The organism is Leifsonia lichenia (assembly GCF_054780215.1).
Window position 1 is genome coordinate 57,514 of sequence record NZ_BAAGWT010000004.1, and the last position, 56,757, is coordinate 114,270.

Annotated in this window: 51 protein-coding genes (2 of these 51 cut by a window edge); 23 read left to right on the forward strand and 28 right to left on the reverse strand. The window is 69.7% G+C overall.

Annotated elements, in window-relative coordinates; genetic code table 11:
- Positions 1-551 carry the 5' portion of a YflT domain-containing protein gene (locus ACYVGI_RS10780; protein WP_460632622.1) on the reverse strand. Its footprint begins 61 nt before the window's first position, so 551 of the gene's 612 nt are visible here — the first part of the coding sequence; the start codon lies at positions 549-551; its stop codon lies off the left edge, out of view.
- Between the two features lie 56 nt (positions 552-607).
- Between ACYVGI_RS10780 and ACYVGI_RS10785 the strand changes: the two genes are divergently transcribed.
- From ACYVGI_RS10785 to ACYVGI_RS10795, 3 genes are read left to right on the forward strand one after another with little or no spacing between them, the layout of a single operon-like run.
- Positions 608-1,933 carry a magnesium transporter MgtE N-terminal domain-containing protein gene (locus ACYVGI_RS10785; RefSeq protein ID WP_460632623.1) on the forward strand — a complete coding sequence of 442 codons (1,326 nt, stop codon included), beginning with the start codon at positions 608-610 and terminating at the stop codon, positions 1,931-1,933.
- Complete coding sequence (locus ACYVGI_RS10790) at positions 1,920-2,441, forward strand: DUF1003 domain-containing protein (RefSeq protein WP_460632624.1); 522 nt, start codon at positions 1,920-1,922, stop codon at positions 2,439-2,441. The genes ACYVGI_RS10785 and ACYVGI_RS10790 overlap by 14 nt, the downstream gene beginning before the upstream one ends.
- Positions 2,434-3,576: an Mrp/NBP35 family ATP-binding protein gene (locus ACYVGI_RS10795; RefSeq protein WP_460632625.1), complete on the forward strand. Its 1,143-nt coding sequence runs from the start codon at positions 2,434-2,436 to the stop codon at positions 3,574-3,576. The genes ACYVGI_RS10790 and ACYVGI_RS10795 overlap by 8 nt, the downstream gene beginning before the upstream one ends.
- An 81-nt stretch (positions 3,577-3,657) precedes the next feature.
- Here ACYVGI_RS10795 and ACYVGI_RS10800 read toward each other — a convergent pair whose 3' ends face one another.
- From ACYVGI_RS10800 to ACYVGI_RS10810, 3 genes are all read right to left on the reverse strand, one after another.
- Positions 3,658-5,175: a pyridoxal phosphate-dependent decarboxylase family protein gene (locus ACYVGI_RS10800; RefSeq protein WP_460632626.1), complete on the reverse strand. Its 1,518-nt coding sequence runs from the start codon at positions 5,173-5,175 to the stop codon at positions 3,658-3,660.
- Positions 5,162-6,538 (reverse strand): MFS transporter, encoded by a 1,377-nt coding sequence (locus tag ACYVGI_RS10805; RefSeq protein WP_460632627.1) that lies wholly within the window; start codon positions 6,536-6,538, stop codon positions 5,162-5,164. The genes ACYVGI_RS10800 and ACYVGI_RS10805 overlap by 14 nt, the downstream gene beginning before the upstream one ends.
- An 82-nt stretch (positions 6,539-6,620) precedes the next feature.
- Positions 6,621-6,995 carry a Sec-independent protein translocase family protein gene (locus ACYVGI_RS10810; RefSeq protein ID WP_460632628.1) on the reverse strand — a complete coding sequence of 125 codons (375 nt, stop codon included), beginning with the start codon at positions 6,993-6,995 and terminating at the stop codon, positions 6,621-6,623.
- Positions 6,996-7,078: 83 nt separating this feature from the next.
- Here ACYVGI_RS10810 and ACYVGI_RS10815 point away from each other — a divergent pair, with 83 nt between their 5' ends.
- On the forward strand, positions 7,079-7,711 hold the full coding sequence (locus ACYVGI_RS10815; protein WP_460632629.1) for an O-methyltransferase: 633 nt from the start codon (positions 7,079-7,081) through the stop codon (positions 7,709-7,711).
- A gap of 159 nt (positions 7,712-7,870) precedes the next feature.
- Here ACYVGI_RS10815 and ACYVGI_RS10820 read toward each other — a convergent pair whose 3' ends face one another.
- The 3 genes from ACYVGI_RS10820 to dapE form a co-directional block, all read right to left on the reverse strand.
- Positions 7,871-8,044 carry a DUF3117 domain-containing protein gene (locus ACYVGI_RS10820; RefSeq protein WP_082581279.1) on the reverse strand — a complete coding sequence of 58 codons (174 nt, stop codon included), beginning with the start codon at positions 8,042-8,044 and terminating at the stop codon, positions 7,871-7,873.
- 92 nt (positions 8,045-8,136) lie between these two features.
- Positions 8,137-9,372: a hypothetical protein gene (locus ACYVGI_RS10825; RefSeq protein ID WP_460632630.1), complete on the reverse strand. Its 1,236-nt coding sequence runs from the start codon at positions 9,370-9,372 to the stop codon at positions 8,137-8,139.
- Positions 9,356-10,438, reverse strand: coding sequence for a succinyl-diaminopimelate desuccinylase (dapE, locus tag ACYVGI_RS10830; RefSeq protein ID WP_460632631.1), 1,083 nt, complete (start codon positions 10,436-10,438; stop codon positions 9,356-9,358). Before dapE ends, ACYVGI_RS10825 begins: the two co-directional genes overlap by 17 nt.
- Positions 10,439-10,455: 17 nt before the next feature.
- Between dapE and dapD the strand changes: the two genes are divergently transcribed.
- Positions 10,456-11,445: a 2,3,4,5-tetrahydropyridine-2,6-dicarboxylate N-succinyltransferase gene (dapD, locus tag ACYVGI_RS10835; RefSeq protein ID WP_460632632.1), complete on the forward strand. Its 990-nt coding sequence runs from the start codon at positions 10,456-10,458 to the stop codon at positions 11,443-11,445.
- A gap of 264 nt (positions 11,446-11,709) precedes the next feature.
- Here dapD and ACYVGI_RS10840 read toward each other — a convergent pair whose 3' ends face one another.
- The 3 genes from ACYVGI_RS10840 to pdhA are packed head-to-tail and all read right to left on the reverse strand — an operon-like array spanning position 11,710 to position 15,220.
- Positions 11,710-13,098, reverse strand: coding sequence for a dihydrolipoamide acetyltransferase family protein (locus ACYVGI_RS10840; RefSeq protein WP_460632633.1), 1,389 nt, complete (start codon positions 13,096-13,098; stop codon positions 11,710-11,712).
- Positions 13,095-14,108: an alpha-ketoacid dehydrogenase subunit beta gene (locus ACYVGI_RS10845; protein WP_460632634.1), complete on the reverse strand. Its 1,014-nt coding sequence runs from the start codon at positions 14,106-14,108 to the stop codon at positions 13,095-13,097. Before ACYVGI_RS10845 ends, ACYVGI_RS10840 begins: the two co-directional genes overlap by 4 nt.
- The gene (gene pdhA / locus ACYVGI_RS10850) at positions 14,105-15,220 is read right to left on the reverse strand and encodes a pyruvate dehydrogenase (acetyl-transferring) E1 component subunit alpha (protein ID WP_460632890.1); all 1,116 of its coding nucleotides are present in this window, start codon (positions 15,218-15,220) and stop codon (positions 14,105-14,107) included. The genes ACYVGI_RS10845 and pdhA overlap by 4 nt, the downstream gene beginning before the upstream one ends.
- 234 nt (positions 15,221-15,454) lie before the next feature.
- On the opposite strand from pdhA, the gene ACYVGI_RS10855 reads away from it, so the two are divergent.
- Positions 15,455-15,925, forward strand: a complete 471-nt coding sequence (locus ACYVGI_RS10855) for an Lrp/AsnC family transcriptional regulator (protein WP_460632635.1) — start codon at positions 15,455-15,457, stop codon at positions 15,923-15,925.
- A 145-nt stretch (positions 15,926-16,070) separates the two neighbouring features.
- On the opposite strand, the gene ACYVGI_RS10860 is transcribed toward ACYVGI_RS10855, so the two are convergent.
- The 5 genes from ACYVGI_RS10860 to ACYVGI_RS10880 form a co-directional block, all read right to left on the reverse strand.
- Positions 16,071-18,371: a polyribonucleotide nucleotidyltransferase gene (locus ACYVGI_RS10860; RefSeq protein ID WP_460632636.1), complete on the reverse strand. Its 2,301-nt coding sequence runs from the start codon at positions 18,369-18,371 to the stop codon at positions 16,071-16,073.
- A gap of 316 nt (positions 18,372-18,687) precedes the next feature.
- Positions 18,688-19,479: a fructosamine kinase family protein gene (locus tag ACYVGI_RS10865; protein ID WP_460632637.1), complete on the reverse strand. Its 792-nt coding sequence runs from the start codon at positions 19,477-19,479 to the stop codon at positions 18,688-18,690.
- Positions 19,480-19,492: 13 nt separating this feature from the next.
- A complete protein-coding gene (locus ACYVGI_RS10870; RefSeq protein WP_460632638.1) occupies positions 19,493-20,122 on the reverse strand; it encodes an FMN reductase in 630 nt (209 codons plus the stop codon).
- Positions 20,122-21,264, reverse strand: a complete 1,143-nt coding sequence (locus tag ACYVGI_RS10875) for an LLM class flavin-dependent oxidoreductase (protein ID WP_460632639.1) — start codon at positions 21,262-21,264, stop codon at positions 20,122-20,124. The genes ACYVGI_RS10870 and ACYVGI_RS10875 overlap by 1 nt, the downstream gene beginning before the upstream one ends.
- A gap of 11 nt (positions 21,265-21,275) precedes the next feature.
- Positions 21,276-21,746 (reverse strand): VanZ family protein, encoded by a 471-nt coding sequence (locus ACYVGI_RS10880; protein ID WP_460632640.1) that lies wholly within the window; start codon positions 21,744-21,746, stop codon positions 21,276-21,278.
- A 65-nt stretch (positions 21,747-21,811) separates the two neighbouring features.
- Here ACYVGI_RS10880 and ACYVGI_RS10885 point away from each other — a divergent pair, with 65 nt between their 5' ends.
- Positions 21,812-22,993: a low temperature requirement protein A gene (locus tag ACYVGI_RS10885; protein WP_460632641.1), complete on the forward strand. Its 1,182-nt coding sequence runs from the start codon at positions 21,812-21,814 to the stop codon at positions 22,991-22,993.
- Between the two features lie 76 nt (positions 22,994-23,069).
- On the opposite strand, the gene ACYVGI_RS10890 is transcribed toward ACYVGI_RS10885, so the two are convergent.
- Both ACYVGI_RS10890 and rpsO read right to left on the reverse strand, forming a co-directional pair.
- Positions 23,070-23,744, reverse strand: a complete 675-nt coding sequence (locus ACYVGI_RS10890; protein WP_460632642.1) for a lysoplasmalogenase — start codon at positions 23,742-23,744, stop codon at positions 23,070-23,072.
- Between the two features lie 209 nt (positions 23,745-23,953).
- Entirely contained in the window at positions 23,954-24,223 is a 270-nt protein-coding gene (gene rpsO, locus ACYVGI_RS10895; protein ID WP_055892416.1) for a 30S ribosomal protein S15, read from the reverse strand.
- A 179-nt stretch (positions 24,224-24,402) separates the two neighbouring features.
- Here rpsO and ACYVGI_RS10900 point away from each other — a divergent pair, with 179 nt between their 5' ends.
- On the forward strand, positions 24,403-25,443 hold the full coding sequence (locus tag ACYVGI_RS10900) for an NAD(P)-dependent alcohol dehydrogenase (RefSeq protein ID WP_460632643.1): 1,041 nt from the start codon (positions 24,403-24,405) through the stop codon (positions 25,441-25,443).
- A 46-nt stretch (positions 25,444-25,489) separates the two neighbouring features.
- Here the strand turns inward: ACYVGI_RS10900 and ACYVGI_RS10905 are convergent, their stop codons facing one another.
- On the reverse strand, positions 25,490-26,095 hold the full coding sequence (locus tag ACYVGI_RS10905) for a TetR family transcriptional regulator (RefSeq protein ID WP_460632644.1): 606 nt from the start codon (positions 26,093-26,095) through the stop codon (positions 25,490-25,492).
- Positions 26,096-26,173: 78 nt separating this feature from the next.
- On the opposite strand from ACYVGI_RS10905, the gene ACYVGI_RS10910 reads away from it, so the two are divergent.
- On the forward strand, positions 26,174-26,932 hold the full coding sequence (locus ACYVGI_RS10910; protein WP_460632645.1) for an SDR family NAD(P)-dependent oxidoreductase: 759 nt from the start codon (positions 26,174-26,176) through the stop codon (positions 26,930-26,932).
- A gap of 152 nt (positions 26,933-27,084) precedes the next feature.
- Here the strand turns inward: ACYVGI_RS10910 and pdxR are convergent, their stop codons facing one another.
- The gene (gene pdxR / locus ACYVGI_RS10915; protein WP_460632646.1) at positions 27,085-28,527 is read right to left on the reverse strand and encodes a MocR-like pyridoxine biosynthesis transcription factor PdxR; all 1,443 of its coding nucleotides are present in this window, start codon (positions 28,525-28,527) and stop codon (positions 27,085-27,087) included.
- An 81-nt stretch (positions 28,528-28,608) separates the two neighbouring features.
- Here pdxR and ACYVGI_RS10920 point away from each other — a divergent pair, with 81 nt between their 5' ends.
- The gene (locus ACYVGI_RS10920) at positions 28,609-29,046 is read left to right on the forward strand and encodes a carboxymuconolactone decarboxylase family protein (RefSeq protein WP_460632647.1); all 438 of its coding nucleotides are present in this window, start codon (positions 28,609-28,611) and stop codon (positions 29,044-29,046) included.
- 90 nt (positions 29,047-29,136) lie between these two features.
- Here the strand turns inward: ACYVGI_RS10920 and ACYVGI_RS10925 are convergent, their stop codons facing one another.
- Positions 29,137-29,511, reverse strand: a complete 375-nt coding sequence (locus tag ACYVGI_RS10925) for an FKBP-type peptidyl-prolyl cis-trans isomerase (RefSeq protein ID WP_055892399.1) — start codon at positions 29,509-29,511, stop codon at positions 29,137-29,139.
- Between the two features lie 208 nt (positions 29,512-29,719).
- Between ACYVGI_RS10925 and ACYVGI_RS10930 the strand changes: the two genes are divergently transcribed.
- The 3 genes from ACYVGI_RS10930 to ACYVGI_RS10940 all read left to right on the forward strand — a co-directional run bounded on the left by ACYVGI_RS10930 (position 29,720) and on the right by ACYVGI_RS10940 (position 34,003).
- A complete protein-coding gene (locus ACYVGI_RS10930) occupies positions 29,720-30,919 on the forward strand; it encodes an ROK family protein (RefSeq protein ID WP_460632648.1) in 1,200 nt (399 codons plus the stop codon).
- A gap of 175 nt (positions 30,920-31,094) precedes the next feature.
- Positions 31,095-32,483 (forward strand): MFS transporter, encoded by a 1,389-nt coding sequence (locus tag ACYVGI_RS10935; RefSeq protein WP_460632649.1) that lies wholly within the window; start codon positions 31,095-31,097, stop codon positions 32,481-32,483.
- Positions 32,484-32,500: 17 nt separating this feature from the next.
- Positions 32,501-34,003 (forward strand): carboxylesterase/lipase family protein, encoded by a 1,503-nt coding sequence (locus ACYVGI_RS10940; protein ID WP_460632650.1) that lies wholly within the window; start codon positions 32,501-32,503, stop codon positions 34,001-34,003.
- 33 nt (positions 34,004-34,036) lie between these two features.
- Here the strand turns inward: ACYVGI_RS10940 and ACYVGI_RS10945 are convergent, their stop codons facing one another.
- Positions 34,037-35,428 (reverse strand): FAD-binding oxidoreductase, encoded by a 1,392-nt coding sequence (locus tag ACYVGI_RS10945; RefSeq protein WP_460632651.1) that lies wholly within the window; start codon positions 35,426-35,428, stop codon positions 34,037-34,039.
- A gap of 76 nt (positions 35,429-35,504) precedes the next feature.
- Between ACYVGI_RS10945 and ACYVGI_RS10950 the strand changes: the two genes are divergently transcribed.
- Together ACYVGI_RS10950 and ACYVGI_RS10955 are read left to right on the forward strand one after the other, a co-directional pair.
- The gene (locus ACYVGI_RS10950; RefSeq protein WP_460632652.1) at positions 35,505-37,067 is read left to right on the forward strand and encodes an AlkA N-terminal domain-containing protein; all 1,563 of its coding nucleotides are present in this window, start codon (positions 35,505-35,507) and stop codon (positions 37,065-37,067) included.
- A gap of 17 nt (positions 37,068-37,084) precedes the next feature.
- A complete protein-coding gene (locus ACYVGI_RS10955; RefSeq protein ID WP_460632653.1) occupies positions 37,085-37,879 on the forward strand; it encodes a glycosyltransferase family 2 protein in 795 nt (264 codons plus the stop codon).
- On the opposite strand, the gene ACYVGI_RS10960 is transcribed toward ACYVGI_RS10955, so the two are convergent.
- Complete coding sequence (locus ACYVGI_RS10960; protein ID WP_460632654.1) at positions 37,880-38,755, reverse strand: fumarylacetoacetate hydrolase family protein; 876 nt, start codon at positions 38,753-38,755, stop codon at positions 37,880-37,882. It abuts the gene before it with no gap.
- 84 nt (positions 38,756-38,839) lie between these two features.
- Between ACYVGI_RS10960 and ACYVGI_RS10965 the strand changes: the two genes are divergently transcribed.
- Positions 38,840-39,766: an alpha/beta fold hydrolase gene (locus ACYVGI_RS10965; protein WP_460632655.1), complete on the forward strand. Its 927-nt coding sequence runs from the start codon at positions 38,840-38,842 to the stop codon at positions 39,764-39,766.
- A 113-nt stretch (positions 39,767-39,879) separates the two neighbouring features.
- Here ACYVGI_RS10965 and ACYVGI_RS10970 read toward each other — a convergent pair whose 3' ends face one another.
- The 5 genes from ACYVGI_RS10970 to ACYVGI_RS10990 form a co-directional block, all read right to left on the reverse strand.
- Complete coding sequence (locus tag ACYVGI_RS10970) at positions 39,880-41,394, reverse strand: aspartate ammonia-lyase (RefSeq protein WP_460632891.1); 1,515 nt, start codon at positions 41,392-41,394, stop codon at positions 39,880-39,882.
- A gap of 134 nt (positions 41,395-41,528) precedes the next feature.
- Positions 41,529-42,911, reverse strand: coding sequence for an aldehyde dehydrogenase family protein (locus ACYVGI_RS10975; RefSeq protein WP_460632656.1), 1,383 nt, complete (start codon positions 42,909-42,911; stop codon positions 41,529-41,531).
- Between the two features lie 9 nt (positions 42,912-42,920).
- Positions 42,921-43,613: a tRNA (guanosine(46)-N7)-methyltransferase TrmB gene (gene trmB, locus ACYVGI_RS10980; protein WP_460632657.1), complete on the reverse strand. Its 693-nt coding sequence runs from the start codon at positions 43,611-43,613 to the stop codon at positions 42,921-42,923.
- Between the two features lie 92 nt (positions 43,614-43,705).
- On the reverse strand, positions 43,706-43,987 hold the full coding sequence (locus tag ACYVGI_RS10985; RefSeq protein ID WP_460632658.1) for a hypothetical protein: 282 nt from the start codon (positions 43,985-43,987) through the stop codon (positions 43,706-43,708).
- Positions 43,988-44,101: 114 nt separating this feature from the next.
- The gene (locus ACYVGI_RS10990) at positions 44,102-45,553 is read right to left on the reverse strand and encodes an NCS2 family permease (protein WP_460632659.1); all 1,452 of its coding nucleotides are present in this window, start codon (positions 45,551-45,553) and stop codon (positions 44,102-44,104) included.
- A gap of 98 nt (positions 45,554-45,651) precedes the next feature.
- Here ACYVGI_RS10990 and ACYVGI_RS10995 point away from each other — a divergent pair, with 98 nt between their 5' ends.
- The 7 genes from ACYVGI_RS10995 (at position 45,652) to ACYVGI_RS11025 (ending at position 54,000) form a co-directional block, all read left to right on the forward strand.
- Positions 45,652-46,929, forward strand: a complete 1,278-nt coding sequence (locus tag ACYVGI_RS10995) for a uracil-xanthine permease family protein (protein ID WP_460632660.1) — start codon at positions 45,652-45,654, stop codon at positions 46,927-46,929.
- Positions 46,930-47,051: 122 nt separating this feature from the next.
- On the forward strand, positions 47,052-48,482 hold the full coding sequence (locus ACYVGI_RS11000) for a mannitol dehydrogenase family protein (RefSeq protein WP_460632661.1): 1,431 nt from the start codon (positions 47,052-47,054) through the stop codon (positions 48,480-48,482).
- 137 nt (positions 48,483-48,619) lie between these two features.
- Complete coding sequence (locus ACYVGI_RS11005) at positions 48,620-49,714, forward strand: zinc-binding dehydrogenase (RefSeq protein ID WP_460632662.1); 1,095 nt, start codon at positions 48,620-48,622, stop codon at positions 49,712-49,714.
- 47 nt (positions 49,715-49,761) lie between these two features.
- Complete coding sequence (locus ACYVGI_RS11010; protein ID WP_460632663.1) at positions 49,762-51,069, forward strand: MFS transporter; 1,308 nt, start codon at positions 49,762-49,764, stop codon at positions 51,067-51,069.
- The gene (locus tag ACYVGI_RS11015; protein ID WP_460632664.1) at positions 51,066-52,802 is read left to right on the forward strand and encodes a dihydroxyacetone kinase family protein; all 1,737 of its coding nucleotides are present in this window, start codon (positions 51,066-51,068) and stop codon (positions 52,800-52,802) included. Before ACYVGI_RS11010 ends, ACYVGI_RS11015 begins: the two co-directional genes overlap by 4 nt.
- On the forward strand, positions 52,799-53,257 hold the full coding sequence (locus tag ACYVGI_RS11020) for a ribose-5-phosphate isomerase (RefSeq protein WP_460632665.1): 459 nt from the start codon (positions 52,799-52,801) through the stop codon (positions 53,255-53,257). Before ACYVGI_RS11015 ends, ACYVGI_RS11020 begins: the two co-directional genes overlap by 4 nt.
- Positions 53,254-54,000 (forward strand): GolD/DthD family dehydrogenase, encoded by a 747-nt coding sequence (locus ACYVGI_RS11025; protein WP_460632666.1) that lies wholly within the window; start codon positions 53,254-53,256, stop codon positions 53,998-54,000. The genes ACYVGI_RS11020 and ACYVGI_RS11025 overlap by 4 nt, the downstream gene beginning before the upstream one ends.
- A 1,772-nt stretch (positions 54,001-55,772) precedes the next feature.
- Here the strand turns inward: ACYVGI_RS11025 and ACYVGI_RS11030 are convergent.
- On the reverse strand, positions 55,773-56,757 hold the 3' portion of the coding sequence (locus tag ACYVGI_RS11030) for a helix-turn-helix domain-containing protein (protein WP_460632667.1). The gene runs 50 nt beyond the window's last position; 985 of the gene's 1,035 nt are visible here — the last part of the coding sequence; its start codon lies beyond the right edge, outside the window — the gene reads right to left on this strand; its stop codon occupies positions 55,773-55,775.

Below are 56,757 nucleotides of genomic sequence, written 5' to 3' on the forward strand. Positions count from 1 at the left end.
TCGCTCGGGTGCGGAGCTGGCGGCGGGTCGGCGGGATGCGCGACGGGCGCCTCCCGTCCGCCGTCCGTTCCGCCCTGCATCAGGTTGCGGGCGCGGTTGACGAGCTCCGAGTCCACGAGCACCGAGTAGCTGGTCGCGATCACCTGCATCACCGAGGTGTAGTCGCGGCGGCGACGGTTGATCGCGTACGACACGATGCCGAACAGCATCCCGAATCCGGCGCCGATCAGTACGGCGGCGATCACGAACGCGAAACTGACCTGCGGCGAGAAGATCACCAGCAGCAGTCCGAAGAAGATGCCGAGCCAGGCGCCGGATGCCGCACCGGCCACGGCGACGCGCCCCCAGGTCAGCTTCCCTGTGACCCGCTCGACGCTCTTCAGGTCGCTTCCGACGATCGAGACCTTGTCCACGGGGAAGTCGGCGCGGGCCAGAACATCCACCGCCTGCTGCGCCTCCGGGTACGTTTCGTACGTCGCGACGACCTCTCCGCGCGGCAGCGTGGGGAACAGGGCACGGGTGCGTCCGCCTAGCGGGCTCTGACTGCTCATCGCTCCATTCTTCCATCCGCAGGCGGCTCACGTCTGGAGGGCTTAAGTTATTACATGTGAGTGCCACCAGAGTGTTCGTCGCCCGTTTGGCCGGGTGCACCGTTTTCGACCCGGCAGGCGACCGGGTCGGCAAAGTGCGCGACGTCTTGGTGGTCTATCGAAAAAGCGATCCGCCGCGCGTCGTCGGCCTGATCGTCGAGATCCCGGGCAAGCGCCGCGTGTTCGTGTCGATCGGCCGCGTGACCAGCATCGGCAGCGGTCAGATCATTACGACCGGTCTCATCAACGTGCGGCGGTTCGAGCAGCGCGGCGGCGAGGTGCGCGTGATCGCCGAGATGCTCGGCCGCAAGGTGCTGTTCGCGGACGGCAGCGGCGAGGCGACCATCGAGGACGTCGCGATCGAGGAGTCGTCGACGGGCGAGTGGGCGATCAGCCAGTTGTTCGTGCGCCGCCCGAAGACCGGCTCGTCACCGTTCGGCAAGGGCCCGACCACGTTCGCCGCCTGGAACGACGTGCGCGAGAAGCAGGCGCGCGGCGAGGCGCAGTCCGCCGAGCAGCTCATCGCGACATACTCCGAGCTGAAACCGGCCGACCTCGCCAACACCCTCCTCGACCTGCCCCAGCAGCGGATGCTCGAAGTCGCGGAGGAACTGCCGGACAACCGGCTCGCCGACGTGCTCGAAGAGATGCCGGAGAGCGAGCAGGTGCAGATCCTCGCCCAGTTGGACGACGACCGTGCGGCCGACGTGCTCGACCAGATGGAGCCGGACGACGCCGCCGACCTCATCGCTCAGCTCTCCGACGAGCGCGGGGAGCACCTGCTGGAGCTGATGCAGCCGGAGGAGGCGGAGGACGTGCGGATGCTCCTGAGCTACGCGCCGGACACCGCGGGCGGCCTGATGACCACAGAGCCGATCATCGTCTCCGCCGACGCCACCGTCGCAGAGGGACTCGCCCTCATCCGCAGGCACGAACTCGCCCCGGCGCTCGGAGCCGCGGTCTGCGTGACCCTGCCGCCGTACGAGGCCCCCACCGGGCGGTTCCTCGGCGTCGTGCACTTCCAGCGGATGCTCCGCTACCCGCCGCACGTCCGTCTCGGCACCCTGCTCGACCCGAGCCTGGAGCCGGTGACCGCCAACACGTCCGCTGCCGAGGTGTCGCGCATCCTGGCGAGCTACAACCTGGTCTCCGTCCCCGTCGTGGACGACAACCACCGACTGGTCGGGGTGGTGACCATTGACGACATCCTCGACTACCTGCTGCCAGACGACTGGCGAAGTCGCGACGACGAAGACGAGCTCGTGAAACGCGCGCCCGTCTCCGATCAGACCGGCAGTATCCGCATTGTGAACGGAAGGAGGGGCGGCAATGGCACGAGGTAAGCAGGACACCAGACTGGATGCGCCAAAAGGCCTCCGCACGACCGTCATCCCCCGCCGCGGCACGGTCGACAACAACGACCGCTTCGGCCGGTTCACCGAGTGGATCGCCCGCGCGATGGGAACCCCGTGGTTCATCCTCGGGCTCACCGTGTTCGTCATCTTCTGGATGGGCTGGAACACGCTCGCGCCGCTCGCCTGGCGCTTCGACTCCATCTCGCTCGGCTTCATCGCCCTGACGCTGGTGCTGTCGCTGCAGGCGTCGTACGCCGCTCCCCTCATCCTGCTCGCCCAGAACAGGCAGGACGACCGCGACCGGGTGCAGATCGAGCAGGACAGGCAGCGCGCCGAGCGCAACCTGGCCGACACCGAGTATCTGGCACGCGAGGTCGTGGCGCTGCGGCTCGCGATCAAGGACATGGCGACCAAGGACTTCATCCGCGCCGAACTGCGCGCCCTCCTCGACGACCTGGACAGGCGCGAGGACGACAGCGAGCAGGCGCGTGTCTGACCTGCCGGAGACGGTCAGGCGCGCCCTCGGCGGCGTGCTCGACCCCGAGATCCGCAAGCCGATCACCGAGCTCGACATGGTCGGCGAAGTCACCGTCGACCCGTCCGGCCACGCGACCGTCTGCGTCAAGCTGACCATCGTCGGCTGCCCGGCCGCCGACACGATCGAACGGGATGTGCGCACCGCCACCGCGAGCGTGCCGGGCGTCACCGGCGTGACGGTCGACGTGACCGTGATGTCGAAGGAGGAGCGCAGGGCGCTCACCGAGAAGCTTCGGGGCGGGCGCGCATCCCGGGCTCAGCAGTTCGGGCCGGACTCGCTCACCAGGGTGTACGCCGTGACCAGCGGCAAGGGCGGCGTCGGCAAGTCGACCGTCACGGCCAATCTCGCCGTCGCGCTCGCGGAGCGTGGCCTGCGGGTGGGGATCGTGGACGCCGACGTGCACGGCTTCTCCATCCCCGGCATCCTCGGCCTCACCGACGCCGACGGCGTGGCCCACCGCCCGACCCGCGTGGACGACATGATCCTGCCCCCTGTCGCATACGGCGTGAAGGTGGTGTCGATCGGGATGTTCGTGGACTCCCCGTCTGCGGCGGTCGCCTGGCGCGGGCCGATGCTGCACCGCACCATCCAGCAGTTCCTCGGCGACGTGTTCTTCGGCGACCTCGACGTGCTCCTGCTCGACCTTCCTCCCGGCACCGGAGACGTGGCGATCTCGGTCGGCCAGCTCCTGCCGAACGCCGAGGTGATCGTGGTGACCACCCCGCAGCCGGCCGCTGCCGACGTCGCGGAGCGCAGCGGGGTGCTCGCCAGGCAGACCGGTCAGCGGGTCATCGGCGTCATCGAGAACATGGCGGGGCTCCCCCAGCCGGACGGCACGGTGCTCGACCTGTTCGGCAGCGGAGGCGGCGCGGAGGTCGCGCGCAGGCTTTCCGCCGGGCAGAACGAGCAGGTGCCGCTGCTCGCCTCCGTGCCGCTGAGCATCCCGTTGCGAGCGGGAGGCGACACCGGAGCGCCCATCGTTGTCACCGACCCCGCGGATGCGGCAGCAGAGGCGATCCGCTCGGTGGCCGACCGCCTCGCCACCAGGGCGCGCGGGCTGTCCGGGCGCAAGCTCGGGATCTCGGTGGTCTGACCCGGCAACGAGTGGTCCCGAATTGCCGTTGCGACACACGTGCGCGCGGCAATTCGGGACCACTCGATGGGATGCGCGGCGTCAGCTCTCGGTCGGCTCCACGATCCGGGCGAGGAGCTCGATCAGGAGACGCTCGGTGAGCGGTCGCGGCAGCGCCTCGATCAGCGCCAGGAACGGCGCCAGGTCGTCCGGCAGACGCGCGCCGGAGGCGTCGTCGCTCGCGCCGGCCAGCCCGATCGACTGGAGGACGCCCCAGGCGGTCTCGGCGTCCAGCGGCCCGTCCGACGGCCCGTCTGCCGGCCCGTCCGCCAGCCCGGGCGGAAGCGCCCCGAGGATCGCGGCGGGGTCGACGCGCGGCACCCCGCGCACCTCGTCCGCGGATGCGCGCAGAGCCGCCTCCAGCTCGTCCACGCGCTCTTCGGTCACCGGGGTGATCGTGAGGTGCGTGGTGTGGGCCAGGCGCGTGCCGTCCGACTGCACCAGCCCCGGCTGCAACTGCAGGTGCCAGCCGCGGCGCCCTGCCCTGTCCGCCCAGTGGTGCGGGTCGACCCGGCGCTCGGGCGGAACGGACTCGTCCGTGGCGACCGCGAGCAGCGGCCCGACGGGGTCGCCGACGATCCGCAGCCCCTCGATGTCGCCGACGATATCGGTCAAGGCCCTGGTCGCACGACGGCAGGACTCCGCCAGCTCGGCGAACCCGCGCGCCCCGAGAGCCTGCACGATCGCCCACGACGCCGCGAGCGCGCCGGCAGACTTGGAGCCCAGCATCGTCGGGTTGACCACGGGATAGCCGGGCCAGCCCGTGGTGGCGAAGTACTGCATCCGCTGCCGGTCGCGACCGCGCTGGAGCAGGACGCTCGCTCCCTTCGGCGCGTAGCCGAACTTGTGCAGGTCGGCCGAGATGCTGGTCACGCCAGGCACGCGGAAATCCCAGAGCGGCAGGGGCGAGCCGTCCGCCGCGCGCCAGAACGGCAGGATCCAGCCGCCGATGCACGCATCCACGTGGCAGGCGATGCCCGCCGCCGCGCACGCGGAGGCGACCTCTTCCACCGGATCGAGCGTCGCGAGCGGATAGGCGGGCGCCGAGACCACGACGAGCGCCACGTCCGGCCCCAGCCGGTCGACGATGGCGGAAGCGTCCACCATCCCGGTCTCCGGATGCACGGGGACCAGCTCCAGCGCGACGTCGAAGTAGTGCGCCGCCTTCTGGAACGCCGCGTGCACCGTCACCGGCGCGACCATCCGCGCCCGTCCCGTTCCTCCCGCCGCCCGCCAGAGGTCGCGCGCGGTCTTCACCGCGAGCAGGCACGACTCCGTGCCTCCCGAGGTGACGGACCCCACCACATCGTCGGCGCCGTTCAGCAGCTCCCGTGCGAAGCCGAGCACCTCGCGCTCCATCACCGCGACAGAGGTGAACGTGGTCGGGTCGAGCCCGTTGACCGGCTGCACCAGCCGCATCGCCTGCGCAGCGAGCTCGTCCACCTCGGCGAGGCCGGAGTCGTAGACGTAGCTCAGCACCCGCCCGCCGTGGGTCGGGGCGTCCGCCGCCCTGAGCGCGGCCAGCCGCCCCAGGATCGCCGCAGAGTCAAACGCGACCATCGATGTCCTCCTTGCGCAGTCGGTACCGGGAGAGCGGGATGAGGCTGAGCGCCACGATCGCGGCGGGCACGATGCTGAAGCCGATCACGATGCCCGCGACGGCGCTGGCGGGCTGGACATCGTAGTAGTGCGACTTCGTCGTCACGATGCTGGAGACGTATCCGGTCAGCGCCAGGATGATCGTCAGCACGGTCGCTCCGAGCGCCATCCCCGTCGTCTCCCCTGCCGTCCACATACCGCCGAACGTCCCGGCTCTCCCCGGCCCGTTGCGGGTGGCGTCGTGGGAGATGACGTCGGGCAGCATCGCCATCGGCAGCGACTGCATCCCGGCGTATCCGGCCCCGACCAGCGCGACGGGCGCGTACACCCACGCGCCGGGGAACCAGAGCAGCAGCAGCATCGACAGCGCCGCCACCCCGAACAGGATGCTCGCGGCGACGAAGCCGCGCTCCTTGCCGATCCGCCGCGAGACGACGCCCCAGAGCGGCGTCACGATCAGCGCAGGGCCGATCAGCGCGACGAACAGGAACGTCACGGCGTCCTCGGAGTGCAGCACCCAGGTTGCCACGTAGTTCGCGCCCGCCAGCATCAGCCCGGTCGCGAGACCCTGCAGCAGGAAGGTCAGCAGCAGCGCGCGGAACGGCTGGCTGTCCCGCAGAGCCCTCACCCCGGCCGCGTAATTGGTGCGCAGCGTCGTCAGGACGCCCACCTTCGGCGGCACGACCGTGGATGCGGGCCCGCGCGGCGCCACGAACGCCGACACGAGCATCCCCGCCCCGATCACCACACCGGCGACGAGCGCCATCAGGAAGTATCCGGCGAAGCTGTCGTCACCGCCGAGCGACCGCAGCGCGGGGCCGCCGGCGCCGAACAGCAGGATCGCGAAGGTGAGGACCACCACGCGCCAGGTCAGCAGCCTGGTCCGCTGGTCGTAGCCGGACGCCAGCTCGGCGGGCAGCGCGATGTACGGCACCTGGAACAGACTGAACGCCGTCGCGGTCAGCAGGAACGCCAGGAACACCCACAGGGCTGCCAGCGGCTGCGGCGTGCCGCCCGGCACGGCGAAGGTCAGCAGGAAGAACACCGGCAGGGCGACGGCGCCGAGCACCATCATCGGGCGTCGCGACCCCCCGACGGCGAGCATCCGGTCGGAGCGGGCGCCGATCACCGGGTCGATCACCACGTCCCAGACCTTGGCGAGCGTCACGACCAGGCCGGCCACGATCGCGGCGACGCCCAGCGAGTCCGTGAGGTAGTAGACCAGCACGAGGCCGGGAAGGGTGGAGAAACCACCCGTGCCCAGCGAGCCGATGGCGTAGCGGGTGACCGTCGCGCGCGCGACCGTCTGCTCCGTTGCGATCATTCCCGCATCGTATTGGATGCGGGAGGCGCCCAGGAGGATTCAGGCGGGGATTCTGGCGCGGATTCTGGCGGGCGGATTCTGCTCAGGTGGATTCGGCGTCGAACGGCGGGACGGCGCCTGCCTCGAGCTTGCGCTTGCGCTGCGCGTACGCCGACTCGGTCACCGGCTTGATCGCGCTCTCGGTGACCGTGGCTGCTGCCGCGGGATCGTCGAGCAGGGCCTCGCGGATGATGCGGCGAGGGTCGTACTGACGCGGGTCGAGCTTTTTCCAGTCGACCTCGTCGAACTCGGGACCCATCTCGTCGCGCATCCGGGATTTGGCGCCGTTGGCGAAATCGCGGAGCGACCTGGTGAACTTGCCGAGCTTGGCAGCGTAGGTCGGAAGGCGTTCGGGGCCGAGCAGAAACGCAGCGATCACCGCCACGATGAGCAACTTGTCGAAAGTCAGACCGAACACGAACTCAAGGGTATCGCGGTCGCGCCTGCGGTGACGCTGTGCGTCGGAGCCGTATCCTGGGTCGAGAGAGCATCGGGAGCACTGTGTCTGACAAAGATTCGAATTGGAAGTTCGCCGACGACGTCATCGTCGAGAGCGACGTCATCGCGCGCGCACGCCAGCAGTCGCTCGAACTGGGCATCGAGCCGATCGCGCCGAGCATCGGCGCGCAGGCGGCGATCGTGGTCGCCGCCACGGCAGCGGAGAGCATCGTCGAGATCGGCACCGGCGTGGGCGTGTCCGGCCTGTGGCTTCTCACAGGCGGCACGGACGCGCAGCTCACCTCGATCGACGCCGAGGTGGACCACCAGCAGCACGCCCGCGGGTTCTTCACCGAGGCCGGGATCGCATCCAACCGGGTGCGCCTCATCACCGGCAGGGCACTGGATGTGCTCCCCCGCATGAACGAGAACTCCTACGACATCGTATTCGTCGACGCCGACCCCGCATCCGTGATCGAGTACGTCGAGCACGGGCTGCGGCTCGCCCGCCCCGGCGGCACCGTGCTCGTGGCGCACGCCCTGTGGAAGGGACGCGTCGCAGACCCGGCCGCCAGGGACGACGTGGCGACCGGCTTCCGCACCCTCATCACCGAGACCGCAGCATCCGGCGCCGTCATCGCCGCCCTCTCTCCCGCCGGCGACGGCCTCCTCCAGCTCACCAAGCTCACGCCGTAGCGCGCTGCTCGCTCCATCGAGTGGTCCCGAATTGCCGCGTCGTCACGGGGCGCACGGCAATTCGGGACCACTCGATGTGTTGGGCAGGGCGCAGACGCATCCGGAAACGCAGAACGGGCCCCGTCGGGGGCCCGTTCTTCGGGTAGTCGTTCGTGTGCGCTAGGAGGTCGTCACGACGCTCGCGAGAGCATCGTGAAGTTCTTTGGCTTCCGCGTCGTTGACGGAGACGACGAGCCGTCCCCCACCTTCGAGCGGCACCCGCACGATAATGAGCCGACCCTCCTTCACAGCCTCCATTGGCCCGTCCCCGGTCCTCGGCTTCATGGCCGCCATGCAGCTCCCCTTTCGTGGATGTATGTCTATTATCTGTCATCGGGGCGGACGGGTGGAAATCGGATCCACCCGCGTTCGGGGCGAGCGGCCGATCACGGCGGCGACCAGTCGGCTCCGTCGACGCCCCACGCCACCGCGAGCCAGCCCACCTGCAGCGCGACGAACAGCACCACCAGGCCGACCCGGTACACCCTGCTGCGGGGCAGCGCCATCGCGCCGAGCAGCGGGAACAGCGGCATGAGAAGCCGGAACGTGCTCGACTGCGGGAAGAACACAGCGAGCAGATAGAGCGCGTACGCCACGATCCAGAACCGCAGGTCGGCGCCGAGGCTGCGCACCCCCGGCGAGAACAGGGCGATGGCGAACAGGGCGAGCACGATGACCAGCACCGCGATGCCTAGCCAGCCAGGAAGCCCGAGCATGGTGTTCGACCACCAGTACGCGCCCTGGAACCAGGACGAGAACGGCACGAGGTGCTGGTAGCCGATGTACGGCGCTCGCCAGGCGAGTTCCGTGTCGGTGTACGCCGTGAGCGACCCGGTCACCAGTGCGGCGATGGCCGGCCAGGCCAGCCCGGCCAGCCCGCTGAACACCGTCAGCGAAACGCTGAGGATGCGGTCGCGCACCGGGAACGGGTCGCGACGGCGCACCACCCAGCGGTAGATCACGTGCATCCCGAGCGCCAGGGCGAATGCGAGCCCGCTCGGTCTGGTGAACGCCATGACGGTGACCACGGGGAACAGCCAGCCGTAGCGGCGCTCCACCAGGAGCAGCAGCGCGGTGGCGAGCAGCAGCAGGTACAGCGACTCGGCGTACGCGAGCTGGAACAGCGGCGACACCGGAGAGAGGCAGAACAGCACGACCGCGAACAGGCTGGTCGACGCCGACAGGCCCACCCGAAGCATCAGCCGGTAGAACACGAGCGCAGCGCCCGCGCCGCAGAGCACGGACACGGTGACCGCGGCGGGCGCCCAGGGCATCCTGGTCAGGAACATGACCACGTTCACCAGGCCGGGATAGCCGGGCATGAACGCCCAGGCGTTCTCCGTGACGTGGATGCCGTCGACGGTCGGCAGGCTGGACGGGTAGCCGGAGACGGCGACGATGTTGTACCAGAGTCCGTCCCAGATCGTCGCGAACGAGAAGTAGTCGGGATGCGCGCCCGTCCAGGGGTTCTGCCCCTGCACGCTCGCGAAGATCAGCAGCAGGACGGTCGAGACGACCCTGCTGGCCGCGTACACCGCGAGGACGGGCACCCACCAGCGCGCCCAGGCTCGCCGAATCGGCCCCGCCTGCTGCGGAGCGTCCAGCTCAGCGGCGGGTAGCACCGGTGAGCCAGGCGCGGAGTCCCGCCTCGACGGCGGTGATCTGGTCGACGGCGACGCGCTCGTCGTCGGCGTGCGCCTTCAGCGGGTCGCCAGGACCATAGTTGACGGCGGGGATGCCCATAGCGCTGAACCGCGCCACATCCGTCCAGCCGTACTTCGGCTTCGCCACCCCGCCGACCGCTGCGAGGAACTCCTGCGCGAGCGGGGCATCCAGCCCAGGACGGGCGCCGTCCGCCCGGTCGACGACGGTGATCTCGTAGTCGCCGAACAGCTCGTGCATGTGCGCGATGGCGTCCTCGGAGCTGCGCGACGGCGCGAACCGGTAGTTGATGTGCACCATGCACTCGTCCGGGATGATGTTGCCTGCCACCCCGCCGCTGATCCCGACCGCGTTGAGACCTTCGCGGTAGACGAGTCCGTCGACCTCGACCTCGCACGCCTGGTACGCGGCCAGAGTGTCGAGGATGGGCGTGGCCTTATGGATGGCGTTCTCGCCGATCCAGCCGCGCGCAGAGTGGGCGCGGAGCCCGTAGGTGCGGACCTCGACGCGGAGGTTGCCGTTGCAGCCGCCCTCGACGACACCGTTGCTCGGCTCGCCCAGGATGGCGAAGTCGCCCTCGAACAGGTCCGGGCGGTTGCGGGCGAGGCGGCCGAGGCCGTTGAGGTCGGCGGAGACCTCCTCGTGGTCGTACCACATCCAGGTGATGTCGATGGCGGGGTCGGTGAGCTCGGCCGCGAGCTTGAGCTGCACCGCGGTGCCCGACTTCATGTCGACGGTGCCGCGACCCCACAGGTACTGGATGCCGTCGATCGTCTCGAACCTGGTGGGGAGGTTGTCGTTCAGCGGGACGGTGTCGATGTGACCGGCGATGACGGCGCGGCGGTCCCTGCCGAGGTTGGTACGGGCCACGACCGTGTCGCCATCCCTGATGATCTCCAGATGGCCGAGGCCGCTGAGGGCCTCCACGATGGCGTCTGCCAGTTCCTTCTCGTTGCCGGACACCGACTCGATGTCGCAGATCTGGCGGGTGATGTCGATGGACGAAGCGCTGAGGTCGAGAGGCACGCTACTAATCTAGAGCCATGCCCTCCGACGTTTCCTCCGAATCCGCCGCGCCCGCATCCCCCCGCACCGCCTGGGGCTACGGCCTCGCGACCGTCGCCGGCGACGGCACCGTGCTCGACACCTGGTTCCCCGAGCCGCGCCTCGGCTCGATTCCGGCCGGGCGCGACCGCTGGATCGCGCCGGCGGAGTTCGAGGCGCTGGCCGTCGAGGACGCCCGCCGCAACGTGCGCGTGGACATCGTGACGGTGGAGATCGATCTGGATGCTCCCCCCGCGTCGACCCCGGATGCGTACCTCCGCCTCCACCTCCTCTCCCACCTGCTCGCCGCCCCCAACACGCTCAACCTCGACGGCGTCTTCGGCCACCTGCCGATCGTGGCGTGGACGAACGCCGGCCCCGTGCATCCCGCCGACTTCTCCCGACTGCGCCCCCAGTTGCAGCGCGCGGGCATCCACGTGACGGGCATCGACAAGTTCCCGCGGCTGCTCGACTACGTGACGCCGGACCGCGTACGCATCGCGGACGCGTCGCGCGTGCGCCTCGGCGCGCACCTCGCGCCGGGGACGACGGTGATGCACGAGGGGTTCGTGAACTTCAACGCGGGCACCCTCGGCGCCTCGATGGTCGAGGGCCGCATCTCGCAGGGCGTCGTGGTCGGAGACGGGTCGGACATCGGCGGCGGCGCGTCCATCATGGGCACGCTGAGCGGCGGTGGCACGCAGCGCGTCGCGATCGGCGAGCGCGCCCTGCTCGGCGCGAACTCGGGCATCGGCATCTCGATCGGCGACGACACGGTCGTGGAGGCCGGACTCTACGTGACGGCCGGCACCAAGGTGGTCCTCGTCGGCGACGCCGCCACCGCTGACGGCTCGCCGCGCACGGTCAAGGCCGTCGAGCTCTCCGGAGTCCCCGGCCTGCTCTTCCGCCGCAACTCGCTCACGGGCGCCGTCGAGGTCCTGCGCCGCGCCGGCGGCGGCATCGAGCTCAACGCGGCGCTGCACGCCTAGCGCGCCCTCCGCCGCCCCATCCCCGCCCGAATCTCCTTTCGAACGGAGACGCGGGCACTGCGTGCCGCAGACTCCTTCCGAACGGAGTTCGCGTCGGCGTGTCGCGCGGGAGTTCCTGCGTAAGGGTTCGGCAGGAACTCCCGGGCGACGCGCCGCCCGGTTCTCCGTTCGAACGGAGAACCGGGCGGCAGCGCACGGTTTCTCCTTCCGAACGGAGAGCCGGGCGCTGCGGGCGCTGCGGGCGCTGCGGGCGCTGCGGCCGGGTCAGACCAGGGCGATGACGGAGGCAGGGTCGGCGACGATCCTGCCGATGTCGGCGATGAAGCGGGCAGCCTGCTCGCCGTCGACCAGGCGGTGGTCGAACGAGAGCGCCAGCGTCAGCACGTCGCGCAGGGCGACCTCGCCGCGGTGCTCCCACGGCTGCCGCCGCACGGCGCCGACCGCGAGGATCGCGGCCTCCCCCGGCGTCAGGATGGGCGTTCCCGCGTCGATTCCGAACACGCCGACGTTCGTGATCGTGATCGTGCCGCCCGACATGCTCTCCGGCGTCGTCCGTCCTGCCCGTGCCGTCTCCGCAAGGCTCCGGATGCTCGCGGCCAGGTCGCCGAGGCCGAGCGCGTCCGCATCCCGGATCGTCGGCACGACCAGCCCGCGCGGAGTGGCCGCCGCGATCCCGAGGTTCACGTAGCCGAACTGCACGATCTCCTGCGCGGCCTCATCCCAGCGGGCGTTGACCTCCGGGGTGCGGCGCACGGCGATGCAGAGCGCCTTCGCGATCACGGTGAGCAGGCCGGGGCGGCGCTCCTGCGCGTCCGTGGCGGCGCGGAGGCGGTCGAGCAACTCCATGGTCGGGGTGGCGTCGACCGTCAGGAAGACGGTCGCCTGCGGCGCGGTGAACGCGCTGCGCACCATCGCGTCTGCCGTCGCCTTGCGCACGCCCTTGATCGGGATGCGCGTCTCCCGCGCCCCCGACGCCGCAGCAGGCATCTGCGCGGCGGAAGCTGCGTGTGCCGCGGGCGCGGCCGGCACAGCCAGGTGCGCCTCGACGTCGTGACGCGTCACCAGCCCGCGCTCCCCCGTCCCCGCGATGCTCGCGAGGTCCACGCCGCGCTCGCGCGCCAGCTTGCGCACGGGAGGCGTCGCCCGAGGGCGCTCACCCGCGACAGCGTGACGCTGCGAAGGCGTCGCCACGGAGACGGCGACCATGCCGAGGCGGGCGCGCCGCTGCGGCCGCGTGGTCGAGTCCGCCTTCGCGCCGTACCCGACGAGGTTCGGCTCCGGTGCGTCGGCAGCGACCGCCGCATCCACCGTCGGCGTCACCGTCGGCGCATCAGGCGACGACTCCGCGAGACCGGACTCCGCCGCACCGGACTCCGCGGCACCGGAATCCCCTGCACCTGATCCCTCCGGTGCTCCGACCTCGAACGCCACGATCCGCTCGCCCACTGCCACGGTCACGCCCGGCTCCACGAACAGTTGCGACACCCGGCCCTCGTACGGCGCCGGCAGCTCCACGAGCGCCTTCGCGGTCTCCACCTCGGCGATGATCTGGTTGAGTTGCACCGTGTCGCCGACGGCCACCTTCCAGCTCACCAGCTCCGACTCCGTCAGACCCTCCCCGAGGTCCGGCAGGGCGAACTCCTTGACGGTCACAGCTCCTCCACCCCGGTCAGCGAGTTCGGGCGGTCCATCGCGCGGTCGACCCCGTCCAGGATGCGGTCGAGGTCGGGCAGGTGCGCGCCCTCCAGCTTCGCGGCCGGGTACGGGATGTCGTGCCCTGTCACGCGCACAGGGGCGTGCTCCAGGGAGTAGAAGCAGCGCTCGGTGATGGACGCGGCGATCTCCGCACCCATCCCGCCAGACAGCGCCGCCTCGTGCGAGATCACCAGGCGGCCGGTCTTGCGCACGGACTCCGCCACCGTGTCGACGTCGAGCGGGGAGAGCGAGCGCAGGTCGATCACCTCGACGGACAGGCCGTCGTCGGAGGCGGCGGCAGCCGCATCCCGAGCCGTCTGCACCAGGCCGCCGTAGGTGACGAGCGTCACGTCGTCGCCGGGGACGACGACCCTCGCCGTGCCCATCGGACGGGCGTCGGACAGGTCGGCCGTCTCGTCCACCTCGCCCTTGACGTGATAGCGGCGCTTCGGCTCGAAGTAGAGCACGGGGTCGTCGGAGGCGATGGCCTGCTGGATGAGCGTGTAAGCGTCCTCCGGGCTCGACGGACTCACGACGCGCAGGCCGGCGGCGTGCGCGAAGTAGGCCTCTGGCGAGTCGGAGTGGTGTTCCGCGGCGCCGATCCCCCCGGCGAACGGGACGCGGATCGTGATCGGCATCCGGACAGCACCGGCCGTGCGGTAGTGCATCCGCGCCACCTGGCTGACGATCTGGTCGAACGCCGGATAGATGAACCCGTCGAACTGGATCTCCACCACCGGACGGTAGCCGCGGTACGCCATGCCGACGGCCGTGCCCAGGATGCCGGACTCGGCCAGCGGCGAATCCATCACCCTCCGCGGGCCGAACTCGGTCTGCAGGCCGTCCGTGACGCGGTAGACGCCGCCGAGAGTGCCGATGTCCTCGCCCATCAGCACGACGCGCTCGTCGCCTGCCAGCGCCGCGCGCAGACCGGCGTTGATGGCTTTCGCCATCGTGAGGGTGGTCATCGCCCGTCACCTCCGACGAAGGTTCTGAGGTAGCGCGAGTAGTGGTCGCGCTGCCGGGCGATCCCGGTGTGCGCCTCCGCGTACACGTTGTCGAACACGGTCATCGGATCGGGGTCGGGAAGCGAGACGCAGCCGGCGCGCAGCTCTGCGGCCACGGTGTCCGCCTTCGCCGCGACCTGCTCCTCGCGCTCGGCGGACAGCGCACCCTGCCTGCTGAGGTATGCGCCGACGCGTGCGATCGGGTCTTTCACCTTCCACTGCTCCAGCTCGGCGGGGTCGCGGTAGCGGGTGGGGTCGTCCGCGGTGGTGTGCGGCCCCATCCGGTAGGTGACGGCCTCGATGAACGTCGGGCCGCCGCCCGTCCGCGCCCGCTCCAGCGCGGAACGCATCACCGCGAGTACGGCCAGCACGTCGTTGCCGTCCACCCGAACGCTCGGGATGCCGAAGCCGGGCGCGCGCTCGGCGATCGGCCGCTGCGCCTGCAGCGAGACGGGCTCGGAGATCGCGTACTGGTTGTTCTGGCAGAAGAAGATGACGGGTGCGGCGTAGGTGGCGGCGAAGATCATCGCCTCGTTCACATCGCCCTCGCTGGTCGCGCCGTCGCCGAAGTACGCGACGGCGACCGCATCTGTGCCGTCTGCCTGGATGCCGAGCGCGTATCCGGTGGCGTGCAGCGTCTGAGCGCCGATGATGACCTGCGGGGTCGCCATGTTGATGTCGTACGGGTTCCAGCCGGACTGCGCCGTACCGCGCCACACGCGCACCAGGTCGGTGAGCTGGGCGCCGCGGCAATACGCGACGCCGTTCTCGCGATAGCTGGAGAACACGAAGTCGTCGGAGCGGAGGGCGCGGCCGGACCCGATCTGGGCGGCCTCCTGGCCGAGCAGCGGCGGCCACAGGCCGAGCTCGCCCTGGCGCTGCAGAGCGGTGGCCTCCGTGTCGATGCGGCGGATGACGACCATGTCCTCGTAGAACGAGAGGAGCTGGTCGTCGCCGATGTCTGAGATCCAGCCGTCGTACCGATCGTCGCTCAACCGCATCCCGTCGGGAGTCAGGAGCTGCACGGTGTCGATGCCGCCGAGACGGAGCTCACCGAGGTGTACGTCGTCCATCCGGCCGTCGTCGTCGGACATCCGGATGCCAGGTTGATTGTCGATCGTCACGGTTCACGCAACCTTCACTCTCACGTCCGGTCCTCGCGCTTGTGGCGCCATGAACCGGCTTCCGGCCTCCTTGCCGGAATTAGTCGGAACGTTACGCTTTCGGATCACCCCGCACAACCATCGGCGTGTCGACCGTGCACTCTGCACTATTCGGGCGTGTCGCCGCGTGCTAGCTTTCACACTATGCGCACTATCGACAGCACCGACCGACGCATCCTCGTGGCCATCGCCGAAGACCCCAGAGCGACCAACGTGTCGCTCGCCGACCGGCTCGGGCTGAGCCGCAACACGGTGCAGTCCCGGGTGGCCGAACTGGAGCGCTCCGGGGTGTTCCTGTCGTTCGACAGGCGCATCAGCGCCATCGCCGCGGGCTACCCGCTCGCGGCGTTCGTGACGGTGCACGTGCACCAGCAGAAGCTCGCGTCGATCGTCGAGCAGCTCGCCACCATCCCGGAGATCGTGTCGGCGCACGGTCTGTCCGGGCCGTCGGATCTGCTGGTGCGGGTGGTCTGCACGGATGCGGAGGACCTGTTCCGCATCACCGGCGCCATCCAGGCCGCCGACGGCGTCGAGCGCGCGGAGACCGCCCTCGACATGGGCGAGCTCATCCCGTACCGCCTCCATCCCCTCCTCGCCCGCGACGCCGCCCGCTGACCTCCCGGCAGCAATCGAGCCCAGGCTTTTTCACCGCAAACGCCGGTTTTGCCGTGAAAAAGCCTGGGCTCGATTGCTGCGGGGACGGGTGGGGACGACGAAGGCCGCGCAGACGGAGTCTGCGCGGCCTTCGTGTGGAACGGGACTACTCGCCTTCGGCGGGAGCCGTGGGGCCCTCGCTGGCAGCGTCGCGGCCGTGCGTGTCCGCGTCGTCGGCCTCGGCGAGCACCGGGGCGAGCGACAGCTTTCCGCGGTCGTCGATCTTGGTGATCTCCACCAGGATCTTCTGGCCGACACCGAGCACGTCCTCGACGTTCTCGACGCGCTTGCCACCGGCGAGCTTGCGCACCTCGGAGATGTGCAGCAGACCGTCCTTGCCTGGCAGGAGCGAGACGAACGCACCGAACGCGGCGATCTTGACGACGGTTCCGAGGAACTGCTCGCCGACCTCCGGGTTGGTGGGGTTCGCGATCGCGTTCACCTGGGCGCGGGCGGCCTCGGCCGACGGGCCGTCGACGGCGCCGATGTAGACGGTGCCGTCCTCCTCGATGGAGATGTCGGCGCCGGTCTCGTCCTGGATGGCGTTGATCGTCTTGCCCTTCGGGCCGATCAGCTCACCGATCTTGTCGACGGGGATCTGGACCGAGATCACGCGGGGCGCGGTCGGGGCCATCTCGTCGGGCTGGTCGATGGCGGCGTTCAGCACGCTCAGGATGGTCGTACGAGCATCCTTCGCCTGCTTCAGCGCACCGGCGAGCACCGCGGAGGGGATGCCGTCGAGCTTGGTGTCGAGCTGGATCGCCGTGACGAACTCGCTCGTGCCTGCGACCTTGAAGTCCATGTCGCCGAGCGCGTCCTCCGCACCCAGGATGTCGGTGAGGGCCGCGTAGCGGGTCTCACCGTCGACCGTGTCGGAGATGAGGCCCATCGCGATGCCGGCGACCGGGGCGCGCAGCGGCACACCGGCGTTCAGCAGCGACAGCGTGGATGCGCAGACAGAGCCCATCGACGTCGAGCCGTTGGAGCCGAGAGCCTCGGACACCTGACGGATCGCGTACGGGAACTCGTCGCGGCTCGGTAGCACCGGCACGAGCGCGCGCTCGGCGAGGAAGCCGTGCCCGATCTCGCGACGCTTCGGCGAACCGACACGGCCGGTCTCACCGGTCGAGTAGGGCGGGAAGTTGTAGTGGTGCAGGTAGCGCTTCTTGGTGACGGGAGACAGCGAGTCGATCTGCTGCTCCATCTTGAGCATGTTCAGCGTGGTGACGCCCAGGATCTGGGTCTCTCCGCGCTGGAAGATCGCCGAACCGTGGACGCGCGGGATGACCTGCACCTCGGCGTCGAGCGGACGGATGTCGGTCAGGCCACGGCCGTCGATGCGGATGCCCTCGCGCAGGACGCGTCCGCGCATGACGACCTTGGAGACCGACTTGTACGCCGCGGAGAACTGCGTGAGCGTCTCAGCGGGAAGCGCACCGGCCTCGACCTTCTCGGTCAGCGCCACCTTGACGCGCTCCTTGAGCGAGTCGTCGGCGTTCTGACGCTCGATCTTGTCGGCGATCTGGTAGACGTTGACGAGCTCGTCGTACGCGAGCCCTGCGACGTTGTCGTAGGTCTCCTGCGAGTACGGCAGGAACACCGGGTAGTCGGCGATGTCCTTCGCTGCCTGCTGCGCGACGACGTTCTGCGCGGCGACGAGCTGCTTGAGGAACGGCTTCGCGGCCTCGAGGCCCTGTGCGACGACCTCTTCGTTCGGCTTGGTGGCGCCGCCCTGGATGAGGTTCCAGCTACCCTCGGTGGCCTCGGCCTCGACCATCATGATCGCGACGTCTTCCTGGCCGTTCTTGTCGGTGATCACGCGACCGGCGACGACGATGTCGAAGACGGCCTCCTCGAGCTGCGACGCCTTCGGGAACGCGATCCACTGGTCTTCTGCAGCACCGTTGCCGGGGATGAGCGCCAGGCGCACTGCGGCGATCGGGCCGCTGAACGGCAGGCCGGAGATCTGGGTCGACATGGATGCGGCGTTGATCGCGAGAGCGTCGTAGAACTCGTCGGGAGCGATGCTCAGGACGGTGATGACGATCTGGACCTCGTTGCGCAGGCCGTCGACGAACGACGGACGCAGGGGCCGGTCGATGAGGCGGCAGACGAGGATCGCCTCGGTGGAGGGGCGGCCCTCACGACGGAAGAACGAGCCGGGGATCTTGCCTGCTGCGTACGAACGCTCTTCGACGTCGACGGTCAGCGGGAAGAAGTCGAAGTTGTCCTTCGGGTGCTTGCTTGCGCTCGTCGCGCTCAGCAGCATGGTCTCCTCGTCGAGGTAGGCGGCGACGGCGCCCTGTGCCTGCTGTGCGAGGCGTCCGGTTTCGAACCGGACCGTGCGGGTGCCGAAGCGTCCATTGTCCAGGACTGCTTCGGCGAACTTGATTTCGGGACCTTCCAAGAGGTCTTTCTCCTTTGTTTTACGTCGTCGCCCCGTATGGGCGGCGACTCCTCCATCGGAGCAGGGGAACAGGCAGATCGACACGGAAGTCCTCCGTGTACGTGCGGCTTCCTGCGCGCAGCAGCATCGACCACCGTGTGGCGTCGACACCCCGTGCGCGGTTCTGTGCCCGTCTGGCCATCAGTAGAAATACACGGTTGCGCGTGCTGCGCATCCGGATACCACCACCGAGGACCAGCTCCTGCCAGCCTGCTCCGTTTGGTACTCAGTATTGAGTTACGGTCGGCATACAGCCAACCACAAGAATCCTAGCAGGTCAGCCCGGCAAACCGGCGGGAAGAGCGAGCGTGGCGCGCGCGGCCTCCGCCAGCGCGTCGCCATACGACGGCCCGTACGACGCCGCGTGCACGGCCAGTGGATGCAGTTGGTGCAGCGGGATACGCTCCCGCCAGCCGGCGCGCAACGGCGCGGCGGCGTCGTAGCCGGCGACGATCTGGTCGAGATGCGGGGCGCCGAACAGGGCGAGCATCGCCAGGTCGGTCTCGCGGTGGCCGCCATGGGCGGCGGGGTCGATCAGGATGCCGCCGCGCGCATCCCACAGCAGGTTGCCGTTCCACAGGTCGCCGTGGATGCGCGCCGGCGGCTCCTCATCGTCCAGCTCGCCCGAGTCGATTCGCTCAACGGCGGCGGCGATCACGGGGAGCTGCGACGGCGCGACCCCTCCGGCGTTGACCGCGATGTCGAGGTATGGCTGGATGCGGTCGCGAGCGTAGAACCGCCCCCACGACGTCTCCTCCGCGGCGGGCAGCGGCCGCTTGCCGATGTAGAGCGGGCCGTTCCAGCCGTCGGGCCGCGCGCCGAACGCGGCAGCGCCCGCGGCGTGCGTCACGGCGAGCGCCGCGCCGAACGCGCGGGCGGCATCCCGGTCGGGGCGGATCTCGTCGACCCGCCGCAGCACGATCCGGCCCGGGGCGACCTCCACGACGCCGACCACCCTGGCGCCGCCGGCCGCTGTCGCGTCGCGCAGCCAGCGCAGTCCGGCCGCCTCGGCCTCGAAGAACAGCTCCGGTGCGTCCTGTCTGGTCTTCTCGACGGTCTCGCGGCTCATCCCCCGAACATACTCAGTCGCCCTGGAACCCGCCGATCATGGAGGCGAAGTCGCCGTCCAGCGCGAACGGGTCCTTCACCTGCGCCGAGCGGTCGGACGCGCTGACCAGCGCAGCGAGCTCACCCGCGGCGCGCTCGATGCGGTCCGGCAGAGCCTTCACGGTGTCCGCTCCGCTCCCCCAGTCCGCCGACGCCGCGTAGACGGAGGTCGGAACGACCACGCTGTGCAGGTAGGTGAACATAGGGCGCATGGCGTAGTCGAGGGCCAGCGAGTGACGGTCGGTGCCGCCGGTCGCGCCGATGAGCACGGGCATCCCGTCGAGGGCGGTCGGGTCGAGGATATCGAAGAACGACTTGAACATGCCGCTGTAGCTGGTTGTGAAGACCGGCGTCACCGCGATCAGGCCGTCCGCTCCCGTCACCGTCTCGACGACGTCGGCGAGCGCGGGGCTGGGGAATCCGGCGAGGAGGTTGTTCGTCACGTCCTTCGCAACGTCGCGCAGCTCGATCGTGGTCACCTCGACCTCGATGCCCTGCTCTTCGAGCCTGCGCACCGTCGCCTCCGCGAGCCGGTCGGCCAGGAGCCGAGAGGACGACGGCTGGCTGAGGCCGGCGGAGACCACGGCGATCTTACGGGCGGTCATCACTTCACCTCCGAAACAGTGGATGCGCTGCTGGCGGCCGCCGCGTCGGCCTCGGCGACGAGCTCTGCGGCGTCGCGCTCCGCGACCATCGCGGCGTGGGTGGGGCCGTCCGGCACGTGGGCGGGGCGGTCCTTCGCGAACTCCTTCCGGAGCACCGGCACGACCTCCTCGCCGAGGATGTCGAGCTGCTCCAGCACGGTCTTCAGCGGGAGTCCGGCGTGGTCCATCAGCCAGAGCTGGCGCTGGTAGTCGCCGACGTAGTCGCGGAAGCCGAGCGTGCGGTCGATGACCTCCTGCGGGCTGCCGACGGTCAGCGGCGTCTGCGAGGTGAACTCCTCCAGGGTCGGGCCGTGGCCGTACACCGGCGCATTGTCGAAGTACGGACGGAACTCGGCCACCGCATCCTGCGAGTTCTTGCGCATGAAGACCTGACCACCGAGACCGACGATCGCCTGGTCGGCGGTGCCGTGACCGTAGTGCTCGAAGCGCTGACGGTAGAGCGCCACCATTTGCTGGGTGTGCGATGCCGGCCAGAAGATGTGGTTCGCGAAGAAGCCGTCGCCGTAATACGCGGCCTGCTCGGCGATCTCCGGGCTGCGGATGCTGCCGTGCCAGACGAACGGGGGCACGTCGTCGAGGGGGCGCGGGGTGGACTGGAAGCCCTGGAGCGGGGTGCGGAACTTGCCTTCCCAGTCCACGAAGTCCTCTGTCCAGAGGCGGCGCAGCAGCGCGTACTTCTCGAGCGCGAGCGGGATGCCCTGGCGGATGTCCTCGCCGAACCACGGGTACACGGGGCCAGTGTTGCCGCGGCCGAGCGTGAGGTCCATCCGTCCGCCGGACAGGTGCTGCAGCATCGCGTACTCCTCCGCGATGCGCACGGGGTCGTTCGTGGTGATCAGCGTCGTGGCCGTCGACAGGATGATGCGGTTGGTCTTGGCCGCGAGGTAGCTGTTGATGGCGACGGGGCTCGACGGGAAGAACGGCGGGTTGTGGTGCTCGCCCATCGCGAAGACGTCGAGGCCGACCTCTTCCGCGTGCTGGGCGATCGTGAGGACGTCCTGCAGACGCGAGGCGTCGGTCGGCGTCTGACCGGTGGTGGGGTCGGTGGTGATGTCGCCGACACTGAAGATTCCGAACTGCATTTCCGCTGCTCCTATTTCAATGCGTTTGCATGGATATCGTCATCAACGGACGGGGTGGCCCGACTATTCCCGCGCCCCCTCAGCCAGACAACGAGCGCGACGATCCCGATGCCGATCGCCGTGCCCGCCGTGTTCGCGATGATGTCGCGCACGTCGCTGTATCTCGTCGGCAGGAAGAGCTGGGTGAACTCGATCGCGCAGGTCGCCGCGAAACCGACGATGAGGGCGATCCACCACCTGCGCATCCCGAGCAGCAGCGTGAACAGCACCCCCATCGGCACGAACATGGCGATGTTCGCCGTGAACTCGACGCCGCTGTACGTGACCCAGGAGGTGGGCGGGAAGCGGCCGATCTGCGCGATGACATCGCGGATGAAGTGATTCTCCGCCGAGTCCTGCGGCTGCGGCGACAGCGTGATCCAGGCGACGGCGAGCAGATAGAGGGCCGTGACGGCGAGGAGTACGGGATGGCGGCGGAACATACCCCCTATGCTGGCGCACGCCGCGCATCGGCGCACACCGCGCGGCCCTCGGCCAGAATGAACGCATGACCAGCGCCTTCCGCATCCCGATGACCGGCCGCGCCACGGACGAAGCCCACCGCGTCTCGAGCCCGCTCGAACTTCTCTTCGACCTGACCTTCGTGGTCGCCATCGCCCAGGTCGCCGCCCAGCTCGCGGACGCGACGCTGAGCGGGAAACTCTCCACCGACATCGGGCCGTACCTGATGGTGTTCTTCGCCATCTGGTGGGCGTGGATGAACTTCACCTGGTTCGCCTCCGCGTACGACACCGACGATGTGCCGTACCGGATCACGACGCTCGTGCAGATGGGCGGTGTGCTCGTGCTCGCGGCCGGTGTGCCGAGCGCGTTCGCCGGGAGCGACTTCACGGCCATCACGATCGGCTACCTGATCATGCGCGTCGGGCTGGTGAGCCAGTGGATCAGGGCCGGGATCGAGCATCCACAGGGCAGGGCGACGGCGTTCCGCTACGCGGCGGGAGTGTCTGCGGTGCAGGTGCTGTGGGTTTCGCGGCTGTTCCTGCCGCCGGAGACGGGCGTGCTGACCTTCGTGATCGCGGCGGCGCTCGACCTCTCCGTGCCGATCTGGGCGGAGCGGACCGGGAAGACGTCCTGGCACCCGCACCACATCGCCGAGCGCTACGGACTGTTCACGATCATCGTGCTGGGCGAGTCGGTGTCGGCCTCGGCCATCGGGGTGCAGCACGCGCTGGAGGCGAACGGCGTCTCGGTCACGCTGGTGGTGATCGCCTCGGCCGGACTGGTGCTGCTGTTCGCCCTGTGGTGGCTGTACTTCCTCGAACCTGCGGCGGAAGGGCTGAGCACGCGGCGCGGCCGCTCGTTCTACTGGGGCTACGGCCACTATCTGGTGTTCGCCTCGCTCGCGGCGCTCGGTGCGGGACTCGAGGTGGCGGTGCAGCGCGGCTCCTCCGGAGGGGCGGCGGTGTCCGACACCGTGGTGGAGTACGCGGTCGCCGTGCCGGTCGCGGTGTTCCTGCTGCTGTTGTATGTGCTGCACAAGCCGCTGGTGGACGAGGTGGTGGTGCGGCCGCTGAAGACCGGCATCGCTGTGCTCCTTCTGCTGGCGCTGCCACTCGCGTCGCCGCTGATCGGCCTGCTCGGAGTGGTGATCGGCGTCGCCGTGGTGGCGTCGGCGCTCGTGGCCGCGACGCTGGTCGACCGCGCCGTCGGCGCGCGCGCCGTCTAGCCGCCGCTTCCCCGCTTCCCCCGCCTTCGCCGCACGACTCGTGCGGAACGTGCGGTCCCCGCCTCCGCGACCGCGCTTACGGCACGAGGCGTGCCGCGGGCGCCACCGGGGATGCGGCGGCACGCGCCGAGCGCACAGCGCGAACGATGCCGAAACAGATCAGCCCCTGCGCGGCGAGGTAGGTGAGCATGATGAGGAAGTCCACCTGCCACAGCGCGAACCCCGGCAGGAACCGGTCCAGGCCGAGCAGGCTGTCCGAGACGACGAAGCACGCAGCCCCCACCGCGATCCAGCGGTTGCACGCGCTTCCGGATGCGCCGAGCGCGACGAGAGCGAGCCCGTACGCCGCGAGCGGCACCAGCATGGCGCCGGCGTGCGGGGCGAGCACGGCGAGCAGGGCCGCGAACCAGGCCAGGTAGACGACGCTCCACCAGCGCGGACGGCGGAACCGCATCCGTCGCCAGAACAGCACGACGTATGCGAGGTGCCCGAGCAGGAAGAAGCCGAGGCCGACCACGAAGCCGGGGCCCGCATCCATCAGCGAGATGTCGCCGAGCCAGCCGAACAGCACGGCGAGCGACCCGAGCAGCGCAACCTCGCCGCGCCGGACGGGCAGCGCCCAGAGCAGGCACACCAACAGCGCGGGCATCAGCAGCGGCTTCGTGACGGCGACGAGCGCCTCCGCGCCCGCGAGCACACAGCTGAGATGAACCACGCCGACGACGATGTACGGCACGAACCGATAGGCCACGCGACGACTCTAGTGGTCACGATTCGTGCGAGACGTGCGGTGCGGGGCGCGACGACCGCACGTTTCGCACGAACCGCGGCGGGAGGCGGCGCGAGGCGGCGCACGAGTCGTGCGCCGGAACGACGAAACGGGCCGCCACCCGGAGGGTGACGGCCCGTTCGTAAGAAGCTCGCGGTGTCAGCGATGAGCTGCCACTGATGGCTCCTGCGTTATCGGCGGAGTCCGAGACGCTCGATCAGCGAGCGGTAACGGGCGATGTCGATGTCCGACAGGTAGCCGAGCAGGCGGCGACGCTGACCGACCAGGAGGAGCAGGCCACGACGCGAGTGGTGGTCGTGCTTGTGCTCCTTGAGGTGCTCGGTGAGGTCTTTGATCCGCTTGGTCAGGATTGCAACCTGAACCTCGGGGGATCCGGTGTCACCGGGGTGGGTCGCGTACTCTTCGATGATCGCCTTCTTGACGTCTGCATCAAGTGCCATAGAGGTGATCCCCTTTCTCTCGTTGCGCGGTGCCCGATGGCCGAATGCCTGGGCTCTCTTTATCCGCGGCCGTTAGACGGCAACCTGGAAAGCTTACCAGACCAGCGGGGATGCGCCCCGCGCGCGAGCGGGACGACGGGCCTGTCCCGAGAACGGCCGCCCGGAGTATCGTGCGGCACATGAAGGCACTCCAATATCGTGAGATCGGTTCCCGCCCCGAGGTCGTCGAGATCCCCGACCCGCAGATCGGCCCCGGGCAGGTGCTGCTGAAGGTCACCGCCGCCGGAGTCTGCCACTCCGACGAGTTCATCATGGGACTTCCGGCCGACCAGTACGTCTACGGCCTCCCCCTCACCCTCGGCCACGAGGGAGCAGGCGTCGTCGAGGCCGTCGGCGACGGCGTCACGGGCGTGAAGCAGGGTGACGCGGTCGCCGTGTACGGCCCGTGGGGATGCGGCCGCTGTCTGATGTGCGCGCAGGGCAAGGAGAACTACTGCCTCAACGCACAGGCGGAGGGCATCCGGCCGCCAGGGCTCGGAGCTCCCGGCTCGATGGCCGAGTACATGGTGGTCGACAGCGAGCGCCACCTGGTGCCGCTCGACGGACTCGACCCCGTGGCCAACGTGTCGCTCACCGACGCCGGATTGACGCCGTACCACGCGATCAAGAACTCGCTGCCCAAGCTGGGCGCAGGCACCACGGCCGTCGTGATCGGCACGGGCGGGCTCGGGCATGTCGGCATCCAGATCCTCCGGGCGATCTCCGGCGCGACCGTGATCGCCCTCGACGTCAACCAGGAGAAGCTCGACCTGGCGACGGCTGTCGGCGCCCACCACGCCATGCTGTCGAATCAGGATGCGGTGGCGGCGGTGCGCGAGCTCACTCACGGGCGCGGAGCCGACGCGGTCTTCGACTTCGTGGGCATCCAGCCGACCGTCGAGCTCGCCGGTGCGATGGCGGCGACGGAGGGCGACGTGACCATCGTCGGCATCGGCGGAGGGGCGCTCGCTGTCGGCTTCGGGCGCATCGCGTACGACGTGGCGGTCCGCACGCCGTACTGGGGTTCCCGCGCCGAGCTGATCGAAGTGCTCGACCTCGCTCGCGCCGGGTCCGTCGAGGTGGAGGTCGAGACGTACTCGCTGGACGAGGGACCGAAGGCGTACGAGCGGTTGCACGAGGGGAAGATCCGCGGCAGAGCGGTGATCCTGCCGAACGGCTGAGCGACGAACGGCTGAGCGGCGGAACGGCTGAGCGCGCCGCGGCGGTTCAGCCGCCGACGACGGCCAGCGCCTCGGCGACGACAGCGGCCGGTTCGCCGTCGCTGTTCGCCGCCCACCAGAGGAGGGCGGAGAACGACGCGGCCGAGAGCGCGTCGGCGAGCACGCTCGCGTGCAGGCTGCCGGGCTCCTCCGCCGTTCGGCGCGCGATGAAGGCCGCGAGCACGTCGCGGTTGAGCGCGAGCCTGCCGAGCCCGAACGCGATCAGGGAGTCGTCGGAGCCGATCAGCAGCAGGCGGCGTCTGGTCGCCTCGATGCGGTCGGGCGGCATGTCGAGCGAGCGGGCGATGGCGCGGCGCAGCACGGAGGCGGTCGGTTCGTCGGGGGTGGCCGCATCCAGTTCGGCCCTGGTGCGCTCGACGACGGGCTCCATCCCGCCCCAGACCAGGGCCGGTTTGCTCGGGAAGTAGCGGAACAGGGTGCGCCTGCCGACGCCCGCGACGCGTGCGATGTCGTCCATCGTGGTCGCCTCGTAGCCGTGCTCGGCAAAGTGGCGGAGGGCGAGCAGGGCGACCTGATCGGGGTCGACATCGACGGGGCGACCGCGGCGGCGGGTGCCGGGGCGCTGGCCGGATTCGGCTGCTGGCGAATTCACATCCCCATTATGGCACCGAGTGCTATAAATGCTTCGACGCCCACCTCGAGCGCCACACACGACACAGGAGATTCAGGAATGAGCACAAACGATTCCGCTCGCTTCGCAGGCAAGACCGCCATCGTCACCGGCGCGGGCTCCGGCATCGGCAGGGCGACGGCGCTCCGCATCGCATCGGAGGGCGGCCGCGTCATCGCCAGCGACATCGCCCCCGACCGTCTCGACGCGCTCACCGCCGAGCACGCCGACCTCGACCTCGTAACCGTCGCCGGCGACGTGTCCAGCGAGGAGACCATCGCGGCCATCCTCGACGCCGCCGGCGGACGAGTGGATGCGCTCGCCAACGTCGCAGGGATCATGGACGGCTTCCAGCCGGCCGCCGAGATCGACGACGCCACCTGGGACCGCGTCCTGAACATCAACATCACCGCGATCATGCGCCTCACCCGCGCCGTGCTCCCGGTGATGCTGGAGGCCGGCTCCGGCTCGATCGTCAACGTCACGTCCGAAGCCGGGCTCCGCGGCTCGGCGGCCGGTGTGGCGTACACCACCTCGAAGCACGCGGTCGTGGGATACACGAAGTCCACCTCGGTCTTCTACACCCCGAAGGGCATCCGCACCAACGCGGTCGCCCCGGGACCCGTCGCCACCAACATCGAGGCGCCGTTCCGCTCCGAGTGGGCCGGCCAGCGCCTCGGCCCGCTGATGCAGACCATGGTGCCGCCGGTCGCGCAGCCGGAGCAGCTCGCCGCATCCATCACCTGGCTGCTCAGCGACGACTCTGCCAACGTCAGCGGTGTCATCCTGGCGTCGGATGGCGGGTGGTCGGCGATCTGAGTCGCTGGCGTTCGGAAGGAATCCGCAGTCGACACGCCGCCGGGATCTCCGTTCGGACGGAGATCCGGGGGCGTGGATGTGCGGAACTCCTTCCGAACGGAGTTCGGGAGGGCGCTGGGGGGGGCAGGGCAGGGGGCAGGGGCGGTAGCTCGCTAGGCGCGCTGGGCTGCGCGCGCGACAGCGCGCGCGAGGACGCGGAGGCCGTCGGGCACGTCGTCGGGCGCGATTGCGCCGAAGCCCAGCATCAGGCCGGACACCGGCGCTTCGCCGATGCCGAAGCGCGCGATCGACTGCACGGAGACACCGGATGCAGCCGCCTCCGCTGCGACGCGGTCGGAGTCGAACGCCACCCCATCCACCGGCAGCAGGCACACGTGCAGACCCGCCACCGACGGCACCGCGCGCAGCGATCCGCCGAGCAGCGCCTCCGCCTGCTCCAGGATCTGACGCTGCCGCATCCCGTACTGCTTCGTTGCCTGGCGGACGTGCCTGGCGAACCCTCCTGAGTCGATGAAGCGCGCCATCGCCGCCTGGGTCACGTGGTCGTTGTGCCAGTCGGTGAGGCGTTTCGCGCTGCGGAGGGCAGGCAGCAGCGTCTGCGGCGCCACCAGGAAGCCGAGTCGCAGCGCCGGCAGCATCGTCTTCGAGAACGTGCCGACGTAGACGACCCTGCCCTCGGTGTCGAGGCGTTGCAACGGGTCGAGCGGGCGGTCTGCATACCGGTATTCGCTGTCGTAGTCGTCTTCGAGGATCACGGCGTCGTGCTCGCTCGCCCAGGCCAGCAGCCTCGTGCGGCGCTCGAACGAGAGCACGCCGCCGAGCGGGAACTGGTGCGACGGCGTCACGTACACGAGCTTCGCATCCGCCGGCAGCGCATCCACCTGCAGGCCGTCGCCGTCGACGGGCACCGGCACGACGCGCGCCCCCATCGTCTCGAACAACTGACGCACAGGCGGATAGCCGGGGTCTTCGACCGCGACCACGTCGCCTGGCTCGAGCAGCACGCGGCCGACCAGGTCGAACGCCTGCTGCGCGCCGCTGGTGACCAGGATGTCGTCGGCCAGCGCATCCACCGAGCGGGCCACCCCCAGGCGCCTGGCCAGAGCATCCCGCAGCCGCTGCAGCCCGGCAGGGTCGCGGTAGTGGCCGGAGCGCAGGATGCCACCGCGCAGTTCGGCCGCGACGAACCGGCGCCACGACTCGGCGGGGAACAGCGCGGGGTCGGGGGTGCCCACGCTGAAGTCGTATGCGATCGGCAGCGGCTCGGACCACAGCGGATCGTGGATGTTCGCCCAGCGCTCCACGGGATGCGCGGCCGTCCGCTCCCTCCGCGCTGCGGACGCGCTCGGCACGGCGGTCGGAGCGGACACGAAGGTGCCGGAGCCGACGCGCGCGCTCAGGTAGCCCTCCGCCGTCAGCCGCTCGTACGCCGTCGCGACGGTCGTGCGCGAGACGGCCAGTCGCTCGGCGAGCTCCCTGGTGGCAGGGAGCCGTTCTCCGTGCCGCAGCCGCCCGTCGAGCACGGCGTCGCGCAGTTGCCGGTAGATGCGGTCTGCGCGGTCTCCCCTGCCGTCGATCTGCACGTGGACGTCCACGAGAACCCCCGGAGATTGGCCTGATCGGAATGTGCTGGATTGGAGCTTACACGCGGCCATTGACGTTTCTAGGCTGGCGGCATGACAGAACGAATCGACATCTCCTCCATCGTCCCCGAGGGCTACCGCAAGGTCATCAACCTCGACGGCTACGTCGGCCAGCACGTCGAGGAACCGCTCGGCGACCTCATCAAGCTCCGTGCATCCCAGATCAATGGATGCACGTTCTGCGTCGACATGCACTCCGTCGACCTGCAGGCGGGCGGCTACCCCCTGCGCAAGGTGTTCTCGGTCATCACCTGGCGCGAGTCGGAGTGGTTCAGCGAGCGGGAGCGGGTCGCGCTCGAGCTGACCGAGGAGGTCACGCTCATCCAGGGCGGCGTCTCGGACGATCTCTACGCGCGGGCGCTCGCCGAGTTCGGCGCGGAAGGGCTGGCGAACCTGCTGCTGGCGATCGCGACCATCAACGTCTGGAACCGCATCGCCATCCCGACGCTCATGCACCCGCCGGCGCTCTGAGGCGGATGCACGCGACGTGCCGTGGCACTCGTGCAAAAGGTGCGGTGCGAACGAGTCGCACCGCACTTCTTGCACGAGTCGTGCGCGTGTTTAGGAGACGCCGAGCAGGTCGATCACGAAGATGAGCGTCTTGCCGGAGAGCGGGTGCCCTCCGCCCGCAGGACCGTATGCCTGCGCGGGCGGGACGGTCAGCTTGCGACGTCCGCCGACCTTCATGCCGGGGATGCCGTCCTGCCAGCCCTTGATGAGGTTGTTGAGCGGGAAGTTGATGGACTGCCCGCGGCTCCAGGAGGAGTCGAACTCCTCGCCGGTCTCGTACTCGACGCCGAGGTAGTGCACGTCCACCTTGGAGCCTGCGGTCGCCTCCGGGCCGGTGCCCTCGACGATGTCGACGATTTCGAGCGCCTCGGGAGCCGGGCCGTCCGGGGCGTCGACTTCGGGCTTCTGGTTGGTGTTTTCTGCCATGCATCCATCCAACTGGCTGGGCAGGCCCGCGTCAAAGCGCGTTCTCTGAGAGCGCATGTCCGAAATCCGCTCTTGCGCTCCTCCGGGATGCGGAGCACCCTGTATGTAGATCACAAGATCAACTCGTCGCCCGGGAGAGTCGCAGGCATCGCCGCACCACCGGGCGTCGAGTCTTTAACAGGCCGGTTCGGTGTGAGATTCTGACGCTATGAGTTCTCCCGCCGGACTGGACAGCGCCGATGTCCGCATCCACAATCTGGCACTGCTGATGCGCCGGCTGGTCGACGGGCCGAGCGCGCGCAGCGAGCTGGCGGCGGCGGTCGGGCTATCCCGCGGCTCCGTCACGGCGCTGATCGACGTGCTGAGCACGGCCGGGCTGGTGCGCGAGTCGGCGGTGGTCGCCTCCGGCACCGGACGGCCCAAGACGCTGCTGACGCTCGCAGCGGATGGGATCGCGTTCGCCGCTTTGCAGCTCGACGCCGACCAGGCCATCTTCCTCGCCCACGATCTCGCGGGAGCCGAGCTGGTGCGCGTCGCAGAGCACCACGGCCGGCCGATGGGCGACCCGGAGGCGGTCATCGACGTCGCCGCGCACACGCTCGGGGCCGGGCTCGACGCAGTGGAGCGCCTCGGTCGCGCACCCGTTGGACTCACGGTCGTCGTGCTCGCGCCCGTCGGCGGCGACCCGCGCATCGTGCTCGCGGACACCGACCTCGACTGGGGTCCGGTGGATGTGCTGGGGATGCTCCGCGCACGCGAACCGCGCCTGCCGGATGATGCGGTCCTCACCTCCGACGAGCCTGCCGCACTCGCCGAGGCGCAGTTGCTGCCTGACGAGCGCTTCGTGCTCTACCTGAAGAGCAACAGCGGCATCGGCGGCGCCTACCTGGCGGACGGCTCGTTCATCCTGGGCGCGCACTCCCTGGCGGGAGCGATCGGTCACCTCCCTGTCGATCACGACGGCCCGCCGTGCGCCTGCGGCCAGCGCGGGTGCTTCGTGAACGTCGCCGGGCCCGACGTGGTGCTTTCTGCCGCTGGGATGGCGGATGTGCGCGACCGCGACGGCCTCACCGCCGCCCTCGCCCAGCTCGTGGAGCGCGTACGCGCCGGCGAGCCCGCCGCGACGGCGGCGTTCGCCTCCGCCGCTGTGTGGATCGCCAGGACGATCGCGATTCTCCGGATGGCGCTCGACCCGTCGGTGATCGTCCTCGGCGGATACTGGGCGGATTTGGCGCCTCAGATCGCGGAGGCGACGACGCCGCGGCTGCGGCTCGACGTCGAGGGCGGGCTCGCTCCCACTCCCCCGATCGTCGCGGGACGCCTCGGCGCGGACGCCGCGCTGCTCGGCGCCCTGCACCAGGCACGGGATGCGGCACTCGCCGACCCTCTTCGGCTCGCCGCGCGCTGACCACCAGCGCTCCGCCCGACTGCTGCGTCCCCGCTGTCGTCCCACTGTGGCCGAATCGCAATAATTCGAGCCTTGAATTAACTGGCGTGGTTCGCCATACTCATTACCGAGCGACGCAAGGTTTTCGTGCCGCCCGGCTTCCCCCAGCCGCACCGACTCAACGAAGAGGAGTGTTGTGCCAACTCAGAACCCCGCGTTCGACCCCGTCGTCGAACCGCCAGAGCCCCAGCAGACCGCAGCGGACGCGGCGACCGCCGCCGCGACCGCCGCCGCCGCGACCTCCGCCCCGACAGCAGCGGCCTTCCCGACAGCGACCTCCCCCACCTCCCGCGCATCCACCGCGTCGTCGCCGGCCGCCACCCGCCGCCTGCTGCCTTCGCTCGCCGTCACCTCGCTCGTGCTGTTCGCGACCTACTCCGGCCTGATCGCGGTGCTGCTCCCCAACCAGGTGCAAGCCATCGACCCGGCCAACAAGATCGGCAACCTGGCCATCGTGACCACGGTGTCGTTCGTCTTCACGCTGTTCGCGCAGCCGATCGTCGGAGCGTTCAGCGACCGCACACGCTCCCGCCTCGGCCGTCGCGCGCCGTGGATGATCATCGGCGCCGCTGTCGGAGCCGTCTTCCTCGCCGGGCTGGGGTCGCTCAGCTCGATCATCTGGATCACCGTGTTCTGGGTGATCATCCAGGTGGCTCTCAACGCCCTGCAGGGGCCGCTGAGCGCGATCACGCCCGACCGCTTCCCGCGCAGCCGCCGCGGCGTCGCCTCCGCGATGGTCGGCGTCGGCACGATGGCGGGCGGCACGATCGGCGTGCTCGTGGCCGGGCAGCTCGCCGCGAACGTCGGCGTCGGCTACACGGTGTTCGGCGCGGCCGTCCTCGTCCTCACGCTCGCCTTCGTGCTGCTCAACCGGGACTACTCCAGCAAGGACGCCGTGCATCCACCGTTCCGCTGGAAGGAGTTCCTGTCCGGGTTCTGGATCGACCCGCGCACCAACCCGGACTTCGCCTGGGCCTTCGCGGCGCGCTTCCTGTTCATCCTCGGCTACTTCGTGACCTTCGGCTACCAGCTCTTCATCCTCACCGACTACATCGGGATGCCCATCGGCCAGGCCAACTCGACCATCGGGCTGCTCAGCCTGGCATCGCTGGTTACCACAGTCGTCTCCATCTCGCTCGCGGGCTGGCTGAGCGACAAGTTGGGCAGGCGCAAGGTGTTCATCTACGTCGCCAGCGCCCTCATGGTCGTCGGGCTCAGCATCCCGCTGATCTCCCCGAACGTGACGGGGATGCTCGTGATGAGCGCCGTGAACGGCTTCGGCTTCGGGTTGTACATGGCGTGCGACACCGCGCTGATGACAGAGGTGCTTCCCGGCGGAGGCACGGCGGCCGCCAAGGATCTGGGCATCCTGAACATCGCCACGAACATCCCGCAGGCGCTCAGCCCCACTATCGCGGCCATTCTGATCGGCGCGGTCGGCGGCTATCCTGCCCTGTTCGTCTTCGGCATGGTGGCCGTCGCGCTCGCGGCCCTCGTGCTCATCCCCATCAAGAGCGTCCGCTGAGAAAGGACCAGACACCGATGTCGACACAGAAGACACCCGCCGCCCCCGAGGCCGACACGACAGCAGGGCGCGTACGCGGGCTCTGGCGAGACGACTCCGCCGCGTTCCTCGGCATCCCGTTCGCGGAGGCGCCGACGGGCGAACGCCGCTTCGCCGCCCCCGTGCCGCACGCTGCATGGGACGGCGTGCGCGATGCCACCGCGTACGGAGCGACGCCGCAGCGCGCAGCGCTCTCCGAGATCACCCTGATCCCCGAGCCGTCGTACCCCGGCGAGTCGACGCTCAACGTGAACGTCTTCACGCCGTCGCCCGACGATCGGGATGCGAAGCTGCCCGTGCTCGTCTACATCCACGGCGGCGGGTTCATCGCAGGGTCTCCCGCGAGCCCGTGGTACGACGGCGCCGCCTTCAACAGGGACGGCGTCGTCACCGTGTCGGTCTCGTACCGGCTCGGTTTCGACGGGTTCGGCTGGATCGAGGACGCCCCGCAGAACCGCGGCATCCTGGACTGGCTGCTGGCTCTGGAGTGGGTGCGCGACAACATCGCCGCGTTCGGCGGCGATCCGGAGCGTGTCACCATCGCCGGCCAGTCGGCCGGTGGCGGCGCTGTCCTCACCCTGCTCGCCGTCCCTCGGGCGGCCGGGCTGTTCCAGCGCGCCATCAGCATCTCCGGCGCCACCAGCGATCTGCCCGTCGAGGACGCGGAGACGTACGGTCGTCGGCTTGCCGAGCTCGGCGGGGTGCCGCCCACCAGGGCGGGGCTCTCCTCGCTCGACGAGGCGACCATCCTCGGTCTGCAGGCGCAGCTCGCGTCCCCGGCGCCGGAGCCTGGCGCTGAGGACGACCCGCTCGCCGGGCTGGTCCAGCTCGCCTCCGGCGGCCTGGTCTGGGGACCCGTCGTGGACGGCGAGCTGCTGCCGCAGAGCGTCGCAGACGCCATCCGCTCCGGCGTCGGCGCCGACAAGGAGCTCGTGCTCGGAGCGACCGACAACGAGTTCAACATGGCGTTGACGGCGCAACGGGATGCGCTGGCCGCCGTGCCCGCCGCCGCCGTCCTCGGCCGGTTCGGCCTTCCGGAGGAGACCGTCACCGCCTACGTCGACGCCCACGCCGGCCACGATACGGCGGACATCCTCGGCCAGTACATCACCGACCGGATGTTCCGGACGACCGCCCTGACGCTCGCCACCGAGCGCGCGGAGACGGGGGCGCCCACCTGGCTCTACCGGTTCGCCTGGCCGTCCCCGACCATCGGAGGCGCGTGCCACTGCCTGGACATGCCGTTCTTCTTCGACTGCCTGGCGGCCGAACGGGTCGAGCACATCGCGGGCGCGAACCCTCCGCAGTCGCTCGCCGACGATGTGCACGGCGCCGCTGTGGCGTTCATCGCGGGCGGAGACCCCGGCTGGACGGCGTTCGACACGGCCGCAGAGGCGGCGCGGGTGTTCGACGTCCCGTCGCGCACGGCAGAGCACGCGTACGCGGATGTGGAGCTGCTGCTGCCTGCGGCGGTGCGCTGACGCGCATCCCCTGCCCTCCGTCTCAGGGACGGGTCAGCCGAACACCTTGCCGGGGTTCAGTATGCCGAGGGGGTCGAAGACCGACTTGAGCTTGACCTGCAGGTCGTAGGAGTCAGGGCCGAGCTCATCGGCGAGCCAGCGGCGTTTCAGGACGCCGACGCCGTGCTCGCCGGTGAGCGTTCCGCCCAGCTCCATCGCTGTGCGGAACAGCTCGTTCGCCGCATCCCACACCGCGGCGGGCACGTCGGCGCCGGTGTACACGAAGTTCGGGTGCAGGTTGCCGTCGCCCGCGTGCGCGACGGTCGGGATGGCGATGCCGTGCTTCTCGGAGATGCGCTCGATGGCGGCGAACATCTCGGGCATCCGGGAGCGCGGCACGGAGACGTCCTCGATGAGCACCTCCCCCGTCGCGGCGAGCGCAGGGTGGAAGGCGCGACGGATCGCGAGCAGACGCTCGCCGTCCGCCGCGTCGGCCGAGACGCGCACGCTGCCGCCCGACTCGCGGACCAGGACGGCCGCGGCGTCGGCGTCGGCCTGCGCGCTCGGGCCGTCGAACTGCACCAGCAGGTAGCTTCCTCCCCCTGTGGTCCCGAACGCGTCGCGGATGGTGTCCTCGCCGAGGTAGGCGGCGATGCGCTCCAGAGACGCGGCATCCAGCAGTTCCATCACCGCTGGGCGGAGCCGGGAGGCGGTGACCCGCGCGGACGCGGCGGCCGCCGCGCGCACGTCGGGGAAGATCGCGCCGATGGTCGTCGGCTCCCCCGCCGGGATCGGCAGGGCGCGGACGGTCGCACCGACGATCACGCCGAGCGTCCCCTCCGAGCCGACGAACAGCGCCGTGAGGTCGTAGCCGGTCACGCCCTTGACCGTGCGGTGGCCCAGCTTCACCAGGCGGCCGTCTGCCAGCACGACGTCGAGGGCGAGCACGGCCTCGCGGGTCACGCCGTACTTGGCGCAGAGCAGGCCGCCGGCGTTGGTGGCGATGTTGCCGCCGACCGTCGAGATGGCCTTGCTCGCCGGGTCGGGTGCGAAGAAGAGCCCGTACGGTTCGAGGGCGTCGTTCAGGTCGGCGTTGATCACGCCGGGCTCGACCACGGCCAGCTCGTCGTCGCCCGAGACCTCCAGGATGCGGTTCATGCCGGCGACGCTGAGGACGATGGAGCCGTGCGTGCCGTTGGCGCCGCCGGCGAGCCCCGTCCCTGCACCGCGCGGCACAACGGGGATGCGGAACTCGCTCGCCGCCCGCATGGTCGCCTGAACGTGCTCGACGGCCGTGGCGTTGACGACGGCGAGCGGGAGGCCGTCCGCGATCCAGCCGGAGCGGTCCGTGCGGGCAGCGTCGAGCGCATCCCGGTCGGTGGTCAGCACTCCGGCCGCGACGGCCTCCTCGCCGAGCGCCGCGGACAACCACTCCAGAACATCCATGCGGTTCAGCATATTGAACGCGGGTAATGTCCGTTTTCCGCTACCGAACGTCGGCGGCTGGTGCGAGGCTGGAGGCATGAACCGCGAAACAGACAAGCTGGCCGACCCGGTCTTCGCCGAGCGCTACCGTGCGATGAGCGCCAGGGATGCGCGGTTCGACGGCCAGTTCATCACCGGCGTGCACTCCACCGGCATCTACTGCCGACCGAGCTGCCCAGCCGTCGCCCCGAAGCCGGGCAATGTGACCTTCTACCTCACCGCGGCGGCGGCGCACGAGGCAGGGTTGCGCGCGTGCAAGCGCTGCCTGCCGGATGCCGTGCCTGGCTCACCGGAGTGGAACACCCGCGACGACCTCGCCGCCAGGGCCATGCGGCTCATCGCAGACGGCACCGTCGAGCGCGACGGCGTTCCCGGCCTGGCCAAGCGGCTCGGATACACGCCTCGGCACCTCGGGAGGGTGCTGGCGACGGAGCTGGGCGCAGGTCCCCTCGCCCTCGCCAGGGCGCACAGGGCGCAGACGGCGCGCCTGCTGCTCGCCGGAACCGACCTGTCCATCACCGATGTGGCGTTCGCGGCCGGGTTCACCAGCGTGCGCCAGTTCAACGAGACGATGGCCGACATCTACCGCACCACCCCCGGCGCGATCCGCGCGTCGGCGAAGAACCGGCCCGCATCCAGGCAGGCCGGGCTCGCCAACGGTCGCGGAGACGGGTCGCACGCCGTGCACACCGGCACGGACACGGCCCCTGGGGCGGCGAGCATGAGCCTGCGACTCCCGGCCCGCGCTCCGTTCGACGGCGCGGCCGTCCTCGGATTCCTCGGCGCCCGGTCGATCGCGGGCGTCGAGACGGGGTTCGCCGAGACAGCAGGCACTCCCGGGTACGCCCGCGCGCTCTCCCTCCCCCACGGCCCCGCCGTCGTGCGCCTCGCCATCGGCGGCACGACGACCGCCCCGTTCGTGGAGTGCGACGCCACCCTCGCCGATGTCGCCGACCTCGCACCCCTGGTGGCCCGCGTCCGGCGCCTGCTCGACCTGGATGCGGACGCCGCCGCCATCGACGACGCCCTCTCCGCCGACCCGGCGCTCGCCCCGAGCGTCGCCGCCGCGCCGGGGCGGCGTGTGCCGGGTGCGGTGGATGCGGAAGAGATCGTGTTCCGCGCCCTGATCGGCCAGCAGATCTCCGTACCCGCCGCCCGCACCGCGCTCACCAGACTCACCGACGCCCTCGGCCGCCCGATCGACCTCGGCGGGTTCACGCGCCTCTTCCCCACCGCCGCCGACATCGCCGAGCACGGCAGGGAGGTGCTGCGCGGGCCGGCCAGGCGCATCGACACCATCGTCCACACGGCGGAGGCCATCGCATCCGGCGGGCTCGTCATCGACGTCGGCGAGTCGCGCGAAGAGCTGGAGTCCCGTCTCACCGCCCTTCCCGGAATCGGGCCGTGGACGGCGGGCTACATCGCGATGCGCGTGCTCGGCAGCCCGGACATCCTGCTCACCAGCGACCTGGCCATCCGCCAGGGAGCGGCGAAACTCGGCCTCCCCGACGAGGCGCGCGCCCTCGCGGCGTACGGCGCGCGCTGGGCTCCGTGGCGCAGCTACGCCGGAATGCACCTCTGGAGGTCGGCCCAGGCGTAGGCTTTCGAGCGACTTACATGCATTCGCAGAAGGAGGGGATCTCGCACGTGCCGACCATCGCCGTCGTGATCCCCGCGCTGAACGACTCGGAGATGCTCGCGCGCTGCCTCGACGATCTGGCGGCGCAGCTCCGACAGGCCGACGAGATCATCGTCGTCGACAACGGCAGCACGGACGACACGGCTCAGGTCGCCAGTGCGAAGGGCGCACGCGTGATCGCGCAGTCGCAGCGCGGGATCTGGCCGGCCGCATCCACCGGCTACGACGCGGCGACCACCGACATCATCGCGCGCCTCGACGCCGACTCCCGCCCTCCCGTCGACTGGCTGCTGCACATCGAGGCCGAGTTCGTGGATGCGCCGGAGATCGGCGTGCTCACCGGCCCCGGTATCTTCTACGACGGCAACACGTTCATCGCGGGCCTCGGCCAGACGCTCTACATCGGCGGCTACTTCTGGTCGATGGAGATCTGGCTCGGCCACCCGCCGATCTTCGGCTCCAACTTCGCCATGCGCCGCGAGGTCTGGGAGCGCGTGCGCGGGCGCGTCCACCGCGGGATGCGCGAGATCCACGACGACCTCGACCTCGCCATCCACCTCGACCCCGACCAGCTCGTACGCTACGACGAACGGCTCACCGTCGGCATCTCCGCCCGGCCGTTCAGCACCTGGCGCGGCTTCGGACGCCGCCTCGGCTGGGCGTACAGCACGCTCAGGATGCACCTGCCGGAGGAGTCGCCGTGGCGTCGCCGCGCCGCCCGCCGCCGCTGGGCGGACGAGCACGCCGACGAGGCGCCGGGCGCCATCGCCTGATCAGGTGACGCGGCAGTACGTGGTGAGGTATCCGATCCCGCCGATCGAGACGGTCACCGTCGAATGGTCCTTCAGGAACACCGGTGGCGTGCGCGAGTACCCGGCACCGCCAGGGCTCCCCGTGGAGATGAGCGTCCCCGGCGGGATGGTCGCCGAACGGGACAGGTACGAGACGATCTCCGCGACGGACCTCACCATGTCGGCCGTCGACGCGTCCTGCAGGATCGTTCCGTCGACGTTGGTCGTCAGCCACAGGTCCTGCGGGTCGCGGATCTCGTCGGCGGTCACCACGACAGGGCCGTTCGGCGTGAAGCCGTCGAACGACTTGCACCGCGACCACTGCGCCTCGGAGAACTGCAGGTCGCGCGCCGTGATGTCGTTGACGACCGTGTAGCCCCAGACGTAGTCGAGCGCATCCTGCACCGAAACGTCCTTGGCCGGCTTGCCGATGATGACGCCGAGCTCCGCCTCGTAGTCGACCTGCGTCGTCAGGTCCCCCGGCCACGTCGTCGTTCCGCCGTGACCGGCGAGAGAGTTGGGCCAGAGCGCGAAGATGGTGGCCGCCTTCTCGCTGCGCAACGCCAGTTCGGACGCGTGGGCGGCGTAGTTCGCGCCGATCGCGATGACCGACGGAGGTCGCAGCACCGCGGAGGCGTGACGAAGCTCCCTGACCGGTGTGAGACTCGTGTGCTGGGCGAGCGCGTTGTCGACGACCGCCTTGACGTGGGCGAGGACGTCGTCGCCCTTCTCGATCAAGTCCTGCAGATCGCGAGGGGCCGGGTCCATCACCTCCTCCAGGAAGAGGGCGCCGTCGCCGATGACGGCCGCGAGACGCGGCGTTGGATCTGTTGTGGTGCTGAGGTGCGAGAATCTCACGCTCCCAGGCTATCGGGCGCGAAGCTGCGTCACGAAAACGCGCGGCTGGCGCGAAACGTCCGGCGCGTCGGCTAGCGTGGAAGGGTGTCCATCGGTGAGCGGCGGCCAGGGGTCGCCGGAGGTGACGACGACGCTGCGCGACTCGATGCCGGGATTCCCGACATCGACTGGTCCGTCGCGCCGGTCGGCGCCGTCTTCTCGCGGTTCGCGGCTCCCAGCGGAGAGCTCGCCGTCGTCTCGCTCGGCGACCCCGCCGACCCGCGCGTCGTGCTCATCCCCGGCGTGACGGGGTCGAAGGAGGACTTCTACCTGCTCGCGCCGATCCTCGTCGCGGCCGGATACCACGTCGAGAGCTTCGACCTCGCCGGTCAGTACGAGTCCGCTGACGCCGGACCCGTGCCGGGAGGTCGCTACACCTACGAGCTGCTCGTCACCGACATCGTGGCGTTCCTGCAGTCCGGTCCCCCGGCGCATGTGCTCGGCTACTCGTTCGCCGGGGTGCTCGCGCAGCTCGCGCTGGTCGAGCATCCACACCTGTTCCGCAGCCTCACGCTGCTGACCACGCCGCCGGAGCCCGGGCAGGCGTTCCGCGGGGTGCGCGTGATCGGCTGGCTGAGCTGGCTCCTGAACGGACGGCAGGGCGCAGGGCTGATGATCTGGGGAATCGTCACCAACAAGAACAAGGTGCCTCCGTCGAGGCTCGCGTTCGTGCGCTCCCGGTTCGCGCTCACCAGGCGCTCAAGCGTGGACGACATCGTCGGGCTGATGAAACGGGTTCCGGATGTGCGGGGCAGGGTCGCCGCTCTGCGCATCCCGCTGCTGGTGGCCACCGGCAACCACGACCTCTGGCCGACGCACCTGCACGCCGCCAACGCGCAGGCGCTCGGCGCGACGCTCGCCGTCTACAGCACCGGCCACAGCCCGTGCGAGACCGCCCCGCACCAGCTCGCCCGCGACATGGTCGCCCTCTTCCACCGCGCAGAGCGCGCAGAGGACGCCCGCCGCGACTGACCGGCCCGCGCCCTCCCGCGCACACTCGCGCACGACAGGAGAACGCGGCGACCCCCGCCGGTTCCTCCGTCGTAACGGAGTCTCCGGCGGCGCGTCGCCGCGTTCGTCCTGCGTTACGCTTCGGTCTCGATGATCGGGATGGCCGTGGTGATCGCCTCGAGCCCGCTCAACCGGGCGGGCGAGAGCAGCCTGGTCACATCGTCGCGGCTCATCAGCTTCGCCTCGACCACGAGGTCTGCGACGTTGCCGCCGGTCAGCAGCGCCGTCTTGGCGAGCGCCGCGGCCGCCGCGTAGCCGATGTGCGGCATGAGCGCCGTGATGACACCGACCGACGAGCCGACCATCGCGCCCAGCCGCTCCTCGTTGGCGGTGATGCCGTCGACGCAGTTGACGCGGAGGGTGTGGAAGGCCTGCGTCATCCACGTGATCGACTGCAGCAGCGAGTGGGCGATGACGGGCTCGAACGCGTTGAGCTGGAGCTGGCCGCCCTCCGCCGCCATCGTCACCGTGACGTCGGCTCCCGCGACGGAGAACGCGACCTGGTTCACGACCTCGGGGATGACCGGGTTGACCTTGCCAGGCATGATGCTGGAACCGGCCTGGCGCGGAGGCAGGTTGATCTCGCCGAGACCGGCCTGCGGGCCGCTGGAGAGCAGGCGCAGGTCGTTGCAGATCTTCGACAGCTTGATGGCGCTGCGCTTGAGCGAGCCGGAGAACGACATGAACGCGCCAGCGTCCGAAGTCGACTCGATGAGGTCGGGGGCGGTCTCCAGGTTGAGCCCGGTGATCACGTTGAGGTGGCGGACGGCCGCGGCGGCGTAGCCGGGGTCTGCGGTGATGCCGGTGCCGATCGCGGTCGCGCCGAGGTTGATCTCGGCGAGCAGCCACTTGGTCTCGGTGAGACGGGCGTGGTCCTCGGTGAGCGTCGTCGCGAAGCCGTGGAACTCCTGCCCGAGCGTCATCGGCACCGCATCCTGCAACTGCGTGCGGCCGACCTTGAGGACGTGCCGGAACTCCTTGCCCTTGTCGGCGAACGAGTCGCGGAGCTTGGCGAGCTCGTCGAGCAGATGGCCGAGCGCGAACGTGAGGGCGATCTTGATGGCCGTCGGGTACGTGTCGTTCGTGCTCTGGCTGCGGTTGACGTCGTCGATCGGGCTGATGAACTGGTACTCGCCCTTGGCGTGGCCGTCGAGTTCGAGGGCGACGTTCGCGATGACCTCGTTGGCGTTCATGTTCGTCGACGTACCGGCGCCGCCCTGCATCACGCCGACCACGAACTGGTCGTGGTACTGGCCGTCGATGATGAGCTGGCAGGCCTGGTCGATCAGTGCGGCCTTGTGCTTGTCCAGCACGCCGATCTCCAGATTCGCGCGCGCTGCGGCCTGCTTCACGCTGGCGAGGGCGACGATGAGATCGGGGTAGACGGAGATGGGTCGCTTGGCGATCTGGAAGTTCTCCAGCGCCCGCGAGGTGTGGACGCCCCAGTACGCGTCCGCCGGGATCTCTCTGGTGCCGAGCGAGTCCGATTCGGTGCGGACGGGGCCGCCGTCCGCTGTCGGGGTCGGGACGTCTGAGACGTTCTGTGAAGCGTCGATCACGGGAATCGGGTGGGTTTTCGGCTCGTCCATCATTGCTGTGGGGGAATTCACGGTTGGCTCCGTTGCCTGTCGTTGTGCGGGTGGCATTGTTCATGTCGGTTGTTCGTGGCCACCGACCATACGAGCCTACCGCGTGCATCCACGGAGGTTGCGGGCGAAACGGTTCAGCCGAGCTTGCGGAGCAGCCCGCGGGCGAATTTGTCCTTCGCCTCGGTGAACGGCGGGTAGATCAGCCGCAGGGTGTCCGGCTTCAGCGACTTGGTCAGCACGGCCTTCTCGTGGCTGAACGTCTGCAGCGACCGCTCGCCGTGGTAGGCGCCCATCCCGCTCTCCCCGACCCCGCCGAACGGCAACCCCGCCACCGCCAGATGCGCCGCCGGCACGCCGAACCCCACCGCGCCCGAGCTCGTCTCCGTGAGGAACCTGCGGCGCACCTTCGCGTTCTCGCTGAACACGTAGAGCGCGAGCGGCTTGTCACCGGATGCGATGTACCGGATGGCGTCGTCCGGCCCGTCGACCGGGACGATCGGCAGGATCGGGCCGAAGACCTCCTCGCGCATCACCGGCGCATCCCGGGGCACATCGGCGATGACGGTGGGCGCCAGGTAGCGGGATGCGGCGTCGTGCGTTCCGCCTGTGACGGTCGTGCCAGCATCCAGCAGGGCGGCGAGCCGCTGGAACTGGCGGTCGTCGACGATGCGTCCGTAGTCGGGGCTGGTCGCCGGGTCGTCGCCGTAGAGCGCGGTCACGGCGGCGGCCAGCGCCGTCGCGAGCCTGCCGGCGACGGCGGGCGTCGCCAGCACGTAGTCCGGCGCGACGCAGGTCTGGCCCGCGTTCATGAACTTGCCCCACGCGATGCGCGCCGCAGCAGCGGCCACGTCGACCGTGTCGTCCACGTAGACAGGCGACTTTCCACCGAGTTCCAGCGTGACCGGGGTCAGGTTCTCGACCGCGGCCGCCGCGACGATGCGGCCGACGCGGCCGTTGCCGGTGTAGAAGATGTGGTCCCAGCGCTGGGCGAGCAGCTCGGTCGTCTCCGGAACGCCGCCCTCCACGACCGCGACGGCACGCCGGTCGAGGTACTCCGGGATCAGCCTGGCCATCGTCGCCGACGTCGCCGGCGCCAGCTCGCTCGGCTTCAGCACCACGGCGTTTCCGGCGGCGATCGCTCCGACCGCCGGCGCGAGGAGCAACTGCACCGGATAGTTCCACGGTGCGATGACGAGCACAAGCCCGACCGGCTCACGGACGATGGATGCGCTGGCAGGCAGCAGCGCGCCCGGCACGCTCACGCGCTTCGGCCGCAGCCAGCGGCGCAGGTGCCGGACCATGTGGTCGATCTCGCCGACCACGAAGCCCAGTTCGGCGATCTGCGACTCTGTCGGATTCTTGCCGAGGTCTGCCAGCAGGGCGTCCTCGAACTCCGCAGACCGCTCGGTGAGCATCCTGCGCATGGCCTTCAACTGGGCGAGTCGCCAGGACAGCGGTTTGGTGATGCCACGGTCGAAGGCGACGCGGAGGTCGCCGGCGGTCTGCGCAGGTGTCATGCGGCCATCCTACGGATGCGCGGCCGGGCGGTACTCCAGGTCGAAGATCGCGTGTCCGAGGCCCTCGCCCCTGCGTTCGAACTTGGTGACGGGGCGGTCGTCGGGGCGGGGCACGAAGCGCGCATCCCCTGCGACGTTGACCAGGCCGGGTTCCGCATCCAGCACCGCGACCATGTGCTCGGCGTACGGCTCCCAGTCGGTGGCGAGCCGGAGCACGCCGGTGGGTGCGAGGGCGCGCACGATGAGCTTCGCCACGTCCGGCTGCACGATGCGGCGGCCGTGGTGGCGGGCCTTGGGCCACGGGTCGGGGAAGTAGATCATCACTTCGTCGACGCTGTGCTCGGCGAGGCCGTGCTCGAACACCTCGACTGCGTCGTGCCGCACCAGCCGGATGTTCTCGAGACCGCGGCTGCGCAGCTCGCCGAGCACGCGGCCGACACCGGCGCCGTGCACCTCGACGCCGAGGAAGTCGGTGTCCGGGTGCCGCTCGGCCAGCGTGAGCAGGTTCTCCCCGTTGCCGAAGCCGATCTCCACCGCGCGCAGCGCTGTGCGGCCGAACGCCGCATCCAGGTCGATGGGCGCACCGTCGAAGTCGACGCCGTAGACCGGCCAGAGCTCGTCGATCGCCCTGGTCTGCGCCTCGGTCTTCCGTCCCCTGGTCACGAAACTGCGCTGCCGGCCGACCTGCTTCTGCTCTTCCACGTCCCCCATTCTCCCAAACGATCGAGCCCAGGGTTTCTCACCTTAAAACGGACGAATACGGTGAGAAACCCTGGGCTCGATTGCTGGGGCGGCTAGAGCCAGGCGAACGGGAGGAAGGCGAGACCGATTCCTGCGCCGACGACGGCGAGCATGGCGACGAAGACGGCCCCGGCGAGCATGATCGCGTTGAGGACGATGCCCCAGACGGCGATCGTCTTGCCCTGCGGCTCTCGGCCGAGCGCCAGGATGCCGACCACGAGGCCGGCGAGCGGCGCGACGAACGTCCAGCCGAACACGATCGACGAGAGCCCGAGCACGAAGCTCGTGATGCTGAGCGTCCTGGCGGGGGCCTGGTAGGCGACGTTGGTGGTCATGATTGCTGGTTCTCCTCGGTTGACGATGTGCTTCCAGTCAACCGGTGGATGCGCGGCCGCACCATCCGGTTATCCCCCGATTCCGCTCAGGGGTCACCCTGACTCCGTCCGCGGCTAGTGCGGCAGGATCGCCTCGATCGGACCGCGGGCGAAGTACACCAGGAACCCGGCCGCCACGATCCAGAGCAGCGGGCTGATCTCGCGCGCCTTTCCGGCCAGTGAGCGGATGAGCACCCAACTGATGAAGCCGACGCCGATGCCGTTCGCGATCGAGTACGTCAGCGGCATCACGATGATCGTGAGGAACACCGGCAGCACGCTGGAGAACTCCGAGAAATCGATGTGACGGATCTGCACCACCATCAGCGCACCGACGATCACGAGCGCGGCGGCCGCGACCTCGAGCGGCACCACCTGGGTCAGCGGGGTGAAGAACATCGCGAGCAGGAACAGCGCACCGGTGATGACGCTGGCGAACCCGGTCTTCGCTCCCTCGCCGATGCCGGAGGCCGACTCGACGAACACCGTGTTCGACGACGCGGACGTGCCGCCGCCCACGATGGCTCCGACACCCTCCACGATGAGCGCAGGCTGCAGGCGCGGGAACGTGCCGTCCTCCTTGGCGAGACCTGCGCTGCGGGCGAGGCCGGTCATCGAGCCCATCGCGTCGAAGAAGTTGGTGAACACGAGGGTGAAGATGAGCATGATCGCCGCGAGCGCGCCGATCCGTCCGAACGAGCCGACAACGTCGAACTGGCCGACGAGGCTGAGGTCGGGCAGCGCGACGAGCGAGGTTGGAAGCTGCGGGACGGTGAGGTTCCAGCCTGCCGTGTTCTTGCCGAGCGACGGGCCGACGTGGAAGATCGCCTCGGCGATGATCGCGACGATGGTCGCTGCGACGATGCCGATCAGCAGCGCGCCCTTGACCTTGCGCGCCATCAGCACGGCCATGATGACGAGTGCGATGAGGAAGACGACCGTGGGGACGGTGGCGATCGATCCGGCCTCGCCGAGCTGGACGGGCGGCGACGACATGTTGGTGCTGCGCACGAACCCGCTGTCGACGAAGCCGATGAACGCGATGAACAGGCCGATGCCGACCGTGATCGCCGTCTTGAGCTGCGCAGGCACGGCGTTGAAGATCAGGCGGCGGAGCCCCGTCGCCGCGAGGATCACGATGATGACGCCGTTGATCACGACGAGGCCCATCGCCTCCTGCCAGGTGAGGATCTTCACCACGTTGACCGCGAGGAACGAGTTGATCCCGAGTCCGGCGGCGAACGCGAACGGCAGGCGGGCGACGAGACCGAACAGCACGGTCATCACGCCGGCGCTCAGCGCGGTCACGGCCGCGAGCTGCGTGCCCTGCAGCGAGTTGCCCGCGACGTCCGGCGTTCCGCCGAGGATCAGCGGGTTGAGGATGACGATGTACGCCATGGTCACGAAGGTCAGGACGCCGCCGCGCAGCTCGGTGGTCCAGTTCGACCCTCTGGCGCTGATCTCGAAGAACCGGTCGAGCCGGTTGCGGAACGTCGGCGCCTGCGTGTTCGTTGGCGATGCGGACAAGTTCGTCTCCCGTAGTATCTGGCGAGGGCTTTCCTGCGCGAATGCGCGGAAACAAGCCTAGACGCCCGCAACGCCCGATACGACGCGAAGGATGCGCCATGCCACTCCCCTGGAAACTCCACGGCGACGGAAAGAACGTCTCGGCCTCCGCGGTCGTCCTGCCAGGAGAGCGGCTCACCTGGCCGCGCACCATCGGACTCGGCGCGCAGCACGTCGTCGCGATGTTCGGCGCGACGTTCCTCGTGCCGGTCCTCACCCACTTCCCGCCGAGCACCACCCTGCTGTTCTCCGGCATCGGAACCATCCTGTTCCTGCTGATCACCGGCAACAGGCTGCCCAGTTATCTCGGCTCGTCGTTCGCGTTCATCGCGCCGATCACCGCCGCCACCGCGAGCAACGGGATGGGCGGGGCTCTGTTCGGCATCGTGGCCGTCGGCATCCTGCTGGCCATCGTGGGCGGGATCGTGATCCTGACCGGCACCGGGTGGATCGACGCCCTGATGCCTCCGGTGGTCGCCGGCGCCATCGTGGCGCTGATCGGCTTCAACCTGGCGCCCGCCGCCCGCGACAATTTCGTGAAGGCGCCGTGGACGGCCATCGTCACGCTGCTCGCGGTGCTGCTCTGCACCGTCCTGTTCAAGGGGCTGCTCGGCCGCCTGTCGATCTTCATCGGCGTCGTGGTCGGCTACGTCTTCGCCGTGATCCTGGGCGAGGTCGACTTCTCCGCCGTCGCGAAGGCCGACTGGCTGGGGTTCCCCACGTTCGCCTTCCCTGCCAACCCGTTCGAGAACCCTGGCGCGACCTTCGGGATCCTGCCCGCATTCCTCCCCGTGGTGCTGGTGCTGGTGGCGGAGAACGTCGGTCACATCCGCGGCGTCGCCCAGCTCACCGACCCGTCGGTGAAGAAGATCACCGGCCGTGCGCTCTTCGCCGACGGCCTGGCGACCACCATCGCCGGCTTCTTCGGCGGCTCGGGCACGACGACGTACGGCGAGAACATCGGCGTGATGGCCGCGACCCGCGTCTACTCGACGGCCGCGTACTGGGTGGCGGGGTTCGTCGCCGTGCTGCTCGGCCTCTCCCCCAAGATCGGCGCGGTCATCAACACGATCCCCGCCGGTGTTCTCGGCGGTGTCACCACGGCGCTGTACGGCCTCATCGGCATCATCGGCGTGAAGATCTGGCTCGACAACAAGGTCGACTTCTCGAAGCCGGTCAACCAGTTCACCGCGGCGACAGCGCTCATCGTCGGCATCGCGGACTTCACCCTGAACCTCGGCCAGCTCACCTTCAACGGCATCGCGCTCGGCACCATCGCCGCAATCGTCGTGTACCACCTGATGCGCACCGTCGCCCGCCTGCGCGGCACGGACTAGGCCCGTCAGCGGCGCCAACGGGGCGCCCCGAACTCATCTCAGTATTTCCGTGCAATATCGCACTTCTGATCTTGCACATTAATTCCTCTCGCCGTTAGTGTGATCGCGACGAAAGGATCGCGATGCCGGACGAGGATGCGCAGCCGTACGACCGATCGGGCGTGAGCTGCGGGATCGCCCACATCGGGGTCGGCGGCTTCCACCGGGCCCACCAGGCCGCCGCCATCGACGACCTGCTCCGGCAGGGCCTCGCACGCGACTGGGGCATCTGCGGAATCGGCGTCCTGCCCTCCGACTCCAGGATGCGCGACGCCCTCGCCGCGCAGGACCACCGCTACACGCTCGTGGTCAAGCATCCGGACGGGGTCTGGGATGCACGCACCATCGGCGCCATCGTCGACTTCCTGCACGCGCCGGACGATCCGGAGGCCGCGGTCGAACGGCTCGCCTCCCCCAGCATCAGGATCGTCTCCCTCACCATCACCGAGGGCGGATACAACATCGACCAGGTAACCGGGGCGTTCGACAGCGAGGCGCCGGCGGTGCTGGCCGACCTCGACAGCGATGCGCCGTCCACCGTGTTCGGTCTCGTGGTCGAGGCGCTCCGCCGTCGGCGCGAACGTGGGATCGCGCCGTTCACGGTGATGTCCTGCGACAACATCCAGGGCAACGGAGAGGTGGCACGCGCGGCGTTCGCCGGCTTCGCCGGTCTGCGCGACCCCGAGCTCGCCGCGTGGATCGCGCGCAGCGTGTCCTTCCCGAGCTCGATGGTCGATCGCATCACGCCGGCGACCACGGACGCCGATCGCTCGGCCATCGAGCAGCGCTTCGGCATCGTCGACCGCTGGCCCGTCGTCACGGAGCCGTTCTTCCAGTGGGTGCTCGAAGACGGCTTCCCCGCCGGCCGCCCTCCGCTGGAGAGGGCGGGCGTGCAACTGGTCTCCGACGTCGAGCCGTACGAGCTGATGAAGCTGCGCCTGCTCAATGCCAGCCACCAGGGCCTCTGCTATTTCGGTCCTCTGAGCGGCTACACCTCTGTGCACGACGCGGCGATGGACGAGAACATCGCCCGCTTCCTGCGCCGCTACATGGACGAGGAGGCGACGCCGACGCTGCACCCCGTGCCCGGAGTCGACCTCGACGCGTACAAGCACACGCTCATCGAACGATTCGCGAACCCCGAGGTGCAGGACACCATCGCGCGGCTCTGCGCCGAGTCCTCCGACCGCATCCCGAAATGGCTGCTGCCCGTCGTGCGCGAGCGCAGAGCGTCGGGACATCGAACTCCGCTGTCTGCGGCGATCGTGGCGTCCTGGGCACGGTATGCCGAGGGTGTGGACGAGACGGGCGCGCCGATCGACGTCGTGGACAACAGGCGCGAGCTGGTCATGGCGAACGCTGCCAGGCAGCACGACGAGCCGACAGCCTTCCTCACAGAGCCCAGCCTCTTCGGCGACCTGGTGAACGACGCCGGCTTCGTCGACGACTACCTCGCCGCCCTCGCCTCGCTGCACACCGTGGGCGCGCGCGCCACTGTCGCCCGGTTCGCCTGACGACGGGAACCGCCGCCTGCGCGGCGGCCGCCTGCGCGACCTCGGCCTGCGTGGCCGCCGCCTGCGCGGCCGCCGCCTCCGCGGCCGGCCTCTTGTTTTCCCCAGTCCCCCGCCCAGCCCCATCCCTAGGAAGCCTCATGACATCCGCTCACGCCCCCATCCCCACCACCATGAACGCCGTCGTCGTCCACGGCCCTGAGGACTACCGCCTCGAGTCGCTGCCGACACCGACTCCGAAGCCCGACGAGCTCCTCATCCGCGTCGAGGCGGTCGGCGTGTGCGCGTCCGACCTGAAGTGCTACCACGGCGCAGCCAAGTTCTGGGGCGACGAGAACCGTCCCGCCTGGGCGCAGTCCGGGATCACCCCAGGGCACGAGTTCGTCGGCGAGGTCGTCGCCGGTTCCGCGGACGCCCTCGGGGCGCACAGGATCAGCATCGGCGACCGCATCGCCTGCGAGCAGATCGTGCCGTGCGGGGACTGCCGCTACTGCGTCCGCGGGCAGTACTGGATGTGCGGACCGCACGCCATGTTCGGCTTCAAGGACTACGACGGCGCGATGGCGGAGTACGCCATCGTCCCTGCCAAGGCCCTCGTGCACCGGGTGTCGAAAGACCTCGCCCCACAGCACGCCGCGTACGCCGAGCCGCTGTCCTGCGCCATGCACGCCGTCGAGCGCGCCGACGTGCAGTTCGGCGACGTCGTGGTCATCGCGGGAGCAGGGCCGATCGGGCTCGGCGCCATCGCGGGCGTCCGCCAGAAGAACCCGCTGACCGTCGTCGCCCTCGACCTGAGCGACGACAAACTCGAGCTCGCCAGGAAGTGCGGCGCCGACGTCACCATCAACATCGCCACCGAGAACGCGGTCGAGCGCATCAAGGAGCTCACCGACGGCTACGGTGCGGACGTCTACATCGAGGCGACCGGCCACCCGTCCGCCGTCGGCCAGGGACTCAACCTCCTGCGCAAGCTCGGCACCTACGTCGAATACTCCGTGTTCGGCTCTGAGGTCACCGTCGACTGGTCGATCATCAGCGACGACAAGGAACTGGATGTGCGCGGCGCCCACCTCGGCCCGCACTGCTGGCCCGCCGCCATCAAGCTCCTCGAATCCGGTGTGCTCCCGATGGACGAGATCTGCACCCACCAGTTCGCCCTCGCAGATTTCCAGCAGGCGCTCGACCTGGTCGGCGACACCGCCGGCGCATCCGTCAAGGTCTCGATCCTGCCCTGAGCAGGCACGCACGACAGCACCACCACCAGAACAACGGAGTCACCCCTATGACCAACGAGACCTTCCTCGACAGGATCGGCATCCCGCATCCACTGCGCTGGGGATTCCTCGGTGTGCTCGTCTTCATGACGGGCAACGGCGTCGAGTCCAACTTCCTGTCGCCGCACATGACGGAGGCGCTGGGAGGCAACCAGCTCGTCCTGGTCGCCCAGATCATCGCCATGTACAGCCTCGCCGTCCTGATCGCGTCGTATCTCTCCGGCGCGCTCGCCGACCTGTGGGGTCCTCGCCGGGTGATGACGCTCGGATTCGTGGCCTGGGTGGTGTTCGAGATCGCGTTCCTCGTGAGCCTGTCGATGGCGAGCGTCCCGCTGATGTTCGTGTCGTACTTACTTCGCGGGTTCGGCTTCCCGCTGTTCGCGTTCGCCTTCCTCGTCTGGATCAACCAGGTCTCGCCGAAGAAGCGCGCCGGCACCGCGGTGGGCTGGTTCTACGTCATGTTCACCGGCGGCCTGCCGACGCTCGGCTCGCTGTTCGCGGTGTTCGTCATCCCGGCCTTCGGCGGCGGATACCACGGTGAGACCTGGACCATGATCGCCTCGATCGGCCTCGTGCTGATCGGCTGGGCCATCGCCAGGTTCGGAGTGCGGGAGGAGCACGGCACCCGCCGCCTCGCCAACCCGGCCGACTCGACCGCGAAGGTCCTCAGCGCCGGGATCGTGCTCACCGCACGCAACCCGCGCATCCTGATGGGCTTCCTCATCCGGCTCATCAACACGGCTCCCGAGTTCGGGATGTTCATCGTCCTCCCCGCGATCATCGCCGACAGTCTCGGCTGGGGTCAGAGCAGGTGGCTGATGATGACCGTCGTCATCTTCGCCGGGAACATCGCGTTCAACGCCGTCTTCGGAGCCATCGGCGACCGGATGGGCTGGGTGCGCACCGTGCGCTGGTTCGGCATCGTCGGGTCCTCGATCGGCCTGCTGCTCTGGTGGTACGTGCCGCACTGGGTGCCGGCAGGCAGCGACTGGGGCTTCATCGTCGCGACCATCGCGGGAACGGTGTTCGGGATCATGCTGGCCGGCTTCGTGCCGATGGGCGCGATCATGCCCGCCCTCGTGCCCCAGCACAAAGGCGCGGCCATGGCCATGTACACGACCGCAGCGGGCGGCGCGACCTTCCTCGGCTCCGGTGTCGTCGCGCTCGCGCTCCCGCTGTGGGGACCGGTGGGCGTGGTGTGGACCTTCGTCGCCCTGTACGCCGCCGCCTTCGTGATGATCGGCTTCCTGAAGGTCGATCAGCATCGCGACGACCTCGCATACACCCCGGCATTCGAGAAAGCGGGCGCCCTGTGACCACCATCTTCAGCGATCCGTCCGAGTTCGCCGACGACCAGTTGACCGGCTTCGTCGCGCTGTACGCCGATCGGCTGCGAGCCGTGCACGGCGGCGTCGTGGCTCTGCCGTCCGGCGAACCCATCGTCGCCGTGGTCGTCGGCGGCGGCTCCGGCCACTACCCGGCGTTCGCCGGGCTCGTCGGGCCCGGGTTCGCATCCGGTGCCGTCGTCGGCAACATCTTCACCTCGCCGTCCGCGTCGCAGATCTACTCGGTCGCACGCGCCGCAGACCGGGGACGCGGCGTGATCCTCACCTTCGGCAACTACGCGGGCGACGTCATGAACTTCGGCATCGCGGCCGAGAGGCTGCGCCGGGAGGGAATCGACACCCGCATCGTCGTCGTCACCGACGACGTCGCCTCGGCGAGCGACCCTCGACAGCGCCGCGGCATCGCCGGAGACTTCGCCGTCTTCAAGGCCCTCGGCGCCGCCGCGGCGGACGGACTCGACATCGACCAGGTCGAGCGCGTCGGACGGGCGGCCAACGACGCCACCCGCACGCTGGGAGTCGCGTTCTCGGGCTGCAGGCTGCCCGGTGCGGACGACGCGCTGTTCTCCGTGCCGGACGGGATGCTCGGCCTCGGTCTCGGCATCCACGGCGAGCCCGGCATCCGCGACGTGCCGATGCCGTCAGCTCCCGACCTCGCGGAGCTGCTCGTGCGCGGAGTGCTCGACAACGCGCCCCGCACCGGCGGCGGCAGGGTCGGCGTCATCCTCAACGGGCTCGGAACCACCAAGTACGAAGAGCTGTTCCTGCTCTGGGGACTCGTCGCGCCGCTGCTGGCCGAGCACGGACTCGAGCCGGTGGATGCGGAGGTCGGAGAACTCGTCACCAGCCTCGACATGGGCGGCTGCTCCCTCACACTGACCTGGCTGGACGACGAGCTCGAACGATACTGGCGCGCCGACGCGTACGCTCCCGCCTATCGCAAGCTGGCCGCACCGATCGCCGCTCTCGACGCCTCAGCCGCTGGCCTGGACGTCGAAGCGTCCGCCGTCGCCGCCGTCCCGGATGCCACCCCGGCGGCGCGCGGGCTCGCCGCCGCTGTCCTCACCGGCTTCGAGCGCGTCGCCGATCTCCTCCACGAGAAGGAGGCGGAGCTGGGCGCGATCGACGCGGTCGCGGGCGACGGCGACCACGGCCGAGGCATGGTCAAGGGGATCGACGCCGCCACGGCTGCAGCAGCGGCCGCCTCGGCCGCCGACGCGGGTGCCGGCCATCTCCTGAGCGCGGCCGGGCAGGCCTGGGCGGCGCGCGCCGGAGGCACCTCGGGGGTGCTCTGGGGAGCGGCGCTCGAGGCGGCGGGCCGTTCGCTCGGAGACGACGCAGACGCCTACACGGCCGCAGACGCGGTGCGCGCTGTCGAGGCATTCGCAGAAGCGATCGTCGACCTCGGGCGTGCATCCATCGGAGACAAGACCCTCGTGGATGCGCTCCTCCCCTTCCGCGACGACCTCGCCGCCAGCGTCGGCACCGGTCGCCCTCTCGGTGACGCGTGGGCGGCCGCGGCAAGGCTCGCCGCATCCCGTGCCGCCGCCACCCGCGACCTCACTCCACGGCTCGGACGTGCGCGCCCGCTCGCGGAGAAGTCCGTGGGCACCCCGGACGCCGGGGCGACCTCGATGGGCATGATCCTCCTCGCCGTCAGCAGCCTGCTCGACGACCAGCACTCTGGAAAGGACCACAAATGACCGCACCACTGCGCATCGTCATCGGCAGCGATGACGCCGGATACGAATACCGGCAGCTTCTGCGCGCCGAACTCGAACAGCACCCCGGCGTCGCCTCCGTGGTAGATGTCGGCGTCGGCTCCGGAGAGACGACCGCGTACCCGTCCGTGTCCTCCGCCGCCGCCGAGCTCGTCGCTTCCGGCGCAGCCGACCGGGCGCTGCTGATCTGCGGCACGGGTCTCGGCGTCGCCATCGCCGCCAACAAGGTCGCCGGCATCCGGGCGGTGACGGCGCACGACTCGTTCTCGGTCGAGCGCTCCGTGCTGTCCAACGACGCGCAGGTGCTGTGCCTCGGGCAGCGCGTCATCGGCATCGAGCTCGCGAAACGACTGGTGCGCGAGTGGTTGACGTACCGGTTCGACCCCGCGAGCCCCTCCGCGGCCAAGGTGGCGGCGATCGGAGCGCTGGAGTCATGACCGAGCAGACCTTCGACGGCCGAGTCGTCGTCGTCACGGGAGCAGCCAGCGGGATCGGCCTCTCCGTCGCCCACCACTTCGCCGAGCGCGGCGCGACGGTCGCCGCTGTCGACCGCAGCGCGGCCACGCAGGACGCCGTCAACGCTCTTCCGGGCAGCGGACACCTCGCCATCGTCGCCGACCTGCTCGCGCCGGATGCGGCCGCGTCCGTCGCCGCCACGGTGGGCGAGCAGCTCGGCCGCATCGACATCCTGATCAACTCTGCGGGGATCGTCCTTCTCTCCCCCGCGGTCGACACGACAGAGCGCGACTGGGATGCGACGCTCGCCGTCAACCTCACTGCGAGCTTCCGCATGGCGCAGGCTGTCGCACCCGGGATGATCCACGCGGGATACGGCCGCATCGTCAACCTGGCGTCGCAAGCGAGCGTGGTCGGCCTGGACCAGCACGCGGCGTACTGCGCGAGCAAGGCGGGCATCCTCGGGCTCACCCGAGTGCTGTCCCTGGAGTGGGCGAGACACGGTGTGACGGTCAACGCGGTGTCCCCGACGGTCGTCGAGACCCCACTCGGCAAGAAGGCCTGGGCCGGTGAGAAGGGAGACGCACTCAGGCTGCAGATCCCCGCACGCCGGTTCGCGCAGCCGGAAGAGGTCGCCGCCCTGATCGGCTACCTCGCGTCCGAGCACGCCGGCATGGTGACAGGAGAGAACATTCTCATCGACGGCGGCTACGCCTCGGTTTGACGCCTCTGCGCCTGCCACCGTGTCGGCGCACGCCGACGTTCTCGCTTGCGCATCCGTGCGCGAAGCGGTCGAGAACTTAGACATGCGCGCTGCATTCGCCGGAATACCAGAGTCCGCGCACCCGCCTGCCCTCACTATGAATCTCAGGCCGGAACCCACTTAGACCTTCTTTGAGGAGTTCCATGCGTTCTTTCCAAGCCTTGACGATCGGAGTCGTCGCAGCAACGGCGACCATGATCGCCCTACTGGAGCTGCCGGCGTCGGCGGCGCAGCATCCAGAGCTGTACGACCCCCACGCCCGCGTGCAGCCCATCGCCTCCCTCGACTGGGAGGAGCAGCCGAGCATTTACCAGCCCATGCAGTTCAGCGCCGTCGCGGTCGACGTGGAACGCCTCGAACGGGTGCACGCCGGAATGGACCTCCCGGAGATGCGCAACTCGCTCGGCACTCCGGTGGTCGGGCTGCCGTACTACTTCTTCGGCCACGAGCCGACCACCGGCCGCTACCTGGCCGAGTACGTCGCCCTGTGCATCGACATCTTCCACATGAGCTACGACATCGAGAACGACTCGACGTACTTCGACCTCACCAGGCTCGTCCCCGCCGACACCGCGAGGGAGATCATGGACACGATTAACTCGGGCGTCCAGCTCGCGTCGGAGGTGGGGCTGGATGTCCACCTCGACGGCACGCAGCCGCTCGTGGCCACCACCGAGGAGGCCGGCGAGTACCTCATGGCCGCGCAGATGAAGGCCTGGTGGCTGTTCGCGCGCGACTCGCTCACGCATCCGCTGCCCCGAATGGAACTCGGCGACCTCTCCGTGACGCGACGGGTGCTGGAAGGGACGGAGAGCGACACTCCGCCTGCGAAGCACGACCTGTCCGAGGCGACGGCGGAGATCGACGAACTGCTGCGCCGCTATCGCGCGACGCCGTCGTTCGGCGACCAGACGTTCGCCATCGACAGTCAGCTCGTCCTGACCGACGCCGGAGCCCTCAACGGGTTCGCGGTCGAGTTCGACGCGGAGGCATCGACACCGGATGCGCGCGACTACGTCGACGTCCGCACCCACCGCGACGGTCACATCACCGTGACAGAGCGGAAGCCGCTGGACGGCGACCTCACCCTCGCGTTCACCAAGGAGTACCCGCACGGCGTCGGCGGTGGCGATTACCCGTTCTCCGGCGTGCGCGCCAACGAGAACGATCAGACTAAGGCGATCATCTCCAACAACGACGAGGCCACCTTCGCACTGCGCCTGACGAGGGCTGCGGTGGAAGAACCGGGTATCGAGGAACCGGGTATCGAAGAGCCCGGTATCGAAGAGCCCGGTGTCGAGGAACCGGGTATCGAAGAACCGGGTATCGAAGAGCCCGGTATCGAAGAGCCCGGTATCGAAGAGCCCGGTATCGAAGAGCCCGGTATCGAAGAGCCCGGTATCGAGGAACCGGGCGTCGAGGAACCGGGCGTCGAAGAGCCCGGTATCGAGGAACCCGGAATCGAGGAACCCGGCATCGAAGAACCCGGCATCGAGGAACCGGGCATCGAAGAACCGGTGATCGAGTTCCCCAACCCGCCCACCGACCCGATCTCCGACGAGTACGACGAGGACTACGAGGAACCATCGGAGGAAGTGCCGTCGGACGAAGCCCCCACCGGAGACGAGACGGCGGAAGACGGGACGGCGGACGAGGGGTCCACGGGCGGCGCCGACAGCGACGCTGCAGGAGACGCTGCGACCGACCCCCTCCCGCCCGTCACCACGACGCCCTCAGCCGGTGAGCTGCCCGCGACGGGGACACGCGTGATGGACGGCGCCGTCGTCGGCCTCCTCGGAGCGGGCGCCGCCGTGCTCCTCGGTGTGGTGGCCAGCGGCGTCTCGGCGATCAGGCGTCGTCGCCGCAGCACGTCCGCCCGATAGCGGATCGCCTGGCGCGTCCGGGAAACTCCCGCGGGCGGCGGTCGCGGCCTCCACGGCCGCACCGTCGCCCGCGCGGTGCCGTCCCGAGCGATACGCGCTCGGCGTCACGCCGAACCTCCGCACGAACAAGCGGCTGAAGTGGGCCGGGTCCGCCAGGCCGCGGGCCAGCGCGATGTCTGCGATCGTCCGGTGGGCGAAGCCGTCGTCGGCGAGGTCTGCTCGGCAGGCGTCGAGCCGGCGATTCCTGATCCACGCGCTGACCGAGCCGCCCGTCGTCGCGAACAACGCGTGGAGCGCCCGCACCGACAGGTAGTTCGCGCGCGCGACCACCGCCGGGGTCAGCTCCGCGCATCCCAGGTTCTCGTCGATGTATGCGCGGACGGCGGACAGCGCATCCACGGGTTCCGGTGGGTCGGCGAGCAGGGCGGCGGCGAGCATCCTGGCCGCCCCGCGGAAAAGCTGCTGCGCGGCGGGTCCGGCGAGGTCGTCGACATGGTCGGCGAAATGCCGCGCGAAGGGCACGACGATCGGCAGCAGCGCGCTGTCGGCAGCGCGGAGGATGACATCCGGCCCCGCGATGGCGTCGTCGAGGCCGGGGATCGCGCGGCGAGGGAGGTGCACGACGAGCGCATCCGAGTCGTCGTGCTGCCGGATGCGCTGCTCTCGCCCGTGCACGAAAGCGATCACGTCGCCGCGGCTCGCCGTCACCGTGCGCCGACCGTTCGTCAGTTCGGCGCTGCCCCGCAGTTGGACGAGCACCGTCAGCTCCCCCGGCTCGCCCTGCGCGCTCAGCTCCCCGAACTCGCCTGGTGCACCGGCTGACGCCGACGCACGG

Bases quoted from the DNA above. Each gene is read 5' to 3' on its own strand.
- ACYVGI_RS10790 (WP_460632624.1), top strand. From the start codon at position 1,920: ATGGCACGAGGTAAGCAGGACACCAGACTGGATGCGCCAAAAGGCCTC.
- ACYVGI_RS10800 (WP_460632626.1), bottom strand. From the start codon at position 5,175: ATGGTCGCGTTTGACTCTGCGGCGATCCTGGGGCGGCTGGCCGCGCTC.
- ACYVGI_RS10805 (WP_460632627.1), bottom strand. From the start codon at position 6,538: ATGATCGCAACGGAGCAGACGGTCGCGCGCGCGACGGTCACCCGCTAC.
- ACYVGI_RS10820 (WP_082581279.1), bottom strand. From the start codon at position 8,044: ATGGCGGCCATGAAGCCGAGGACCGGGGACGGGCCAATGGAGGCTGTG.
- dapD (WP_460632632.1), top strand. From the start codon at position 10,456: ATGCCCTCCGACGTTTCCTCCGAATCCGCCGCGCCCGCATCCCCCCGC.
- ACYVGI_RS10845 (WP_460632634.1), bottom strand. From the start codon at position 14,108: ATGACCACCCTCACGATGGCGAAAGCCATCAACGCCGGTCTGCGCGCG.
- pdhA (WP_460632890.1), bottom strand. From the start codon at position 15,220: ATGGACGACGTACACCTCGGTGAGCTCCGTCTCGGCGGCATCGACACC.
- ACYVGI_RS10855 (WP_460632635.1), top strand. From the start codon at position 15,455: ATGCGCACTATCGACAGCACCGACCGACGCATCCTCGTGGCCATCGCC.
- ACYVGI_RS10865 (WP_460632637.1), bottom strand. From the start codon at position 19,479: ATGAGCCGCGAGACCGTCGAGAAGACCAGACAGGACGCACCGGAGCTG.
- ACYVGI_RS10870 (WP_460632638.1), bottom strand. From the start codon at position 20,122: ATGACCGCCCGTAAGATCGCCGTGGTCTCCGCCGGCCTCAGCCAGCCG.
- ACYVGI_RS10875 (WP_460632639.1), bottom strand. From the start codon at position 21,264: ATGCAGTTCGGAATCTTCAGTGTCGGCGACATCACCACCGACCCCACC.
- ACYVGI_RS10880 (WP_460632640.1), bottom strand. From the start codon at position 21,746: ATGTTCCGCCGCCATCCCGTACTCCTCGCCGTCACGGCCCTCTATCTG.
- ACYVGI_RS10885 (WP_460632641.1), top strand. From the start codon at position 21,812: ATGACCAGCGCCTTCCGCATCCCGATGACCGGCCGCGCCACGGACGAA.
- rpsO (WP_055892416.1), bottom strand. From the start codon at position 24,223: ATGGCACTTGATGCAGACGTCAAGAAGGCGATCATCGAAGAGTACGCG.
- ACYVGI_RS10900 (WP_460632643.1), top strand. From the start codon at position 24,403: ATGAAGGCACTCCAATATCGTGAGATCGGTTCCCGCCCCGAGGTCGTC.
- ACYVGI_RS10910 (WP_460632645.1), top strand. From the start codon at position 26,174: ATGAGCACAAACGATTCCGCTCGCTTCGCAGGCAAGACCGCCATCGTC.
- ACYVGI_RS10920 (WP_460632647.1), top strand. From the start codon at position 28,609: ATGACAGAACGAATCGACATCTCCTCCATCGTCCCCGAGGGCTACCGC.
- ACYVGI_RS10925 (WP_055892399.1), bottom strand. From the start codon at position 29,511: ATGGCAGAAAACACCAACCAGAAGCCCGAAGTCGACGCCCCGGACGGC.
- ACYVGI_RS10930 (WP_460632648.1), top strand. From the start codon at position 29,720: ATGAGTTCTCCCGCCGGACTGGACAGCGCCGATGTCCGCATCCACAAT.
- ACYVGI_RS10940 (WP_460632650.1), top strand. From the start codon at position 32,501: ATGTCGACACAGAAGACACCCGCCGCCCCCGAGGCCGACACGACAGCA.
- ACYVGI_RS10945 (WP_460632651.1), bottom strand. From the start codon at position 35,428: ATGGATGTTCTGGAGTGGTTGTCCGCGGCGCTCGGCGAGGAGGCCGTC.
- ACYVGI_RS10950 (WP_460632652.1), top strand. From the start codon at position 35,505: ATGAACCGCGAAACAGACAAGCTGGCCGACCCGGTCTTCGCCGAGCGC.
- ACYVGI_RS10955 (WP_460632653.1), top strand. From the start codon at position 37,085: ATGCATTCGCAGAAGGAGGGGATCTCGCACGTGCCGACCATCGCCGTC.
- ACYVGI_RS10970 (WP_460632891.1), bottom strand. From the start codon at position 41,394: ATGGACGAGCCGAAAACCCACCCGATTCCCGTGATCGACGCTTCACAG.
- ACYVGI_RS10975 (WP_460632656.1), bottom strand. From the start codon at position 42,911: ATGACACCTGCGCAGACCGCCGGCGACCTCCGCGTCGCCTTCGACCGT.
- ACYVGI_RS10985 (WP_460632658.1), bottom strand. From the start codon at position 43,987: ATGACCACCAACGTCGCCTACCAGGCCCCCGCCAGGACGCTCAGCATC.
- ACYVGI_RS10995 (WP_460632660.1), top strand. From the start codon at position 45,652: ATGCCACTCCCCTGGAAACTCCACGGCGACGGAAAGAACGTCTCGGCC.
- ACYVGI_RS11000 (WP_460632661.1), top strand. From the start codon at position 47,052: ATGCCGGACGAGGATGCGCAGCCGTACGACCGATCGGGCGTGAGCTGC.
- ACYVGI_RS11005 (WP_460632662.1), top strand. From the start codon at position 48,620: ATGACATCCGCTCACGCCCCCATCCCCACCACCATGAACGCCGTCGTC.
- ACYVGI_RS11010 (WP_460632663.1), top strand. From the start codon at position 49,762: ATGACCAACGAGACCTTCCTCGACAGGATCGGCATCCCGCATCCACTG.
- ACYVGI_RS11020 (WP_460632665.1), top strand. From the start codon at position 52,799: ATGACCGCACCACTGCGCATCGTCATCGGCAGCGATGACGCCGGATAC.
- ACYVGI_RS11025 (WP_460632666.1), top strand. From the start codon at position 53,254: ATGACCGAGCAGACCTTCGACGGCCGAGTCGTCGTCGTCACGGGAGCA.